This window comes from Leclercia sp. W6, from assembly GCF_003336345.1.
In the GTDB taxonomy this organism is placed as follows: Bacteria; Pseudomonadota; Gammaproteobacteria; order Enterobacterales; family Enterobacteriaceae; genus Enterobacter.
The window spans coordinates 344,272-401,942 of sequence record NZ_CP031104.1 but is presented as its reverse complement, the minus strand read 5'-3'; the positions used below and the strand labels follow the sequence as shown (position 1 = coordinate 401,942).

Sequence of the window (57,671 nt, the reverse complement as noted above, 5' to 3'; positions counted from 1 at the left end):
AACGGATAGGCCGAAAACGCGTAAAGCAGATTCATGGCGACCATCACCAGCGGGATCAGCGCCAGCGGAATGTCCGCCTGCTGAGCCCGCAACACCAGAAATGCCTCGCTGAAACGGGCCAGGGTGAAGACCGCACCCAGGCCAATCACCCACCAGCAGCTGGCGCCGAGGCGTTTCAGGTTCTCTTTTTTAATCGGATTGGTGCGTTTATGGGTGACGGGAGAGGCAGGTTCATGCAGGCCAAAAAAGAGCAGCGCGACGGCCAGCACGCCGGGGATGACGGCGATCCAGAAGATGGTGCGGAAATCATCGTTCCACAGCAGCATCATGCCGACCGCCAGCAGCGGGCCGAGAAACGCGCCAATGGTATCCATCGACTGACGCAGCCCGTATGCCGCCCCGCGCAGTTCCGGCGGCGTCACGTCGGCCACCAGCGCGTCACGGGGTGCGCCACGGATCCCCTTCCCTACCCGGTCGATTAAGCGTGCCCCGAGGATCATCCCCGACGACGAGGCGAGCGCAAACAGTGGCTTGCTGGCGGCTCCCAGCCCGTAGCCCAGCAGCGCCAGCCCTTTGCGTTTCCCCAGATAGTCGCTGATGGCGCCGGAGAAGACCTTGATGATCAGCGCCGTGGCTTCCGCCAGCCCTTCAATCAGGCCAATAAAAATGACGCTGGCGCCCAGGGTGGTCACCATAAAGAGCGGTAATAAGCTATGGATGATCTCCGAGGAGATATCCATCAACATGCTGACGCCGCCAACGACCCAGACCCCTTTTGGGATCCGGCTCAGCGTGGAAAACCGGGAGACCATGCTCCACTCCTGTTAACGGGGAAAAAATCATTTAACCCGAAACGGCACAGGAGTGAAACAGGCATTCATCGCGTTGGCGACTCAGTGTTTATCGCTCCCGCCGAGGAAAAATATACCCAGCGGGATAGCCAGCAGCACGGTAAAGACCGTGCTGTAGACCAGCACCATCGCCGATTGCAGCACATACATGCTGGTGGTCCACTCCGTCAGCGGAATGTTGTACTGCTCAACCACGCCAATGATAGTCACACGGCCTACCCCCATCACCGCGATCAGAAAAACCGTCAGTAGCGCCAGCAGAAATTTCTTCCCCGCCGGGGTGCTGAGTTTATTACGTACCATGCGTGTTTCCTTCACAGATAGATAACAATGATTGCAGCTCACCCTACCACGATCGTCCCTCCGGGGCCAATGCAGAATTTAAAACCAAATCACAAGGCCCTTACTAGTTATATAAACCAGTTAGAAATAAAATTAAGGTAAAAAACACCATTCATGGTAGTGTATGGCCACCGTTTGACATAAAAAGGAATCACTGTGAAAAACGCCGCTAAAAGTCTCATCACTCTGCTGGCTCTGACCTGCGCCAGCGCATACGCCACCCCTGCTGACCAGCCGCTCAGTAAAACGGCCCCCTACCCGCAGGCGGAACAGGGGATGAAGCGCCAGGTTATCGACCTGCCAGAGCAGAAGGATGAAGCGAATTACAAGGTGGAACTGCTGATCGGCCAGACGCTGGAGGTGGACTGCAACGTGCACCGCCTCGGCGGTAAGTTAACCAGCAAGACGCTGGAAGGCTGGGGATATGACTATTACATCTTTGATAAGGTCACTTCGCCGGTTTCCACCATGATGGCCTGTCCGGACGGGAAAAAGACAACAAAATTTGTGACCGCGAATCTCGGCGAGCATAGCCTGCTGCGCTACAACAGCAAGCTGCCGATTGTGGTTTATACGCCTGCGAATATCGAGGTGAGATACCGTATCTGGCAGGCTGACGAGAAGGTAGAAAGCGCCGTCACGCGTTAATAAAAAAAGCCGGGTAAATCACCCGGCTTTTTTATATCAGAGTGCGATATCCGCAACCGGTTTGCTTTCCGGCTGGGAGGTCGCCTGCGCCTCAGGCTGAGGCGCCGCATCCGGTGCCTGCGGTTTTTCATACTTCAGCTGCAGCACGCGGCTGGTGTACTCCAGCTCCTGCTCGGTGGCCTCAACGTTGCCGTTCAGCGCCGTACCGTATGAAGGAATAATGGTCTTCAGCTTCGCCTGCCACTCCGGGCTGGCGACTTTGTCTTTAAACACTTTTTCCATCAGGTGCAGCATAATCGGTGCCGCGGTGGAGGCGCCCGGGGATGCTCCCAGCAGCGCGGCGACAGTGCCTTCTTTATCGCTGACCACTTCAGTGCCCAGACGCAGCACGCCGCCTTTTTCTTCATCACGCTTGATGATCTGCACGCGCTGGCCCGCCTGCCACAGACGCCAGTCCGCTTTCTTCGCTTCCGGATAGTACTCTTTCAGCGCTTCAAAACGATCGTCATCGGAGAGCATCACCTGGCTAATCAGGTATTTCACCAGATCGAAGTTATCCAGACCGACATCAACCATCGGACCCACGTTTGAAGTGGTGGTGGAGCTGAGCAGATCCCACAGCGAACCGTTCTTCAGGAATTTGGTTGAGAAGGTCGCGAACGGCCCGAACAGCACCACGCGCTTACCGTCGAGAACACGTGTGTCGATATGCGGCACCGACATCGGCGGTGCGCCCACGGACGCCTGGCCATAAACCTTCGCCAGATGGCGATTCACCACGTCCGGGTTTTCCGACACCAGGAACTGGCCGCCAACCGGGAAGCCCGCGTAATTCTCCGCTTCAGGAATACCGGTCTCCTGCAGCAGCTTCAGCGCTGCGCCGCCCGCACCGATAAAGACGAACTTCGCCTTGATGACGTGCTCTTCTTCATTGTGCTTCAGATCGGCGACGGTCACGCTCCAGGAGTTGTCCGCGTTACGCTTAAAGCCTCGCACTTCGGTATTCAGCGACAGGTTGAAGTTCTCTTTTTTCTGCAGAGAGCCCACCAGCTGACGGGTGATTTCGCCGTAGTTAACGTCGGTACCGATTTCCGTACGGGTGGCCGCCACCTTCTGGTTCGGGTCGCGCCCTTCCATCACCAGCGGCGCCCATTCTTTGATCTGGGCGTGATCTTCGGAGTACTTCATGCCGCGGAACAGCGAGCTTTGCTGCAGAGCAGCATAACGTCCGCGCAGGAAGTTTACGTTGTCGTCCCCCCAGACAAAGCTCATGTGCGGGACGGTGTTAATGAAACTGTGTGGATCGTGCAGCACACCGCTGTTCACCTGGTGAGACCAGAACTGACGGGAGATCTGAAACGCTTCGTTGATCTCCACCGCTTTCTCAATGCTGATAGAGCCATCTTTCTTCTGTGGGGTGTAGTTCAGCTCCATTAACGCGGAGTGGCCGGTCCCGGCGTTGTTCCAGCCGTTAGAGCTCTCCTGCGCTACGCCGTCCAGGCGTTCAACCATGGTCATGGACCAGTCCGGCTGAAGCTCCTGCAAATAGGTTCCCAGCGTGGCGCTCATGATCCCGCCACCAATTAACAGAACGTCCGTTTCCTGCTCTTGCGATGCCTGAGCCTTCGCCGCCATGGAGACAGCACTAAGGCTTGCCGCCGCAGCCAGCAGCAGGGCAGTCATTTTTTTCATAATTAATGCCTTCGTAATACGCGTTTGTTCGCTATTTATGCAGATGAAGTCGAGTGCGGCGCCACGGTAGCAATAATTAAATATTGTTTAAAGGTTAAATAATTATTGTAATTATGATAATAAATGTCGCTGCATTTGTAGGGGTATGGCTAATCCGGTGCTGGAAAAGTGCGCCATTTCCCGCTACTATGCAGCGCTTTGTGATCGCGCGCACAGATGCCTCTGGGCTGCACTCATTCTCCTGACCTGCGAAAAACTATGTCTTCAGTACACGCTTCTCCTTCTGCGCTCTCTATCCTGCGCTCTCCATCGCTGTTTATGCGTGAAACCCTTGCCGGTGTTATCACCGCCCTGGCGTTGATTCCGGAAGTGATCTCGTTCTCCGTCGTCGCGGGGGTTGATCCGAAGGTGAGCCTGTTTGCCTCGGTGGTCCTCTGCCTGGGGCTGTCGGTCATGGGCGGTCGCCCGGCGATGGTGACGGCCGCCGCGGGCTCCGTGGCGCTGGTGATCGGGCCGATGGTCCATCAGCATGGCGCGCAATACATCCTGCCGGCGGTGCTGCTGGCCGGCGTGATCCAGATCCTGTTCGGCGCGCTGGGAATGGCGCGTCTGATGCGTTTTATTCCCCAGGCAGTGATGACCGGGTTTGTTAACGCCCTGGGGATTTTAATTTTCTTTGCCCAGGTGCCGCATTTCTGGAGCAGAAGCCCGCTGATCGTCGGCCTGTTTGTGCTCACCCTGCTGATTGTGCTCTGGGCGCCCCGCTACATTAAAAGCGTGCCCTCCCCGTTGATTGCCATCGTGGTGCTGACACTCTATACCGTCACCAGCGGCCAGCTGCTGCCGACCGTGGGGGATGAAGGCTCTATCGGCGGCGGACTGCCGGGGATCACCCAGATGCTGGTGCCGCTGAATCTGCAAACCCTGAGTATTATCTGGCCCTGCGCCCTGAGTATCGCCTTTGTCGGCCTGATGGAGTCGCTTCTGACCGCGAAGCTGGTGGATGAGCTGACGGCGACCCCGTCCAGCAAGCGCCGCGAAAGCATGGGGCTGGGCGTGGCCAATATCATGGCGGGCTTCTTTGGCGGGATCGCCGGTTGCGCGATGATCGGTCAGACTATTGTTAACGTCGAAATGGGCAAAGGCCGCAGCCGCGTCTCCACCTTTGCCGCCGGGCTGGTGCTGCTGGTGCTGGTCACTGCCCTGAGCGAAGTGATGGCGAAAATTCCGATGGCGGTGCTGGCGGGGATCATGGCGATTGTCGCCATTAAAACCTTCAACTGGCAGAGCATTCGCCCTGCCACGGTGAAAGGCGCGCCGGTTGCGGAAACGCTGGTGATGCTGGTGACCGTCGGGGCCACCGTTTCAACCGGCAACCTGGCAATTGGTGTGGTAGGCGGGATTATCATGATGGTGATCCTCCCTGCCCGCCTGCGACGCAAACACGCCGTTACAGCAGAAACAGCGTCGCCAGCCCAAGAAAAATAAAGAAGCCGCCAGTATCGGTAATGGCGGTGATCATCACGCTCGACCCCACTGCGGGGTCGCGCCCGAGGCGGGTCATGATCATCGGGATGAGGACGCCCATCGTCGCCGCCACCAGCAGGTTCAGCACCATCGCCAGAGTCATTACCCCACCCAGCGCCATATCGCCGTACAGCCACCAGGTCACGCCCCCCATGATGCCGCCCCACACCAGGCCATTAATCAGCGCCACGCCGAGCTCACGCATGATCAGGAAGGTAAAGTTGCCCGGCTGAATATGCTGAAGCGCCAGGGCGCGCACGATCATGGTGATGGTCTGATTACCGGTATTACCGCCAATGCCCGCTACGATAGGCATCAGCGAGGCCAGCGCCACCAGCTGAGAGATGGTGTGTTCAAATCCGTCAATGACACGTGAGGCGATGAAGGCGGTGCAGAGGTTGATCGCCAGCCATGCCCAGCGGGTTTTCACCGCCTTGCTCACCGGGGCATAGACATCCTCTTCAGCACTTAACCCGCCGAGGGCACGCATATCGTTGTCGGTCTCTTTGTAGACCACGTCGACGATCTCATCGATGGTCAGGCGCCCCAACAGTTTGCCTTCCGGGTCAACTACGCCCGCGCTGAGCAGGTTGTCACGTTCAAAGGTGCGGGCGGCTTTTTCGGCGTCATCTTCCGGGGAAAAGAGCATCGGCTGCGTTTCCATCACCTCGCTGACGAGGGTCTGGGTGCTGTTAAGCAGAATGGTCTGTAGATCAAGCTCGCCGAGCAGAGTTTTATCCCGGGAGGTCACAAACAGCTTATCGGTGTTCTTTGGCATTTTGCCCAGACGTCGCAGGTAGCGCTGGACCGCGCCCAGCGTGACGTCAGGGCGCACCGTAATAACGCTGAACTCCAGGATCGCACCGACGCGGTCCTGCTCATAGTGCATCACCTGTTGGACCCGGGCACGATCCTGAGGCGGCAGCGACGCCAGCAACTGTCCGGTCAGGTTACGCGGCAGGTGCTGGACCATGTAGAGCTGGTCGACGATATCCAGGGTGCGTACCGCGTCGAGAATGGCCTGGTCGCTCATCTCGTCGATCAGATCGTCCCAGACGTTTTCGGAGGCTTCGAGCAATACCTGACCGCGCTCGTGATCCTCTACCAGCCGCCACAAAGCGTGGCGCTCTTCCGAGGGCAGCGCTTCGAGGGTGTCGGCGAGATCCGGCGGCGGTAAATGGGCTACCAGCGCCCCTACCTCAGCAATATCGTCGGCTAACGTCCCGACATCATATTGCTCAGCCAGGGTCAGTTTACCCAGCAGGGTGGAGGTGAGCGCTTTGTCGGTGGTCATCAGCCAGATCAGGCGCGCACGCTCTTCATCGCGCAGCCGTGCGCTGTTTTTGCTTAATACAGACATTAAATATCAATCCATTAAATAAGTTGGCATTAAGCATAGCGTGGGGTTGTGTAAATTTTAATAAACGGATGAGAGGAGAGGTCAAAAAAGCAGCAGACGGGAAAAACAAAATCGCAGGCCGGGTGAGGCGAAGCCGCCACCCGGCACAGTTACGCTCAGGCGGTACGGGCTACCGCATCACGCGACGCGGCATCGCGCTCCGCGCCGGTCAGTTCCATCAGCTGGCCGCTGCGCATCTCAAGCAGACGGTCAGCATGGATAAAGTAATGGTCGTCATGGCTGATGGCGAAGATGGTTTTGCCCATCTGCTGCATCAGCGGCAGCAGGACCTGGTAAAACTCGCGACGGAAATGCGGGTCCTGATCGGCAGCCCACTCATCCAGCAGAATAATGTCACGCTCTTCCGCCAGCGCCAGCAGCAGCGCCACGCGCTTCTTCTGCCCTTTTGACAGCTTGAGGTTGAGGATTTTGCCATCCTGCAGCTCCAGCTTGTGGGACATTTGCAGATGCGTCAGCCACTTCTCCACCAGCGCCGGATCGGCCTGCTTGCCTTCCGGCCCCAGCAGCTGATCGAATAGCCAGACGTCGGTAAACACCGCCGAGAAGAGCTTGCGGTAGTCTTCCGGTTTTTCAGCACTGAGCGGTTTACCGTCCAGCAGGATCTCACCTGACTGGGGCTGATACAGGCCGGTCAGCAGCATCGCCAGCGTCGATTTGCCGCTGCCGTTACCGCCAATCAGGAACAGCAGCTCGCCGCGGTTAAGGGTTAAATTCACCGGCCCGACGGAAAATGCATTGTCCTGGTACTGGAAGGTGACGTTACGCAGCTCCAGCGTCTGCCAGTTCGGGAAGGCCTCAGGACGCGGGAAATCAGGTTTGTACGGCGCGAGGGCAAACTTACGCAGCTTGTTAAAGGCGACCTGGGCGCTGAGCAGGGTCGGTAGCGCCCCGACAGCCGAGAGCAGCGGCGTGCGCAGGAACAGCAGCGTCAGCGAGTAGGTGGCGGCGACGTTAGTATCCGCCCAGCCGAGGCTGTTCGCCATCCAGAAGACCAGGCCAATCGCCCCCAGCATCATGATATTCGACCAGTTGACCGCGCTCAGGTGGAAGGTATCGGCCCGCACGATGTGATGGCGATATTCGCGGGCATCCGGAATATAGAGGTTGTTAAAGATATGCTCGGCACGCTCGCGGTTCAGGGTCAGCTCTTTGCGCCCTTCCAGCACCGTCTGATAGTCGTTATAGAGCTTATCTTCGGTTTCGCGCAGCACCGCCATGTGTTTGTAGACCCGCGACACCAGCAGGTAGCCGCCCCAGATGGTGATCGCAATCCACAGGGCGGTGATCGCCAGCATTTTGGTGGAGAGCCAGGCCAGATAGGCCGCCGATCCGAAGGTCAGGATGATCCCCTGTACCAGCTCCGGCAGACGCACAAAGGCGATGGTGATTGAGCGCACATCACTGGTCAGCCCGGCCAGCAGCGAGGCGCTGCCCAGTTGCTCGACGCGTTCAACCTGGGTATCCAGAATCCGCTTGATGAACTCGCTGCGCAGGCGGTAGACAAAGTGGTGACCGAGCGTCGTGAGCGCCAGCTGCGAGCCGAGCGTGACGGCCATCAGCAGGACCAACAGACCGAGAAATTCCGGCAGCACCATCAGGGTGGTATCAACAGTTTCAATCAAACGCAGGTTGATAAAGGCGATCAGCCCAATACCCAGCGCGGCGCTGAGCAGGCTCAATGCCATCACCGCGATAAACGGCCAGCGGTATTGGCGCCAGACCAGTAACAGGAGTTCCATGCAGAGCAATCCAGACAAGAAAAAACAGCCAGCAGTGTAAACTGCTCGCCGTTTACATCAAGAATAATTCTTATTTTTATTCGCTGTACGCCGCCTGACGGAAGGTCAGGTTGTAGCGATAATCGCCGGTAAGAGGATGCGTACCAGGCTTAAGGGACTGAATGCCATGGTAAAACAGGCGGGATGGCCCGCCCCAGACCACTACGTCGCCATGCTCCAGCAGCAGGCGTTTCAGCGGATCGTTACGGCGTAAACCGCCGAACTGGAATACCGCCGGCAGGCCGAGGGAGACCGAGACAATCGGCGCCCGCAGGTCCGCTTCATCTTTATCCTGATGCAATGAGAGCTTAGCCCCAATCGCGTAACGGTTGATGAGACAGGCGTCCGGCTGGAACTCAGGGTAGCCCGCCGCGCAGGCAGCATCGTGGCACAGGGTGGCAAACGCCTCCGGCATCGGTGGCCAGAGGGCGTCGGTAAGCGGGTCTTTCGGGGAGTAGAGATAGCCCCGCTGATTGGTGGTCCAGCCCAGCCCGCCGCAGTTGGTCATTGCCACCGACATGGTGTAACCCCCGGGGGTGACCATCTGGCGGAACGGCGAGACGGTAGCCACCTGTTCGATTGCCTGCATTAATGCAGGCGCCCCAGCCCGGGCGAAGCGGCGCAGGATCACCGCACCGGGCGCCAGCGGCTCCTGCCAGGGTTGTTCATCTGCAAAGAGATCGAGCATCACACCTCCTCTTTTTTCGCTTCCCGACGCAGCAGCGCCGCTTTACGGGCCGTGCCCCAGCGGTAGCCCGAGATCCCGCCGTCGCTTCGCACCACCCGGTGACAAGGGATGATAACCGCCAGTTTGTTGGCGGCACAGGCCCGGGCCACCGCCCGCACCGCGCCAGGATGTCCAATGGCGTTTGCCACCTGTTGATAGCTTGCCGTTTCGCCGCCGGGAATGGCGCGCAAGGCCTGCCAGACCTGGCGCTGAAAAGCGGTGCCGCGAATATCCAGCGGCAGGGCGAGCGCCACGGCGTGGTTATCCACGCTGGCGATCACCCGGGCGACGCGGGCGGCAAAGGCGGCATCTGCCTGTTCCCGCCGGGCGTGCGGAAAAAGGGTCGCCAGCTCGGCAACCAGCGTGCTGTCGTCATCGCCGGGTAAAATGGCGCAGATCCCCCGCGCGCTTTCCGCCACCAGGCAGCGCCCCAGCGTACAGTCGCTCAGGGCGTAGCGCACGGTGGTCTCTTCCCCGCCGTTGCGGTACTGCTTCGCGGTCATCCCCAGCGTAGCATCGGCGTTGCGATAGTAGCTGCTGCTGTCGGGGAAACCTGCCGCCAGCACGGAGTCAGTAATTTTATCCCCCTGCGCCAGAGCGTGTCGCAGCCGTTTCGCCCGGGCCGCCTGCTGCCAGGCTTTCGGGGTCATCCCGGTGGCGGTTTTGAACAGACGATGAAGATGGTACGGGCTCATCGCCACCGCTTCCGCCAGCTGCTCAAGGGTTAAAGGCTGCTCCTGCTCAAGTAGCCGGCAGGCTTTTTCGATGGTGGCGACGCGCTGCGCCTGCGGGTCCTGTTGATCCGGGCGGCAGCGTTTGCAGGGACGAAAACCCGCCTGCGCCGCCTGGCGGGCATCGGGGTAAAAGCGAACGTTTTCACGTAGGGCATGACGCGCCCGGCAGGAGGGGCGGCAAAAGATGCCGGTGGTCTGTACGGCAAAAACAAACTGACCATCGGCACTCTCATCGCGGGCCAGCACCGCCAGCCAGCGTTCATCATCATTATTCAGGTTCGGCTTTTTCATGATCGGCTCCTTCTGTAAGCATACTCATAGCCTGCCTGAGCGCCAGCCGAGAAAAACCCGCAACCTTGCTTTTTAATTCTTCCCGTTAACGAGGAAACTGGCGAACTGCGGGGACATCCAGGTTTTGAAGCCCTCCCCCTCGCGGGTGATCATATAGACAGCCAGCCCTTGCTGACGCACAACCTCTTTGGCTTTTTCCGTCCCCAGCACCATCAGGCCGGTATCCCAGGCATCGGCCTCCAGGGCCGTCGGGGAGATCACCGTCACCGACACCAGGTTGTGGGTAATCGGACGACCGGTCTGTGGATCGATTACGTGCGAAATGCGTTTTCCGTCCAGCTCATAATAGTTGCGGTAGCTGCCGGAGGTGCTGATACCGTGGCCATTGATATCGAGAATGGCCTGCACGGCGTTTTGCTCATCGGTCGGCTTCTGGATCGCCACGCGCCAGGGCTTATCGCTGGCGTTCATGCCCCGGCTGACCAGCGCCCCGCCTACCGATACCAGATAGCGCGAGATCCCCTCTTCGGCCATTAGCCGGGCCAGGTGATCGGCGGCGTAACCTTCGCCCACCGTTGAGAGATCGACAAACAGATCGGGAATATCTTTTTGCAGATACTGCTGGCCGGACTGATTAATCACGGACAGATGCTGCAGCCCCGTTTTCGCCCGGGCATCGTCAATTTGCGCCTGATCGGGGGTTTTCACCGGCTGCTTATTCGGGCCAAAGCCCCACAGGTTAACCAGTGGGCCGACGGTAATGTCCATCGCGCCGTTCGTTTTGTAGCCCACCCGCAGCGATTCGGTGACAATGTCAGCCATCGCTTCGCTCACCGGCCAGGGTGAGGTACTCTTCGACTGATTAAAGCGCATCAGCGCGGAGTCGTTTTTATAAGTAGACATTAGCTGGTCATCGCCGTCCAGCTGAGCCTGGATCTTCCCGCGCAGCTCTTCAGCCCGGGCAGCGGAGAGATCGATGGCGCTGACGCGCCAGAAGGTACCCATCGTTTTCCCTTCCAGCACCGTCGCGGCGGCGGTTTCGCTCTTTGCAGAGGGAGCAGGTGCGTCACACGCAGCCAGCATAAACAGTGTCGCCAACAAGCCGACACGCAAAAAAGTAATTTCCATTCGTTATTATCCTCAAGCCTGAGACCGGCAAGAGTACACCAAAAAACAGGCTTTGTAAGGGCCTGATGGTAAAACAAAAAAAGGGGCCTTTTGGCCCCTTTCGCAATAGTACGTAAGACTTAGAACTGGTAAACCAGACCCAGTGCTACGATGTCATCGGTGCTGATGCCAGCCTGACGGGTGAAGGAGTTATTATCCAGCAGGTTGATTTTGTAATCCACGTAGGTGGACATGTTTTTGTTGAAGTAGTAAGTCGTGCCAACATCAACATATTTCAGCAGATCCTGGTCGCCGTAGTTATCAATGTCCTTACCTTTAGACTGCAGGTAAGCCACGGATGGACGCAGACCGAAGTCGAACTGGTACTGTGCAACCACTTCGAAGTTCTGTGCTTTGTTAGCGAAGCCGTAAATGTCGCTGCCGTTCTGAGAGTTGCCGAAACGGGTGGCGTTGTAGGTCTGGGAGTACTGCGCTGCCAGGTACAGGTTGTTCGCGTCATATTTCAGGCCGCCGCTGTACACTTCAGCACGGTCGCCGTCGCCGTAAACGCCTGCAGCGTTCTGGTCTGCGGTACGTTTAGAAGAGGCTGCTGCCGCACCTACGCTGAAGCCTTCGCCCAGATCGTAAGTCAGAGAGCCGCCGAAGCCGTCGCCGTTCTGTTTCAGCAGGCTACGACCGGTGTCGTTTTCGCCGCTGACGCTGCCGTTTTTACCCTGGTACTGCAGAGCAAAGTTCAGGCCGTCAACCAGACCGAAGAAGTCCTGGTTACGGTAGGTTGCAACGCCGTTAGCACGGGATTGCAGGAAGTTGTCGGAACCGTAGGTGTCGCCGCCGAATTCTGGCAGAACGTCGGTCCAGGAGGTGACGTCGTAGATTACGCCGTAGTTACGACCGTAGTCGAAAGAACCTGCTTCAGCGAACTTCAGACCTGCGAAGGCCACACGCGTCCAGGACTGGTTGTCGCTCTCGGTGGTGTTGCCCTGAATCTGGTATTCCCACTGACCGTAGCCAGTGATCTGATCGTTAACCTGAGTTTCGCCTTTGAAGCCGAGACGCATGTAAGTCTGATCGCCATCAGCGCCGTCGTCATCAGAGAAATAGTGCAGACCGTCTACTTTACCGTAGAGATCTAATTTGTTGCCGTCTTTGTTATAAATTTCAGCCGCATTCGCTGCGCCTGCTACCAGCAGTGCTGGCACCAGGAGGGACAGTACTTTAACTTTCATTATTTTAACCCTCTGTTATATGTCTTTTATTACCACTGCTTACTGATTAACCCTCTTAACCAGTCGGCAAGTTCATTCTCCTCAAAAATACAGAATAATCCAATAAGAATATGATACGAAAACTTTTAAGATGTTTCATATTGCCGTATAGATGTTTCAAATTGTAAATTTCAGGGAACTTTTTGTCCGCACATTTAGTTAAAAAATAGCGCACTAAAAATCAAATTTTAAAAACTTATCATAAATATCAACAACTTACACAAAAATAAATTATAGCACTGATTGACAAAACAAAAACCGCAGCGGCTACTAAAATATCTCTCGCTATCATCATTAACTTTATTTATTACCGTCATTCAAATTTGAATGTCTGTTTATCCAGAATTGAACCGAATGCAATGCATTCGGTTTTTTTTACTCATCTTTACGCAATTTTATATAATTTGTGCCACCCACCTGTAACTATAACGACTATTAATTAAATCTTCGCTTGCTATTTTTAGGCTCATAAATTGCGTGATGAATTTAATTTCTTGTTTATTCGTGCTATTTTTTCCAACTATTGTGAGTTATTTGTACAATTTTTACCTGGGCGTACAGATTTAAGACAATCCTTTTTCGTCCTGCAACGACGTGAAAAAGTCAGCCTCACCCGTGGCGTGAGGCTGGAAATTCGATTATTACGCTTTATACTGCCCTACTCGCCTGAAGCGCAGCCATAACGGGTTAAACACATCAATGAGTCAGTCTGAAACCACAGCCGCGAACAAGTTCTCCCTGCTTCCGGGCAGCGTTACTCGTTTCTTTCTTCTATTGATCGTTGTGCTGTTAGTGACCATGGGCGTAATGGTGCAAAGCGCCGTGAACACCTGGCTCAAAGACCGCAGCTATCAGATTGTCGATATCAGCCACGCGCTGCATCAGCGCATCGATACCTGGCGCTACGCCACCTGGCAGATTTACGACAATATCGCGGCAACCCCTACCACTTCCTCTGCTGAAGGTTTGCAGGAGACGCGCCTGAAGCAGGACGTTTACTATCTTGAGAAAACGCGACGCAAAACCGAAGCCCTGATTTTTGGTTCCCACGACAGCGCTACGCTGGAGATGACCCAGCGCATGTCGACCTATCTGGATACGCTGTGGGGCGCGGAGACCGTTCCCTGGTCGATGTACTATCTCAACGGTCAGGACAACAGCATGATCCTGATCTCCACCCTGCCACTTAAAGATCTCTCCTCCGGGTTCAAAGAGTCTACGGTGGGTAATATTGTCGATTCCCGTCGCGCGGAGATGCTGCAGCAGGCTAACGCCCTGGATGAGCGCGAAAGTTTCTCCTCCCTGCGCCGACTGGCCTGGCAAAATGGCCACTACTTCACCCTGCGTACAACATTCAATCAGCCAGGCCATCTGGCCACGGTGGTAGCCTTCGATCTGCCCATCAACGATCTGATCCCGCCGGATATGCCGCTGGAAAGCTTCCGCCTGGAGCAGGACAACGGAGTGCAAAACCTGCGCGCGCCGACGGATAAAGAGAGCCCTGACAGCGTCTCTATCACCTTTAATGGTTCGAAAATCGAAATTGCTTCCACCCTGAACACCACCGGCATGCGTCTGGTCTGGCAGGTGCCTTTCGGTACGCTGCTGCTGGATACGCTGCAAAACATCCTGTTGCCCCTGCTGCTTAATATTGGTCTGCTGGCGCTGGCGCTGTTCGGTTACAGTACCTTCCGTTCGCAACCAGGTCGCCAGAGCGATGTTCCTGTGGCAGCCGGTACCAACAACGAGCTGCGTGTCCTGCGCGCCCTCAATGAAGAGATTGTTTCTGTGCTGCCGCTCGGCCTGCTGGTCCATGACCAGGAGGCTAACCGTACGGTGATCAGCAACAAAATTGCCGACCATCTGCTGCCCCACCTGAATCTGCAAAACATCACCAGCATGGCGGATCAGCACCAGGGGGTGATTCAGGCCACGATTAATAATGAGCTGTACGAGATCCGCCAGTTCCGCAGCCAGGTGGCATCGCGCACGCAGATTTTCATTATTCGCGATCAGGATCGCGAGGTGCTGGTCAATAAAAAGCTAAAACAGGCGCAAAGGCTGTATGAGAAAAACCAGCAGGGCCGCGCGGCGTTTATGCAAAATATCGGCGAAGCGTTCAAGCTGCCGCTGAAGGCGCTTGCCAGCGAAGCCGCCCATTTATCCACCCCGGAGAGCATGCAGCTTTCCGCTCATGCCGATACGCTGGTACGGCTGGTGGATGAGATCCAGCTTGCCAACATGCTGGAAAATGACACCTGGAAGAGCACGGCCTCGCTGTTTTCCATTCAGGATCTGATTGATGAAGTGGTGCCGGAAGTGCTGCCGGTCATCAAGCGTAAAGGGCTGCAGCTGCTGATTAACAACCCGCTGCGCGCGAACGATGAGCGTCATGGCGACCGTGACGCCCTGCGCCGCATTCTTTTGATGCTGATCCAGTACGCAGTCACCACCACCCAGATCGGCAAAATTACCCTTGAAGTGAGCAGCGATGAATCGGCTGAAGACCGTCTCACCTTCCGCATTCTGGATACCGGCGAAGGGGTTACCGCCAGCGAAATTGATAATCTGCACTTCCCGTTCCTTAACGAGACTCAGGGTGACAACTATGGCAAAGCCAATGCCCTCACCTTCTGGCTCTGCGATCAGCTGGCGCGTAAGCTTGGCGGCCATCTGAATATCAAAGCGCGTGAATCGCTGGGCACCCGCTACTCTCTGCACGTCAAAATGGCGGCAAGTCCGCAGGACGCGGAGGAGGATGAACGCCTGCTGGATGATGTGGTAATAATGGTGGACGTGACCTCAAACGAGATCCGCAATATTGTGGTTCGTCAGCTGGAAAACTGGGGGGCAACCTGTATATCCCCTGACGAACGGCTGGCAAGTCAAGAATATGATCTCTTTTTAACAGATAATCCGTCTAATCTTACTGCCTCGGGCTTGCTTTTAAGCGATGATGAGCCAGGCGTGCGGAAAATTGGCCCCGGCCAGGTGCGCGTCAACTTTAATATGAGCAATGCTATGCATGAAGCTGTACTACAACTAATAGAAGAGCAACTGGCGCAGGAAACGATCCCGGAATCCCCACTGGGCGGCAATGAAAATGCTGAACTTCATGCCAGCGGATATTATTCGCTCTTTGTAGACACAGTTCCAGATGATGTTAAGAGGTTGTATACTGAATCGGCCGTGAACGACTTCGCGGCGCTGGCTCAGACAGCACACCGGCTCAAAGGGGTGTTTGCCATGCTTAATCTGGTTCCAGGCAAGCAATTATGTGAAACGCTGGAACATCTTATTCGTGAGAAAGATGCCGCCAGCATAGAAAAATACATCAGCGACATTGACGCCTACGTCAAAAGCTTGCTGTAGCAAGGTAGCCCTATACATGAACAATATGAACGTAATTATTGCCGATGACCATCCGATTGTACTGTTCGGTATTCGCAAATCACTTGAACAGATCGAGTGGGTGAATGTAGTCGGTGAATTTGAAGATTCCACAGCACTGATTAATAACCTGCCAAAGCTTGATGCGCACGTGCTCATCACCGACCTTTCCATGCCTGGAGATAAGTACGGTGACGGGATTACGCTGATCAAATACATCAAGCGCCATTTCCCAAGCATTTCGATCATCGTGCTGACCATGAACAATAACCCAGCGATTTTGAGCGCGGTTCTGGATCTCGATATCGAAGGCATCGTCCTGAAACAGGGCGCGCCGACCGATCTGCCGAAAGCGCTGGCCGCGCTGCAGAAAGGGAAAAAATTCACGCCGGAAAGCGTCTCTCGCCTGCTGGAAAAAATCAGCGCTGGCGGTTACGGTGACAAACGCCTGTCGCCAAAAGAGAGTGAAGTCCTGCGTCTGTTTGCCGAAGGTTTCCTGGTGACCGAAATTGCCAAGAAGCTGAACCGCAGCATCAAGACCATCAGTAGCCAGAAAAAATCGGCGATGATGAAGCTGGGCGTGGAGAACGACATCGCCCTGCTGAACTACCTCTCCTCCGTGACCCTGAGTCCTGCAGATAAAGAGTAATTCCGTGAAATGCCGGGTGGCGCTTCGCTTACCCGGCCTACAATGCCCGTAGGCCCGCGCAAGCGAAGCGCCGCCGGGCAATAAAAAAGCCCATTTCTGGGCTTTTTTTTATCCCCGCGCTCTTCTCACCCGCTCCGCATATACCGACAGCGTCTGTTTCAGGACATCCAGCGTCACCGGCTTGGAAAGACAGCTATCCATCCCCGATTCCAGACAGCGCTGCTTCTCTTCAGCCAGCGCGTTAGCGGTGACGCCCACCACCGGCAGCGTCAGACCGAGCTGACGGATGCGCTGAGTCAGGCGATAGCCATCCATATTCGGCATGTTCACATCACTCAGGACAATGTCGATGTGGTTTTTGCTCAGCACATTGAGGGCATCCACGCCGTCATTCGCCGTTTTGCACTGATAGCCCAGCGAGCCGAGCTGATCGGCCAGCAGGCGACGGTTAATCGGATGGTCGTCCACCACCAGAATCATCATGTCCTCATTCAATGACTGCTCGGATTCCGGCGACGGCAGCGACGTTGTCCCGTCCGCGCTGTCCATTTCCACACGATAGATACGCGCCAGCAGCGTAATCAGCTCGTGCGGCGAGGCTACGCTGTTCACCCACTCGCCGTGCGCACGCTCCAGGGCGATACCGATATGGCGCCGGCAGAAGATCACCGCCGCTTTACCCTGCCACGGCTTCGTCAGCTCATCGTCAGTGAGAAGCATATCTTCCGCGTCCGGGGTTTGTCCGGCGTAGCGCGCCACCCGGATGCCGTATGAGGTCAGCAGGGATTCCAGGTAGGCATACAGCGAGGCATTATTGACCGCCAGCCAGCAGCGTTTATCGCTTAATCCCTCAATCAGCATGTTAGCCGGTGACTGCGCCGCATAAAGTGGAATACGGATAGTAAACTGACTGCCCATGCCCGGTTCGGTATCCACCGAGATATCGCCGTCCATCATGCTGATCAGTTTTTCACAGATCGCCAGCCCCAGCCCGGTGCCCTGGAAGTTACGCTGAACCCCCGTCCCCACCTGGAAGAACGGGTCGAAAAGTTTGACCACCTCTTTGGCCGGGATCCCTACCCCGGTGTCGCGCACGCGAATGCTCAGGTAGTCCCCCGCTTTGGCGACATGCATTACAATGCAACCCATGTCAGTGAACTTAATGGCGTTGCTGAGCAGGTTGGAGATCACCTGCTGCAGGCGCATCGGATCGCCCTGCAGCGTTAGCGGCACGTCCGGCTCAATAAAGCAGTACAGCCCCAGTTGCTTACGCACCACCAGCGGCAGGTAGTTGGCGCTGATATGGTTCATCACCTCGCGCGGCGAGAATTCGCGCGGTTCAATTTTCAGCTGCTCGGACTCAATTTTAGAGAAGTCGAGAATGTCGCTGATGATTTTCAGCAGCAGGCTGGAGGAGTTGTTCATCGCCGTCACCAGACGGTCAACGCCGCGCGGCAGCTCTTTGGTCTGCAGCAGATCGAGGTTACCGATAATCCCGTAGAGCGGAGTACGCAGTTCGTGACTGACGGTGGCAAGGAACATCGATTTCGACTGGCTGGCCTGTTCGGCGGACTGGGCCATGTCCTGCAAAGACTCTTCCATTTTGACGCGCGCGGAAACATCCACCAGCACGCAGATCGCCACGTTCTCATTGCGATAGCGCGAATGAACAAAGCTTATCTGCAGGTTAGTGTTGTTACTGGTCAGGACATCGACGAAGTTGACCTGCTGCCCACAGATAATCTGCGTCAGCCGCTGTCGGTCCTCATGGGTGAGCATATTGAGATAGTTATGCGCCAGCTCGTTACTGAGGATGTTGGTCCCGTCAAGGGTGCGTAAAATACAGATCCCCACCGGCGCAGAAGCAACAATCTTGCGGTTAAACTGCTCATGCTCTTCAAGACGCTGGGCATCGTTCTCCGCCGGAATAAAGATTTTACGCTCGTACATCCGCGCGAGGGTAAACAGCGCAATCCCCACCAGCACGTTTAGCAGTACCGAGTTGAGGATCAGTATCCGAATACGCTCCAGCACCATATCCACTGGTACGGAGTAAACAATGCTCAGCGACGAAGGCGGCAGGCTTTTTTTCAACACCAGGTCACGAAAACCGGCGCTGTAGCCAAACCATGAGCGCTCCTGCATCCAGCGAGGATCAACCTTCAGCCGCGATTCCGGCCCGGCCAGTGAAATGAGAGAGTGACCGTTTTCATCGAGAATGGTCACGCCCATCGGCAGATTACCCGGGGTGAAAAAGTTCTCCATGCGGATAGTCTGCTCAATACCGAGCATCGCCTGCAGACGGTTGCCCAGATAGACCGGCGTCAGGGCATAGAAGTAGCCTACTCCTGAACGCGGACCCTGGCTTATCCAGAACAGATTATTACCGCGCTCATCCTGCGGCGCGTTACGGTATTTGATGATCCGCTCGTGCAGGCTTTTCAGTGCGCTGTCGCGGTCCACCGGCACATCGCGCAGGCCAAAATCGGCCATACAGAGATTTTCGCTGCCAATCAGGAAAACGCGGTTCAGGTCATAGGCTGCCGAGAAGTTATCGCGCCAGTAGCGCATAAACCAGGCCAGCGACTCCAGCGAGCCCCGCCACGCTGAGCCCATCGCCGAGCAGTCAGAGTCGGGGAAAAGCGGTTCAAAGTTGGGGACATCCGCCTTACTGTCGCGCCCGCGAATAGCCAGAACACCATTCTCCGCCGTCAGACGGTTTTCGGCGATATATTTGAGCTCCTTCATGACGTCCGCGGTGCGCTGAATATAGCGCTGGGACTGATCGAAGCTGAGGCTAAACTCCTGACGGATCTCCGCCTCCTTCTGGTGCAGCGCATTGACGATGTAAAACACCGAAAATAGTGCGATAAGCACCCAAATCAGGAGCGCCAGCGCCCGAAAAAGATAGCGAGAAACTTTCAGCGTGGTTCGAAAGGAGACGAGGTATTTCAAGGGGGCGAGGCTCCGCCGTCAGGTTCACAAGGAATGGGTTAAGGTAGCGGTAAATCGCCGCCGTCGCAACGTTCGGTTGTCTGCAATTCAGCGCCGCGACAAAAGAAAAGGGCCGGAAACCGGCCCTTTGTCATCAGAAGAGATTACTCTTCGGCATCATCTGCCGCATCATCGTCGATTTCCGCTTCCGGCGCGATTTCATCGTCACCTTCTGCCACGCTACCGTCGATAGAGTCGAGCTCTTCGTCATCCACTGGCTCAGCAACACGCTGCAGACCCACCACGTTTTCATCTTCCGCGGTACGGATGAGGATCACGCCCTGGGTGTTACGGCCCACCACGCTGATTTCCGACACGCGGGTACGCACCAGCGTACCGGCATCGGTGATCATCATGATCTGGTCGGTATCATCGACCTGTACTGCGCCAACAACGGAGCCGTTGCGCTCGGTCACTTTGATCGAGATAACGCCCTGGGTGCCACGGGACTTGGTTGGATATTCATCCTGGGCAGTACGCTTACCGTAACCATTCTGGGTGACGGTGAGGATTGCGCCTTCGCCACGTGGAACAATCAGGGAGACCACGCTGTCTTCGCCCGCCAGTTTGATCCCGCGGACACCGGTCGCCGTACGGCCCATGGCGCGCACCGCGTTCTCTTTGAAGCGCACCACTTTACCGGCGGCAGAGAAGAGCATCACCTCATCGGAGCCGGAGGTCAGATCCACGCCAATCAGTTCATCGCCTTCGTTCAGGTTGACGGCGATAATGCCGGCAGAACGTGGGCGGCTGAACTCGGTCAGGGCGGTTTTCTTCACCGTACCGCTGGCGGTCGCCATAAAGACGTTCACCCCTTCAGCGTATTCGCGAACCGGCAGGATCGCCGTAATACGTTCGTTTTGTTCCAGCGGCAGCAGGTTGACGATTGGACGTCCACGGGCACCACGGCTCGCTTCCGGCAGTTGATAAACCTTCATCCAGTACAGACGGCCCCGGCTGGAGAAGCAGAGGATGGTGTCGTGGGTGTTGGCCACCAGCAGGCGGTCGATAAAGTCTTCTTCTTTAATACGTGCCGCTGACTTGCCCTTACCGCCACGACGCTGTGCTTCATAGTCGGTTAACGGCTGGTACTTCACGTAGCCCTGGTGAGACAGGGTAACCACAACGTCTTCCTGGTTGATCAGGTCTTCGATGTTGATATCTGCGGAGTTGGCGGTGATTTCCGTGCGACGCTCATCGCCGAACTGATCGCGGACCAGCTCCAGCTCTTCGCGGATCACTTCCATCAGACGATCGGCGCTGCCGAGGATATGCAGCAGCTCAGCGATCTGCTCCAGCAGCTCTTTGTACTCGTCGAGCAGTTTTTCATGCTCAAGGCCAGTCAGTTTCTGCAGACGCAGATCCAGAATCGCCTGGGCCTGCTGTTCGGTCAGCCAGTATTTGCCCTCGCGAATACCGTACTGCGGCTCCAGCCACTCAGGACGCGCGGCATCGTCACCGGCACGTTCCAGCATCGCCGAAACGTTGCCCAGATCCCACGGCTGGGCGATCAGGCCCGCTTTCGCTTCGGCAGGGGTTGGCGCACGACGGATCAGCTCGATGATCGGATCGATGTTTGCCAGGGCTACCGCCAGCGCTTCAAGGATGTGCGCACGATCGCGGGCTTTACGCAGTTCGAAAATAGTCCGGCGGGTCACCACTTCACGGCGGTGACGCACAAACGCGCTCAGAATATCTTTCAGGTTCATGATCTTCGGCTGACCATGGTGCAGTGCCACCATGTTAATACCGAAGGAGACCTGAAGCTGCGTCAGGGAGTAGAGGTTGTTAAGTACTACTTCCCCTACCGCATCGCGTTTGATTTCAATCACGATACGCATGCCGTCTTTGTCAGACTCATCACGCAGCGCGCTGATACCTTCAATACGTTTCTCTTTAACCAGCTCGGCAATCTTCTCGATCAGGCGCGCTTTGTTCACCTGATACGGAATTTCGTGGACGATAATGGTCTCACGGCCAGATTTGGCATCCGCTTCCACTTCGGCGCGGGCACGAATATAGATCTTGCCGCGACCGGTACGGTAGGCCTCTTCGATACCGCGACGGCCATTAATAATCGCTGCGGTCGGGAAGTCCGGGCCCGGGATGTGTTCCATCAGCCCTTCAATGCTGATCTCTTCATCGTCGATATAGGCCAGGCAGCCGTTAATCACTTCGGTGATGTTGTGCGGCGGAATGTTGGTCGCCATACCTACGGCGATACCGGACGAACCGTTTACCAGCAGGTTAGGGATCTTCGTCGGCATAACGTCAGGAATTTTTTCCGTGCCGTCATAGTTGTCGACAAAATCTACCGTCTCTTTTTCCAGATCGGCCATCAGCTCATGGGCAATCTTCGCCAGGCGGATTTCCGTATAACGCATTGCCGCAGCGGAGTCGCCGTCGATAGAACCGAAGTTACCCTGACCATCAACCAGCATGTAACGCAGCGAGAACGGCTGCGCCATACGGACGATGGTGTCGTACACCGCGGAGTCACCATGAGGATGGTATTTACCGATTACGTCACCAACGACACGGGCAGATTTTTTGTAGGCTTTATTCCAGTCATTGCCCAATACGTTCATGGCGTATAGTACGCGACGGTGTACCGGCTTAAGTCCATCGCGGACATCCGGCAGCGCACGGCCAACAATGACCGACATCGCATAATCCAGATAGGAGCTCTTCAGCTCTTCCTCGATGTTAACCGGTGTAATTTCTCTCGCAAGGTCGCTCATCTAACCGCTATCCCTCTACTGTATCCCGGATTCAAAGGTCGGAAATTATAACACACCCGCTTAGGTTTAAACTAATTTGCTTTGTTATCCTGATATACTTCCTCGTCTTTAAATTACGGAGTAAAAGCGTCCATGAATGCGGAAAAATCCCCGATGGCTGACAACGTCGACCACGAAGAGATCGCCAAATTTGAAGCCGTGGCCTCGCGCTGGTGGGATCTTGAAGGTGAGTTCAAACCGCTGCACCGCATTAACCCCCTGCGCCTGGGCTATATCGCGGAGCGTTCCGGCGGCCTGTTCGGTAAAAAGGTGCTTGATGTGGGGTGCGGCGGCGGCATCCTGGCCGAGAGCATGGCGCGCGAAGGCGCCACGGTGACCGGGCTGGATATGGGCTTCGAGCCGCTACAGGTGGCGCGTCTGCACGCGCTGGAGAGCGGTGTCCAGGTGGAGTACGTGCAGGAAACGGTTGAAGCCCACGCGGCGGAGCACGCCCACCAGTACGATGTTGTCACCTGCATGGAGATGCTGGAGCATGTTCCCGATCCGCAATCGGTGGTGAAAGCCTGTGCCGCGCTGGTGAAGCCGGGCGGTCAGGTGTTCTTCTCTACCATCAACCGCAACGGCAAGGCCTGGCTGATGGCGGTGGTCGGCGCGGAGTATGTGCTGCGGATGGTGCCAAAAGGCACGCACGATGTGAAAAAATTCATCAAGCCGGCGGAATTACTGAGCTGGGTCGACGGCACCAGCCTGAAAGAGCAGCATATGACCGGCCTGCACTACAATCCCCTGACCGACAAATTCAAACTGGCGCCAGGCGTGGACGTTAACTACATGCTCCATACCACCGCCAAAAATGAGCAAGAGTAATTACTCTTTTTCTGACGAATGCGCAGCAGTTTGTTGCGCATTTTTGACCACCCGTTGAAGAAATCAGCAGTCGATCAAATTTTCATTTTTTTTTCTGGAATATTGACATGTCGTCCAGGCCTTACGGTACGAGGACTTACGCTTTTTTACGCTTTGACAACCTCAATTTAACCTCAAAATCAACTCTTGTACTCAAAAGAATCCTTACTAGAATACTCACCATCTTGCGTTATGCTTAATGCGAAACCCCTATATATAGTATTTATCCACAACAACCTGTGGATAAACGGGGGATATTTCTTTTTTCACGGACAGGTAAAAACCCACATGAATCAGAGTCTGCTGGTGACAAAGCGCGACGGTACCACCGAGCGTATCAATCTGGACAAAATCCATCGAGTTCTCGACTGGGCAGCAGAAGGGCTGAATAACGTATCGATCTCCCAGGTTGAACTGCGCTCCCATATCCAGTTCTATGACGGCATCAAAACGTCTGATATCCACGAAACCATTATCAAAGCCGCAGCGGATCTCATCTCCCGCGACGCGCCGGATTATCAGTACCTCGCTGCCCGTCTGGCGATTTTCCACCTGCGTAAAAAAGCCTACGGTCAGTTTGAGCCGCCAGCGCTGTTCGATCATGTGGTGAAGATGGTCGAGCTTGGCAAGTACGACACGCATCTGCTGGAAGACTATACGGAAGAAGAGTTCAAGCAGATGGACGGGTTTATCGATCACTGGCGTGATATGAACTTCTCCTACGCCGCGGTGAAACAGCTGGAAGGGAAATACCTGGTCCAGAACCGCGTGACCGGCGAGATCTACGAAAGCGCCCAGTTCCTCTACATTCTGGTGGCGGCCTGCCTGTTCTCGAACTACCCGCGTGAAACCCGTCTGGAATATGTGAAACGTTTCTACGATGCGGTTTCCACGTTCAAGATTTCTCTGCCAACGCCAATCATGTCCGGCGTTCGCACCCCAACCCGCCAGTTCAGCTCCTGCGTGCTGATCGAGTGCGGCGACAGCCTGGATTCCATCAACGCGACCTCCAGCGCCATTGTGAAATACGTTTCTCAGCGTGCCGGTATCGGCATCAACGCCGGTCGCATTCGTGCGCTGGGCAGCCCGATTCGTGGCGGTGAAGCGTTCCACACCGGCTGTATTCCGTTCTATAAGCACTTCCAGACTGCGGTGAAATCCTGCTCGCAGGGCGGCGTGCGTGGCGGTGCAGCCACCCTCTTCTACCCGATGTGGCACCTGGAAGTAGAAAGCCTGCTGGTGCTGAAAAATAACCGTGGCGTGGAAGGCAACCGCGTGCGTCACATGGACTACGGCGTACAGATCAACAAGCTGATGTATACCCGTCTGCTGAAAGGTGAAGATATTACCCTCTTCAGCCCGTCCGACGTCCCGGGTCTGTATGACGCCTTCTTTGCCGATCAGGATGAGTTCGAGCGTCTGTACAGCAAATATGAAAAAGACGACAGCATCCGTAAACAGCGTGTGAAAGCGGTTGAACTGTTCTCCCTGATGATGCAGGAACGCGCCTCTACCGGCCGTATCTACATCCAGAACGTTGACCACTGCAACACCCACAGCCCGTTCGATCCGGTCGTTGCGCCAGTGCGCCAGTCCAACCTGTGTCTGGAGATCGCCCTGCCGACCAAACCGCTGGAAGATGTGAACGACGAAAACGGCGAAATCGCCTTGTGTACGCTCTCCGCGTTCAACCTGGGTGCGATCAACAGCCTGGACGAACTGGAAGAGCTGGCGGTGCTGGCGGTTCGCGCCCTGGATGCGCTGCTGGATTACCAGGATTACCCAATCCCGGCGGCAAAACGTGGTGCAATGGGTCGTCGTACCCTCGGCATTGGCGTTATTAACTATGCCTACTGGCTGGCGAAAAACGGCAAACGCTACTCCGACGGCAGCGCTAACAACCTGACGCACCAGACCTTCGAAGCCATTCAGTACTACCTGCTGAAAGCCTCGAACGAGCTGGCTAAAGAGCAAGGCGCCTGCCCGTGGTTCAATGAAACCACCTATTCCAAAGGCATTCTGCCGATCGACACCTATAAGAAAGACCTGGATGCGATCGCCAACGAGCCGCTGCATCTTGACTGGGAAGGCCTGCGCGAGTCCATCAAGACCCACGGCCTGCGTAACTCCACGCTCTCTGCCCTGATGCCGTCCGAGACCTCCTCGCAGATCTCTAACGCCACCAACGGTATTGAGCCGCCGCGCGGTCATGTCAGCATCAAAGCGTCGAAAGATGGGATCCTGCGCCAGGTGGTGCCGGATTATGAGCTGCTGAAAAACAACTACGAGCTGCTGTGGGAGATGCCAAATAACGACGGCTACCTGCAACTGGTGGGGATCATGCAGAAGTTTATCGACCAGTCGATCTCTGCCAACACCAACTACGATCCGTCACGCTTCCCGTCCGGGAAAGTGCCGATGCAGCAGCTGCTGAAAGACCTGCTTACCGCCTACAAATTTGGCGTGAAGACCCTGTACTATCAAAACACCCGCGACGGTGCGGAAGATGCGCAGGACGATCTGGCCCCGTCCATTCAGGATGATGGCTGCGAAAGCGGCGCATGTAAGATTTAATGTAAATGCCGGGTGGCGCTACGCTTACCCGGCCTACGATTTTGTTTGCCCGATCTGCAAAATCTCTCACAGGACATACTCATGGCATACACCACCTTTTCACAGACGAAAAACGACCAGCTCAAAGAGCCGATGTTCTTCGGCCAACCGGTCAACGTGGCGCGCTACGATCAGCAAAAATATGACATCTTCGAAAAGCTGATTGAAAAGCAACTCTCTTTCTTCTGGCGTCCGGAAGAAGTTGACGTTTCACGCGACCGCATCGATTTCCAGGCGCTGCCGGAACACGAAAAGCACATTTTCCTCAGCAACCTGAAGTACCAGACGCTGCTGGACTCCATTCAGGGTCGTAGCCCGAACGTCGCGCTGCTGCCGCTGATCTCTATCCCTGAGCTGGAAACCTGGGTTGAGACCTGGGCGTTCTCCGAAACGATCCACTCCCGCTCCTATACCCACATCATCCGTAACATCGTCAACGATCCAGCGATTGTCTTCGATGATATCGTCACCAACGATCAGATCCTGAAGCGCGCGGAAGGCATCTCCCACTTCTACGACGACCTGATCGAGATGACCAGCTACTGGCATTTGCTGGGCGAAGGTACGCACAGCGTGAACGGCAAAACCGTCACCGTGAACCTGCGCGAGCTGAAGAAAAAGCTCTACCTGTGCCTGATGAGCGTGAACGCGCTGGAAGCGATCCGCTTCTACGTCAGCTTCGCCTGCTCCTTCGCCTTTGCGGAACGCGAGCTAATGGAAGGCAATGCCAAAATCATTCGCCTCATCGCCCGCGATGAAGCCCTGCATCTGACCGGCACCCAGCATATGCTGAACCTGCTGCGCAGCGGCGCTGACGATCCGGAGATGGCTGAGATTGCTGAAGAGTGCAAGCAGGAGAGCTATGACCTGTTTGTTCAGGCGGCACAGCAGGAGAAAGAGTGGGCGGAATACCTGTTCCAGGGCGGCTCCATGATCGGCCTGAACAAAGATATTCTCTGCCAGTATGTGGAGTACATCACCAATATCCGCATGCAGGCGGTTGGCCTGGATCTGCCGTTCCAGACCCGCTCCAACCCAATCCCGTGGATCAACACCTGGCTGGTTTCTGACAACGTGCAGGTTGCCCCACAGGAAGTGGAAGTGAGCTCCTACCTGGTCGGTCAGATTGACTCCGAAGTCAACACCGACGATTTGAGCGACTTCCAGCTCTGATGAGCCGCGTAACGCTTCGTCTTTCTGGCACAGAGCTTCTGTGTCAGGAAGAGCACCCCTCCCTGCTTATTGCGCTGGAATCCCACCAGATTGCCGTTGAATACCAGTGCCGCGAAGGCTACTGCGGCTCCTGCCGCTGTCGTCTGGTGACCGGTCAGGTTGACTGGATAACCGAACCGCTGGCCTTCATCAATGACGGTGAAATTTTGCCCTGCTGCTGTCGGGCAAAAGGGGATATAGAGATCGAGATGTAATTGTGCCGGGTGGCGCTTCGCTTACCCGGCCTACAAAACCGCAGTCCGTAGGTCGGGTAAGGCGCAGCCGCCACCCGGCAATTTCAGCATTAATCTTTCAAAAAGCTCACCGCTTTATCCGGAAAGTCCGTAAACAATCCGTCTACGTCCGCCTGCTTATATAACACCTCGTAAAGCTGATTCACATCCGTGGCATACGGCGGCAACTGGTCAGCACGCACCGTATACGGATGCACCTGCATCTTGCTGGCGTGGGCCTCTTTCACCATCGCCGTCAGCTTCACGTGGCCCGGGGTTGCACCTTCCGCCACCAGCATATGGTAATCCGGCCCGATCCCGTCGGCGTACTGCGCGATCTGCTTCATGGCGCCCGGCTTAAACATCCAGTCGTAGTTGTAGTTTACCCACTTGCCGTCTGCCTGCTTCTCCTGGGTTTCATTCCAGTCGGTATAAGCGATCAGCTGGACCAGATTGAGATCCATCCCCATCTTTGGTTCCAGCTCGGTTTTGATGCGCTTCAGTTCCGCGGCGTCAAAACACTGGAGGTAGACTTTATCCTTCTTGCTGGTGTAGCCGTACTGTTTCAGCACCTCCAGCGTTTTCGCGGCGATATCCTTCCCTTCCTGATGGTGGAACCACGGCGCTTTGATTTCCGGGTAAATACCGATATGTTTGCCGGTCGAGTGGTTCAGCCCCTGAACAAACTCAATCTCCTCCTGGAAGGTATGGATGCGGAAGTCCGATTTACCCATCGGGAAACGTCCGGGGTAAACCTGCACCTTCTTACCGTTTTCAATCTCAAAGCCCTCGGTAAAATTCAGAGAGCGGATTTCATCCAGAGTGAAGTCAATGGCGTAAAAACGGCCATCTTTTCGGGCACGGTATGGGAAACGATCCGCCACATCGGTCACCCGGTCAAGATAGTGGTCATGCAGGACGACCAGCTGGTCGTCCTTCGTCATCACCAGATCCTGCTCCAGATAATCAGCCCCCTGCGCATAGGCCATCGCTTTCGCCGGCAGCGTATGCTCCGGCAGATAGCCGCTTGCGCCACGATGGGCAATAACGATTTTATCCGCCGCCAGGGCGGAGCCGGTCATCAGGCCCGCCAGCAGCAGACCGGTCGCAATTTGCGTTACTTTCATGGCAATGCTCCTTATTGACGACGCGCCAGCACTTCCGCGTGGTGACGTTTTTCACCGATCATGACCACAATCAGCAGCAGTACCGCCAGCACGCTGCCGCCGATCATCACCATAAAGCCGCCGTCCCAGCCGAAGAAGTCAACGGTATAGCCCACAATGGCGCTCGCCGCCACTGAACCGCCCAGGTAGCCGAACAGACCGGTAAAGCCTGCCGCCGTACCTGCCGCTTTTTTCGGTGCCAGTTCCAGGGCATGCAGACCAATCAGCATAACAGGGCCATAAATCAGGAAGCCGATGACGATCATACAGGCCATGTCCACGCCCGGGTTGCCCGGCGGGTTGAGCCAGTAGACGACGGTGGCAATGGTCACGAGGGTCATAAAGAAGACGCCCGTCGCGCCACGGTTGCCCTTAAACACTTTGTCCGACATCCAGCCGCAAATCAGCGTCCCCGGGATCCCGGCGTATTCGTAGAGGAAGTAGGCCCAGGAAGATTTATCCAGCGCAAAGTGCTTCACCTCTTTCAGGTAGGTCGGTGACCAGTCGAGGATGCCGTAACGCAGCAGGTAGACGAACACGTTCGCCACCGCGATGTACCACAGCAGTTTGTTCGGCAACACGTATTTCATGAAGATCTGCTTTGCCGTCAGCTCTTCTTCGTGCTTCTCGCTGTAATCATCCGGATAGTCGTTTTTGTACTCTTCAATCGGCGGCAGACCGCAGGACTGCGGCGTGTCGCGCATCAGTGCAAAGGCGATAATCGCCACCAGGATTGCCCCAAAGGCTGGCATATAGAGCGCGGCGTGCCAGTCGTTGAACCAGGCCATCCCCAGCAGGAACAGCAGCGGTGGAAGCCCGCCGCCCACGTTATGGGCGCAGTTCCATACCGACACGATACCGCCGCGCTCCTTCTGCGACCACCAGTGCACCATAGTGCGTCCGCACGGTGGCCACCCCATCCCCTGGAACCAGCCGCAGAGGAACAGCAGCACGAACATAATGGCAATGCTGGAGGTCGCCCACGGCACAAAGCCCATGAACAGCATGACCGCTGCCGCCAGGATCAGACCGGCGGGCAGGAACACGCGCGGATTCGAGCGATCCGACACTGACCCCATAATGAATTTCGAAAAACCGTAGGCGATAGAGATCCCCGACAGCGCGAAACCGAGATCGCCCCGTGAGAAGCCCTGTTCCACCAGGTACGGCATGGCGAGCGCGAAGTTTTTACGTACCAGATAGTACGCCGCATAGCCAAAGAAAATCCCCATGAAGATTTGCCAACGCAGACGGCGGTAAAGAGGGTCTATCTCTGCCTCTGGCAGTCGCGCCCGATGTGGCGCAGGTTTAAAGATACTGAGCATAACAGCCTCCGTGGCCTTTCAAAAAATGACCGGACAACACGCGCCCGGCCAGAGAGGCGGGGATGTTAAGAAATCACGGTAATTGTTACTGTGAATCAACGCACAGATTGTTACAGAAATATGACAGAATGCGCAAAAAAGCGCATGAAATCACGTTTCACTTTCGAATTTCGCTCGTTTGTGTTCGATATCAAACAAACCACAGTTTTTATGTGGCTAAATGAGATAAAACGAACACAGAGGGTTGGCAATGACAATTCACGATCCACGCTATAGCGATGTGATTATCATTGGCGGAGGCGCGACCGGCGCAGGCATCGCCCGCGACTGCGCACTCAGGGGGCTGAGCGTCACGCTTCTGGAGCGCCATGATATTGCAACGGGCGCAACCGGGCGCAATCATGGTCTGCTGCACAGCGGCGCCCGCTACGCCGTCACCGACGGCGAATCGGCACGCGAATGTATCGCCGAAAACCAGATCCTCCGGCGCATTGCCCGTCACTGTATTGAGCCCACCGACGGTCTGTTTATTACGCTTCCCGAAGACGATCTTACCTTTCAGTCAACCTTCATTACCGCCTGCCAGGCCGCGGGCATTCAGGCGCAAGCCATTGACCCTGCCCTAGCGCGCCGTATCGAGCCTTCGGTTAATCCGGCATTGACCGGGGCGGTAAAAGTCCCGGACGGCACCGTGGATCCGTTTCGCCTGACGGCGGCCAACATGCTGGACGCCCGCGAGCATAGCGCGCGGATCCTGACCGGCCATCAAGTCACCGGGCTTATCCGCGAGGGGCATCGCATCAAAGGCGTGCGGGTCCTGGATATGCACTACAACGAACAGAGCGAGCTGTATGCCGCCGTGGTAGTCAACGCGGCGGGGATCTGGGGGCAGCGCATCGCGGAATACGCCGATCTCTCTGTGCGCATGTTTCCGGCCAAAGGCTCGCTGCTGATCCTCGACCACCGCATTAATAACCATGTCATCAACCGCTGCCGCAAACCGTCTGATGCCGACATCCTCGTACCGGGCGATACCATTTCGTTAATCGGCACCACCTCCACCCAGGTGGACTACCGCGAGATTGATTACAATCGGGTCACCGCAGAAGAGGTGGACATCCTGCTGCGCGAAGGGGAAAAACTGGCGCCGGTGATGGCCCAGACGCGTATTCTGCGCGCTTACGCAGGCGTGCGTCCGCTTGTCGCCAGCGATGACGACCCGAGCGGACGCAATGTCAGCCGCGGCATTGTGCTGCTTGACCATGCCGCGCGCGACGGGCTGGACGGCTTCATCACCATCACTGGCGGTAAATTAATGACCTACCGTCTGATGGCCGAATGGGCGACGGATGCCGTCTGCCGCAAACTGGGCAATACCGCACCGTGCGTGACCGCAGACCAGCCCCTGCCCGGCTCGCGCCAGTCCACCGAGAAAACAGTGCAAAAAATTATCTCCCTGCCCGCCCCCTTGCGTGGTTCGGCTGTCTATCGCCATGGCGACAGAACGCCAGTTTGGCTGGGCGAAGGGCGGCTGAGCCGCAGTCTGGTATGCGAATGCGAAGCCGTTACCGCCGGGGAAGTGCAATACGCAGTGGAGAATCTGACGGTGAATAGCCTGCTCGATCTCCGCCGCCGCACCCGCGTCGGGATGGGCACCTGTCAGGGGGAGCTGTGTGCCTGCCGTGCCGCCGGGCTGTTGCAGCGTTTTCATACCACCACCGCCACCCAGTCGCTCGATCAGCTCAGCGATTTTTTAAACGAGCGCTGGAAAGGCATTCAGCCTGTCGCCTGGGGCGATGCCCTGCGTGAAAGCGAATTTACCCGCTGGGTGTACCAGGGGCTTTGCGGTCTGGAGAAGGAGCAACGCGATGAAATTTGACACCGTGATCGTCGGCGGCGGGCTGGCGGGTCTGCTCTGTGGCATCAAACTCACGAAGCAGGGGCTGCGCTGCGCCATCATCACCCGGGGCCAGAGCGCCCTGCACTTCTCGTCGGGCTCGCTGGATCTGCTGGACGATACTTACCGCGATACGCTGCCGCCGGAGCACCCCTATCATCTGACAGGCGCGCATAATGTTGAGCGCTTTGCGCTGGAAGCCGAAGCGTTACTGGCTGAGTGTGGCGCACGCATGCAGGGCAGCGCGCAGCGCAATCACCAGCGGGTGACCCCGCTCGGTACGCTGCGCGCCGCCTGGCTCAGCCCGGAAGAGGTCCCTGTCGCCCCGTTCAATGCCACGCGTGTGCGAGTGGTGGGTATTAGCGGTTTTCTTGATTTTCAGCCTCATCTCGCGGCGGCGTCACTTTGCCGCCAGGGGGTTAATGCCGAAGCGGCAGAGATTGAGCTGCCCGAGCTTGATGTCCTGCGCGATAACCCCAGCGAGTTTCGCGCGGTGAATATTGCCCGTTTTCTCGATAACGAAGAGAAATGGCCGCAGCTGCTTGAGGCGCTCAAACCGCTTGCAGAGGGATGCGATGCGCTCTTTATGCCCGCCTGTTTTGGCTTAGGTGATAACCGTCTGTGGCGCTGGCTCTCCGATCGCCTGCCCTGCTCGCTCGGCCAGCTGCCAACGCTTCCCCCTTCCGTGCCCGGCATTCGCCTGCATAACCAGCTTCAGCGCCAGTTTGTGGCTCAGGGAGGCGTGTGGATGGCGGGTGATGAAGTGAAAAAAATCACCCTGACTGAGGGCGCGGTGAGCGAAATCTGGACGCGCAATCACGACGATATTCCGCTTCGTGCGCGTTACGCGGTGCTGGCAAGCGGCAGTTTCTTCAGCAACGGTCTGCTGAGCAGCCGGGACGGCATTCGCGAGGCGATTATGGGGCTGGATGTCAGCCAGAGTGCCTCCCGCGCGGACTGGTATCAAAGCGATTTCTTCACCCCGCAGCCCTGGCAGCAGTTCGGCGTGATTGTGGATAACCAGCTGCATCCGCAACTTTCAGGAAAGTCAGTTCCAAATCTCTACGCCATCGGCTCGCTTTTGGGCGGATACGATCCTATCGCCCAGGGCTGCGGCGGTGGCGTCTGCGCCATAACGGCGCTCTCTGTGGCAGAGCAGATTTGCCAGCGCACGGAGGCTGCACAATGAACGACACCCGCTTTGAAAGCTGCATCAAATGCACGGTCTGCACCACCGTCTGCCCGGTCAGCGGCGTTAACCCACGCTATCCGGGGCCGAAACAGGCCGGGCCGGATGGCGAGCGCCTGCGTCTGAAGGACGGTGCGCTGTACGATGACGCGCTGAAATACTGCATCAACTGCAAACGCTGCGAAGTCGCCTGCCCGTCGGATGTGAAAATCGGCGACATCATTCAGCGTGCCCGCGCGCGCTACAGTACGCAAAAACCGTCGCTGCGCGATGCCATCCTCAGCCATACCGACCTGATGGGCAGCGTCTCCACGCCGTTTGCCCCGCTGGTGAATGCCGCGACCTCGCTGCAACCGGTGCGCCAGCTGCTGGATGCCACGCTGAAGATAGACCATCACCGCAGTCTGCCTAAATATTCCCACGGCACCTTCCGCCGCTGGTACAAATCCGTAGCGGCAGAACAGGCGCGGTACGCCGATCAGGTGGCGTTCTTCCATGGCTGCTATGTAAATTACAACCACCCGCAGCTGGGTAAAGATCTGCTGAAAGTGCTGAACGCCATGGGTACAGGCGTGCAGTTGCTGAGCAAGGAGAAGTGCTGCGGCGTGCCGCTGATCGCCAACGGGTTTACCGATAAAGCGCGCAAACAGGCCGAAAGCAACGTCTCGTCGCTGCGCGAGGCTATTGTCGATAAAGGCATTCCGGTGCTCGCCACCTCCTCGACCTGCACCTTCACGCTGCGCGATGAGTATCCGCACCTGCTGGACGTGGACAATACCGGCCTGCGCGAACATATTGAGCTGGCAACGCGTTTCCTGTGGCGCAAGCTGGAGAGCGGGCAGACGTTACCCCTGAGAAATTTACCCCTGAAAGTGGTCTACCACACGCCGTGCCATATGGAAAAAATGGGCTGGTCGCTTTACACGCTGGAACTGTTGCGGTTAATTCCGGGGCTGGCGCTGACGGTGCTGGATTCGCGCTGCTGCGGCATTGCGGGGACGTACGGCTTTAAGCGTGAAAACTACGAAACATCACAGGCGATTGGCGCGCCGCTGTTCCGCCAGATTGAGGAGAGCGGCGCGGATATCGTGGTGACCGACTGCGAAACCTGCAAGTGGCAGATAGAGATGTCCACCCGCAAGCGCTGCGAACATCCCATCACGCTGCTGGCGAAGGCGTTGGGTTAGCTATCGCCGGGGCCGCCGCCCCGGCAAACCGTTTACTCAACGAACAGCGATTCCACCACGTTGATCCAGCCGTGCTCGCTGGCCACCTCTTTACCTGCCAGCCAGCGACGCAGCATGTTTAGCGCCATCATGGCGCAGACTTCCTGACGCACCGCCAGGCTGTAGCGCGACGCGCTCATCTTAACCCGCAGGGCATGGGTGCCTTCCGGGGTAGCCAGGGCAAAGTTAAGATGATCCTCTTCCACACCCGACACCGCCAGAGCCAGACCGGCAAAATGTTTTACGCGCCGCTCGGCAACCCAGTGGGCAGTTTGTGCCAGGGTCTCCTCCTGGGAAGGCACCACTTCGCTTGCCAGCAGCGGAGCGCTTACCCGCGAGAGCTGTAACGCCAGCAGGCCGCCGGTGAATTGCTCGCTCAGGGTCAGGCTCAACTGACGGGCCTGCAGATCGCGGGCGATCTGCGCCGGAAGCCCTTCGGTTCCTTCAAAGATCAGGCTTTCGCCCGCCACGCGCTGCACCTCAGGCCAGAGCGCCAGCATCGCGTCTTTTTCCGTGGCCGGGCCGGTGAGCTTTAGCTCGATAATCGGCATGGAAGAGCGATAACCCATCGTCACCCCTGTCGGTAAGCTCAGGTGATCCAGGCTCTGCGCCAGGTCGCTCTCCGAGCGGCCAAAGGTGGTGAGACGTAAACAGATCGGGGGTTCAGGCAAGGTAAAACGCTGGCGCAGACGCGGCAGGATCTGTTGTTCGACCATCACCTTAAATTCGGACGGGACGCCGGGGGTAAAAAACATCAGGCAGCGATTAAGTTGAATGGCAAAACCACAGGCGGTGCCGACCGGGTTATCCACCAATTCCGCGCTGGCCGGAATTTCCGCCTGCTTGCGGTTGCTGGGAGCCATCACCCTGCCGCGATCGCTGAAGAAACGCTCCATATGGCTGAGCCACTCGGTGTGCAGCACCAGCTCTTCACCTTTTGCCGTGGCGGCTGCCAGCGCGCTCAGGTCATCGCTGGTTGGGCCAAGCCCGCCATTTACAATCAGGACATCCGCATGTTCGCTGCGCTCGCGCAAAATATTGACCAGTGCGTCCAGCGAATCGCCCACCGTATTACGGCGCGTTAACGGTAATCCCTGCTCAAAGAAAATATCAGCCAGCCAGGCCGCATTGGTATCGGTAATTTGTCCATGCAACACTTCATCGCCAGTGGACAGCATCTCCACGTTTATCATTGTGTTCTCCCGCTTAGGTGGTGAAAACACTATAACGCAATCGGCGGAGGGAGAAAGAGAAACAGGCGCGGCAGGAGGCCGCGCCGGGGGATCAGAAGCCTGCGCTCACGCCCACGTACGGGCCATCAGCAAGGGCGTTGTCGCGGTTGCCCTCTTTGCCCGCCAGGTTCAGGTAACGATAACCCGCTTCGATGGTAATCGGACGCATAATGGTCCAGCGCGCACCCGCGTTGGCTTCTTCATAGCTGTCGATACCGCTGGAGAGGGAGTCCGGAGAGTAGTAATACTCGCCGAACAGGCCGAAGCTGTCGCCAATTTTCCACTGCAGACCGCCGCCCACTGCCGCCGCGTAACCTTCGTCACCGTCGTTCGGGTTGGTGTAAATGCCTTTACCGCCGACGGTCGCCAGGAATGGACCAAGCGGAACGTTAAAACCGAGGCCCAGGCTTGCCGCATCGCCATCGTCGTCGTTATGCGTCCAGCCGCCGGTCATCGCCAGGCCTGCGCTATCCGTGCCAAGACCAAAGCCCAGGTGGGTATAGTCCTCGCCCGCCGAGCCGTTGAAGGAAATAGCGTTGGCCGCTGCCGATACACACATCAGGCCTAAGCCCAGTAATGCCACTTTTTTCATTGTCGTGATCCCGCACAATTTGTTCACAGATATCCAAAACCGCGAGATTTTAACCTGACTGGCTATGGGATCAATGGACTCCGTGTGCGTCGGACAATTAGTTTGTAACGATTTGATAATATCAACATTTACGTCATCAACAAAAAGCGCATTTTGACGCACAGACCGCCCAGATTTTCACTGGCCATCAGTTGAAGATGGCTGCGGTGCAGGCGGGCGATATCGTTGGCCAGCGCCAGCCCAATCCCGGACCCGGCGGCATCTCCTACATTATCCAGCCGATGAAACGGCAGCATGGCCTGGGAAATCTGATCTTCAGCAATTCCCGGTCCGCTGTCCTCCACGCTCAGCTCAACAGCGTCGTTAACCGTGTGCAGAGACACAGTGACGATGCCCTGCTGCGGGGTGTATTTGATCGCATTCTCCAGCAGGTTGGCGCACAGTTCGCCCAGCAGCACCTCATCACCTTCAATCATGACGGATTGCTGAATGCCCTCATAACCTAAATCGATCCCCTTGCTGCGCGCCTGCGCCAGCCGGGAGAAGCAGCAGTTCTGCACCACCTGAACCAGATCCACCGGGGCAAACTGGCGCTCTCCCTGCTCTTTGTGCTTCACCGTGGAGAACTGCAACAGCCGTTCAGTAAGGACGATGGTGTTGTCCAGCGTCACGTTCATGGCGCGTAAACTCTCCTGCCACAGGGCCGGATCGTTTCGCGTCAGGGCAACGGAAACCTGGGTTTTGAGCACCGCCAGCGGCGTTTTGAGCTGATGAGAAGCATCGGCGTTAAAGCGCTCCTGGCGGGAAAGCACGCCGCGTAATCTGTCGATATAGCGGTTAAAGGCCACGATCAGCAGCCGCGTTTCCGACCAGGGCAGCAGCTCCGGCAGCGGGGCCAGCAGCCCTGGCTCACGGCGCACCATCAGCGAGGAGAGCTGACGCATCGGGCGCAGCACGCGGCGCAGCAGCCAGGCGGTTAAGACCAGCGTCAGCAGCACCAGCAGCCCCTGCGAAACGAGCGATGAAAACAGGAGCTGAGTGGCCAGATAGCGCCGCGACTGCAAGGTTTCGGCGACGTAGATCTCCGCCATACCGGAAACATTGTCTTCGTTAATTGGCTGGAGCAGCTTCGCCACGCGGATCGCCTGGCCGCGATACTCAGTATGATAAAACCAAGCCAGCGCGGGATAGTGCGTGGTGCGCGACGTGGAGCGGGGCATGTTCGGTAGATCGTCATAGCCGGAGATCACCCGCCCCTCCGGGTCAACTACCTTGTAATAGAGACGATCGTTCATGTTCAGCTCGAAGCTGTCGAGCACCACCCAGGGAACATCGACCAGCAGCTTGCCGTTGTGCACCTCCAGCCGCTCAGAGACGGTACGCGCCGACGATAACAGCGTGCGGTCGTACGCCTGGGTCGCCGCCTGCAGGGCGCTAACGTAACTGTTAAAGGCCGACAATCCCCACAGCAACAGCAGCGGCAGGCCGAGAAAAAGCAGCAGCTGCAGATAAAGCGACTGAGGTTTAACCCACTTCATCGCCGCACTCCAGCACATAGCCCAGCCCGCGCAGGGTGGTGATCCGCACCCCGCTGCCAGTCAGTTTTTTGCGCAGGCGATGAATGTAGAGATCGAGACTCTCCGGGCTGACGTCGTCATTCAGGCTAAACACCTGATCGAACAACTGCTGGCGGGAGACGGGCCGGGTGCGGCGATGCATCAGCACCTTCAGCAGTGACAGTTCACGCGGGGTGAGCGAGAGCGGCTCATCGCGCAGCAGGAAAAAACCGTCGTCATCATACTCAAGCTCCCCAAGACGCTGGCGTTCCTGGGTTCGCCCCTCGCTTCGGCGCAGCAGGGCGCGAAGCCTGGCGTCCAGCTCCTCCAGCTCAAACGGTTTTGGCAGATAATCATCCGCCCCGGCATTCAGGCCTTTCACCCGATCCGCCACGTTGCTGCGTGCGGTGAGAAACAGCACCGGCAAGGTCTGGCCGCGTTTTCGTAAACGGTGCACCACCTCCAGGCCGTCAAAACCGGGCATACCGATGTCCAGTATCGCCACCGCGTAGTTTTCCCCCTGCAGGAGATGATCGGCCGCGCGCCCGTCAGAAACGCAGTCTACGGCAAAGCCCTCCTGCACCAGCGCTTTCTCCAGCCAGTGAGCCAGCTCACGATTATCTTCCGCCAGTAAGAGACGCATATCACATCCTGTAAAGTTGGTGTCGCGTTGAAAGGGAAATGAAAGGTTATTGTTTTAACAATCACGCAACGGAACCGCTACAAGGTGGTTCACATAATCAGAAAAAAACCCGTACCCGTACCCCCGGATCGCCGGCGTGAGGATAAACGATGAAAAAACAATTACTTTCAACGGTTGCTGCAAGCGTATTAATGTTGAGTGCCTCTGTTGTCCAGGCGCAGGACGCCCCGTCCCGCACCGAATGTATTGCCCCGGCCAAACCGGGCGGCGGTTTCGATCTCACCTGCAAGCTGATTCAGGTCAGCCTGCTGGAAACGAAGGCCATTGAAAAACCGATGCGTGTAACCTACATGCCAGGTGGCGTGGGCGCGGTGGCCTATAACGCGATCGTCGCGCAACGACCGGCGGAAGCCGGCACGGTGGTCGCCTTCTCCGGCGGCTCGCTGCTGAACCTTTCCCAGGGCAAGTTTGGCCGCTACGGCGTGGATGACGTGCGCTGGCTGGCCACCGTCGGTACCGACTACGGCATGATCGCCGTGCGCGCAGATTCCCCGTGGAAATCCCTGAAAGATTTGCTCACCGCCATGGAAAAAGACCCTAACAGCGTGGTGATTGGTGCAGGCGCCTCCATCGGCAGCCAGGACTGGATGAAAGCCGCCCTGCTGGCGCAGCAGGCGAAAGTGGATCCGCACAAAATGCGTTACGTGGCGTTTGAGGGCGGCGGTGAACCAGTGACGGCGCTGATGGGCAACCACGTGCAGGCAGTTTCCGGTGACCTCAGTGAAATGGTGCCCTACCTGAACGGGGATAAAATCCGCGTGCTGGCGGTCTTCTCCGAAAACCGTCTGCCCGGACAGTTGGCAAACGTGCCGACTGCAAAAGAGCAGGGTTATGACCTCGTCTGGCCGATTATCCGCGGCTTCTTTGTCGGGCCAAAAGTGACCGATGCCGAATACCAGTGGTGGGTCGACAACTTTAACAAACTGCAGCAGACAGACGAATTTAAAAAGCAGCGCGATCTGCGCGGGCTGTTTGAGTTCAACCTGAACGGTAAGCAGCTGGACGAGTATGTCAAAAAACAGGTGAATGACTACCGCGAGAAGGCAAAAGCGTTTGGCCTGGCCAAATAACCGGAGGCGCTATGAGCGATCGCATTTTTGCCGGGATCTGGTTGTTGCTCTGCATTGGCGGGATGTTCGTCGCCTGGCAGATCCACAGCGAATACAGCTATGAACCCGTGGGGCCACGCCCCTTTCCAATGGGCATTGTCGGCCTGATGCTGCTTTGCTCGGTGGCTATGCTGTTACGCCATCCGGATACCGTAGAGTGGCCGCCCAGACGCATTTTGCAGCGGCTGTTGGTGATGGTCATTGTGCTGCTGATGTATGCCTGGGGCTTTGAATGGCTCGGCTTCCCGGTGGCGACCGCCATCCTGACGATGGTGATCGGCATGCTGTTTAACGCCAGCCTCCCTGCGGCGGGGATCTCGGGTGTGGTGATGGGCATTTTCCTGTGGTACGCCTTTGACCGCTTGCTGGATGTGACGCTGCCGCTTGGCGCCTGGCTTAATTAACGGAGCACGCTATGGATACCTGGATTTACCTCTCACAGGGGTTCGCCGTGGCGATGACCCCGGAAAATCTGGTGATCGCCCTGATCGGCTGCTTCGTCGGGACGATCGTCGGTCTGCTGCCCGGACTTGGGCCCATCAACGGGGTCGCTATTTTGCTCCCGCTGGCGTTTGCCCTGCATCTGCCTGCGGAATCGGCGCTGATCCTGCTGGCGACAGTCTACATCGGCTGTGAATATGGCGGCCGTATCTCGTCAATACTGCTCAACGTGCCCGGGGATGCGGCGGCCATTATGACCGCGCTGGATGGTTACCCGATGGCGCGGCAGGGACGCGGCGGCGTGGCACTCTCTATCTCCGCCGTCAGTTCGTTCTTTGGCTCGCTGATTGCCATTGGCGGCATCATTCTGTTTGCGCCTGCGCTGGCCCAGTGGTCGCTGGCGTTTGGTCCGGCAGAGTATTTTGCCCTGATGGTCTTCGCCATTGCCTGTCTCGGCAGCATGATGGCGCAAAACCCTCTGAAATCGTTTTTGTCTGCGCTGATCGGCTTAGGGTTAGCCACCGTCGGCGTGGATGCCAACACCGGGGTCTATCGCTTTACCTTCGACAGCGTTCACCTCTCCGACGGCGTGCAGTTTATCGTGGTCGTGATTGGTCTGTTCTCTGTCTCTGAGATCTTACTGATGCTGGAACATACCAGCAGCGGGCAGACGCTGGTGCGTAAAACCGGCCGGATGCTCTTTAACGCCAAAGAGGGCGCGCAGTGTATCGGTACTACGCTGCGTTCAGGGGTGATTGGTTTCTTTGTCGGCATTCTGCCGGGCGCCGGAGCAACCATCGCCAGCGCCATCACCTACATGACGGAGAAAAAGCTCAGCGGCAACAGCGACAGCTTTGGCAAAGGCGATATTCGCGGCGTCGCTGCACCTGAGGCGGCCAACAATGCCTCGGCCTGCGGCTCGTTTATTCCCATGCTGACGCTCGGCGTACCCGGCTCCGGTACCACGGCGGTGATGATGGGGGCGCTGACGCTCTATAACATCACCCCAGGACCGGCGATGTTTACCGAACAGCCGGACATCGTCTGGGGTCTGATTGCGGCGCTGCTGATTGCCAACGTCATGCTGCTGGTGATGAACATCCCGCTGATTGGCCTGTTCACCCGTATGTTGACCATTCCGCTGTGGTTCCTGGTCCCCGCGATCGCGGCCGTCTCGGCGGTGGGGGTGTATGCGGTACACAGCACCACCTTCGACCTGATTCTGATGGTGGTGCTGGGGGTGTTCGGCTACATCTTGCGTAAAATGCACTTCCCGATGTCGCCGTTGATTTTAGGGTTTGTGCTGGGTGAGATGCTGGAGCAGAACCTGCGCCGCGCTCTGTCCATTAGCAATGGTAATGTCTCCATCCTGTGGGACAGCAACGTGGCGAAGATCCTGCTGACACTGGCAATTGTGGTGGTGGTCGTACCGCCGGTGCTGCGCCTGCTTCGCCGCCGTCAGCGTAAGCCGCAGCCCGATATCGGCTAATTACCCTGACAGTTGGGCATTCACCCACTGTGTTAACGCCTGGCGGGAGATCTTAATCCCGCCATTTTTTAGTTCTGCTGGCAGCACCAGCCAGTGCACGGGCTGCTCAAATCGCGCCATTTTGCCCTGTACCCACTCCGGGAAGCGGGTGAAATCCGTTCCCGGTTCACACTCCACTACCGCCACCGGACGCTGACCAAATTCGGCGTCATTCAGCGGGACAATAAAGACCTGGCTGATGTGCGGATGGGTCGCGATAATCCGCTCAAGGCTCTCCGGCTGAATGCCCTCTCCTCCGCTGAAAAAGAGGTTATCCATCCGACCGAGGATCGTCAGGCGACCCTCATGCAGCTCCCCGCGATCGCGGGTGGCAAACCAGCCCTCTGAATTCGTGAGCGGCAGCAGCGCGCCGTCGCGCCAGTAGCCTGAGGCCATGCTTTGCGCCTTGATCCACACTTCGCCGTTAACGACCTGCACCTCCCTGCCCGGCAATGCGCAGCCCACGTCCGGCTCACCGTCTGCCTCTTTCGCGCAGACGGTAGAGGCAAACTCCGTCAGGCCGTAGCCACAAAACGTAGAAATACCCTGCGCGCGCGCCTGTTGCGTCAACTCAACGGGGATGGCGGCCCCGCCCAGTAGTACCGCTTTCAGCGCGATGTGCTGGTGTGTATTGAGCAGACGCCAGAGCTGGGTTGGCACCAGCGAGGCATGCGTACACCCCTGCAAGGCCTGCTCCAGCGGCTGCTTCTCGCGCACGGTTAAGCGCGCGCCGGCCTGCAGCCAGCGCCATAAGATCCCCTGCCCGGAGACATGAAACAGCGGCAGCGAAAGCAGCCAGTCGTCATCCTCGCCGTAGGGCATCAGCGCGAGGACACCCTCAGCGCTGGCAAGATGCGCCCCGCAGGTATGAACGGCCGCTTTCGGCAGCCCGGTAGAGCCGGAGGTGAGCGTCATTGAGGCCAGCCGCTCAGGCTGCCATACCACGCGGTATTCGCCGGACGGAGCATGTACGCTAAGCGCGGCGAGCCCGTCATAGTGACCGTCCAGCACCAGCGCAAAACGCAGCGTCATTTGCAGAAGCAATACCTCCAGCAGCGGGCGCGGGAGCTGGGGGTTAACGGGAAGAATACGCGCGCCGCACTGGAGCAGCGCCAGCCATGCGAGCAGGGTCTGCGGATGATTATGGGCAAGCAGCAGCACACCGTCCCCCGCCTTCACACCCTGTTGATGAAACCCTGCAGCCAGATTGTCGATGCGGGTGCAGAGCTGTTGCCAGCTCAGCACCTCGTCGTTGAGACGCAGAGCCGGTTTATCAGCACGCTGCTCGCGCCAGTGCCGCCACGGCCAGTCACTAAAACTCATTGCAACGGCTCCAGCGCCTCAACGCCCGCGCACGGCAGGGCGCTACCCGGCCACGGGCGAATAAGCTGGGTTTGCATCAGGTTTAACGTATCCAGCCCCGGGATGGTGTCGGGCGTTAACCAGGCGGCAATACGCGCCAGCTGCGTCAGCCCAAGGCTGGATTCGATGGAGGAACTGATCACCGCGGTCAGTCCTGCGCTATGCGCTGCCGTCACCTGTTCACGCACCTTCGCCAGACTGCCCGTTAGCGTCGGTTTTATGACCACGGCGCTGACGCCCGGCTCGGCGGTAAAGGCAAAGTCCGCCTCGCGCAGGCTTTCGTCCCAGGCGATGGCTATGCCGGTTTCGCGGGCAAAGGCGCGTGAATCCTCACGGGTTTTGCACGGCTCTTCCAGAAAAGCGATGCGGCTGCGGTACGCCGGATTGACGTACTTCGCGAACTGCTGCGCCTTAAGCGGCGTCCAGGCGCGGTTGGCATCCAGACGCAGACGCAGATCGGGGATCGCCTCCAGCAAGAGGTTAGCGACCATGCCGTCGCGGACCGCTTCGTAAAGACCGACTTTGATTTTCGCCACTTTCTCGCCGGGCATAGCGCTGAGCAGTGCAAACAGCTCATCCGGATCGCCGGTACAGAGCGGCGCGGCACGGTAATCGGCCTTGTCAGGCAGGCTGCCGTCGAGCTCCGCGAGCGCACAACTGATGCCAAACGCGGCGGAAGGAACGTCGGGCAGCGACGGATTCACGCCTGTACGCCATTCCTCTACCCATGCCACCAGCGCAGCCTGCGCCTCCTCCAGCGACTCCAGGCTAAAGCCCGGCAGAGGCGAAATCTCCCCCCAGCCCTGCCCTTCGCCCTGCTGCAGTCGCACGAAGAAGCCATCACGGTTTTTTAACCGCCGTTCACGCAGCACCACACCCGCATCCATCGGTATCTGCCAGCGGTAGATCTGCACGCTGCGCATTACGGATTCCGTTTATATTTGCTGAAGTCCGGCTGGCGCTTCTCGTTAAACGCGTTGCGCCCTTCCTGACCCTCTTCAGTCATGTAGAAGAGCATAGTGGCATTGCCTGCCAGCTCCTGCAGACCCGCCTGGCCGTCGCAGTCGGCGTTCAGCGCCGCTTTCAGGCAGCGCAGCGCCATTGGGCTGTTTTGCAGCATTTCGCGACACCAGCGCACGGTCTCTTTTTCGAGGTCGGCAATCGGCACCACGGTGTTCACCAGGCCCATATCCAGCGCTTCCTGAGCGTTGTACTGGCGGCAGAGGAACCAGATTTCACGGGCTTTTTTCTGACCGACAATGCGCGCCATGTAAGAGGCACCCCAGCCGCCGTCGAAGGAGCCGACTTTTGGTCCGGTCTGGCCGAAGATGGCGTTCTCCGCGGCAATGGTCAGATCGCACATCATATGCAGCACGTGACCGCCACCGATGGAATAGCCGGCGACCATTGCCACCACAGGTTTCGGACAGGTGCGGATCTGGCGCTGGAAGTCGAGCACGTTCAGGTGGTGAACACCGGAGTCATCCTGGTATCCGCCGTAGTCGCCGCGCACTTTCTGGTCGCCCCCGGCGCAGAACGCCTTCTCACCTTCGCCGGTCAGAACGATAACGCCGATATTGTCGTCGTAACGGGCATCCGCCAGGGCCTGAATCATCTCTTTGACGGTTAACGGGCGAAACGCGTTACGCACCTCTGGACGGTTAATGGTGATTTTGGCGATGCCGTCAGTGGACTTGTGGTAGCGAATGTCGGTATAGCCTTCGGAGCAGTCCAGCCATTCCACCGGTGCATAGAGCATGTTTTCATCAGGGTAGATCATAGAGTGTCCTTAATTGAAAGACGGAGTATCTGGGCCAGACGCTCAGCCACCGCAGCGGGGTTTTCCCGATGGGCGTTATGTCCGGCGTGGGGAATTTCATGGCGGGTGGCGGTAAGCTGCCGGGCAATATCCCGAAACTTAGGGTCCTGCTCGCCATAGAGATAGAAAAAAAGAAGTGCGCACGAGGCGAGCTCAGGGCGTAAATCGGCTTGTTCGGCAAGCGACGTCGCCTGGAGCATGGCGGCCAGAGCTGGACCATTATTCTGGCTACGCAGGGCGACAAGCTGTTCGCGCTGCGCGGGGGTTAGCGAGGCAAATACCGGCTGCTGATACCAGTCGGCAAACACCGACGCCAGAGGTTCATGGCGCAAGCGTGCCGCCCACTGCGCATCGGAGGCGCGACGGCTCGTCCGCGAGTATTCATCGCTCAACCCCGGATGCGCCCCCTCCACAATCAGCCCCTGTAGCCCCCCGGGCCGCTGGCAGGCGTGATACATCGCAATGCGGCCGCCGAGGGAGTACCCCACCAGCCAGTAATTTAGTATGTTGTAACTAAGTACAGTGCGATTCAGCAGATGGCTCATCTCACTGAAATTGCTCACCGCAATGTGCGCCGATTCCCCGTGTCCCGGCAGATCGAGATAGAGGCAGGAATAATCGCTCAGGCGCTCCCCTGACACCTGCCATTCGCGGCAATCGCCGGAAAAACCGTGCAGGAAAACCAGCCAGGGTTTATCCGGCTGACCTTTACGCTGGGTTCCCGCGAGGATCATAGATGGCTTACCTGCGCCAGTAGGTTCTGCAGCATCTGCGCCCCGTCGCTGTCGTTTACCACCACCTCGATTAGCGTGGCGCCGGGTTTGCTCCACGCCGTGCTGAGTGCGCTCTCCAGTTCCGCCCAGTTTTCCGGGCGCTGATACTTGAGGCTGAACATCGCCGCCGCATGTTCAAACTGCACGTTCTGCGGCATCAGATAAAAGCGTTCCCGTTCGCTCTGCGGCGTCGGCAACAGGGAGAAAATCTGGCCGCCGTTATTGTTAATCACCAGCAGCACAAAGGGCGCAGAGGCCTGACGTAACAGCGCCAGCGCGTTCAGATCGTAGAGCGCCGAGAGATCGCCGACGATCGCCAGCGTCGAACGGGCATTCGCGCGCTGAACCCCTGCTGCGGTTGAAATCAGCCCGTCGATACCGCTGGCGCCACGGTTACTGTATACCGGGTAGCCCGCTGGCAGACGGGAGAAGGCGTCAATCAGACGCACCACCAGGCTGTTGCCCACAAACAACTGCCCCTGTTCAGGCAGATAGCGATGGATACGGTGGGCCAGCTGCGCTTCACCCAATGCGTCGCTGTGTTGCGCCGTCAGGTCCCAGGCCTGGCGAGAGAGTTCAGGAATCTCGGTTGCCCAGGGGGCGCGTTTTTCCGCCGGATGCAGCTCCAGCCATTCGGCCACGCTGGATACCAGCCGACGGCCACGATGTTGCGCGGGATCCAGCCGCCCTTCGCGGGAATCGACCAGCCAGTACTCTTCCGGCCTGCAGGTGGCCTGCCACTGCAGGAGACGTTTACCCGTCAGGCTGCCGCCAAGCTGCACCACAATCTGCGCCTGCTCCAGTTCGGTCACGGCTCTGGCGTTGCCGAGCCAGAGATCCGCGCACGGCAGCGGCTGGCCGGTCTGGGAGAGCACGTCGCCAATCAGCGGCCAGCCAAGCCGTTGCGCCCACTGCGCTACCTGCTTGCCTTCCTCGGCGCTCATCCTGCCCGCGATAACCACACCACGTTTCTGCCGCCAGAAGAACCAGTCGCGCTGTTGGGGGCTTGAAAGCGCCGCCGGGGCGCGCAGCCAGGGCTTATCGCTCTGCCACCAGTCGCCCAGCGCCTGCTGCCACTCAAGATCGGTCTCATCCATTTCGCCATACAGCGGCTCGGCAAACGGACAGTTAATGTGCAGCGCCCCGGCACGCAGCCCGCCTAGGGCGTTATCTACCGTCGAGACCAGCCAGCGGGCGGGAATATCGCGGGTCGGACGCGGCAGCGACAAGGTTTCTGTCGGATGGGTGGCAAAAATCCCCGACTGGCGAATGGCCTGATTGGCGCCGCAGTCGATCAGCTCCGGAGGACGATCCGCCGTCAGCAGCACCAGTTTTTCACCGGTCAGACCGGCTTCGATCAATGCGGGATAGAGGTTAGCCACCGCCGTGCCGGAGGTCACGATCACCGCTACCGGCTCATGGCTGGCTTTTGCCAGCCCCAGCGCCAGATGGCCGAGACCGCGCTCATCAAAATGGGTGTGATGAATAAAGGCGCGGTTTTCGGCGGCGGCCAGGGTCAACGGCGTTGAGCGCGAGCCGGGCGCGATGCAAACATGCCTGACGCCATGGCGGGTCAGGGCTTCAAGGATCACCGCCGCCCAGCGCCGGTTAAAGGAACTCACTGACATGGAATTGTCCGGTATCAATATTGCGACGTAGTATAAATAATAGAGAAAGATGTAATTTTGATATGAATCGGGAATGTATGACTCAGTATTAATCCTTTAGGAGCAGAGAGCGCAGCCCGGCAGCTTTATTTTCAATCTCCTGCCACTCCTGATCGGGGTCAGAACCGCTGACGATCCCCGCCCCGGCATACAGGCGAACACAGCTCTCCTCGACGCTTGCCGAACGCAGCGCCACGCAGAACTCGCTTTGTGCTAACGAGAGATACCCGGCAGAACCGGCATACCACTCCCGGTCAAAGGGTTCATTGTGGGCGATGAAATCCCACGCTGCCTGACGCGGCAGACCGGCAACTGCCGCGGTGGGCTGCAGGCGCAGCAGGCACTGTTCATCATCCGGCTGTTGCAGCGCGGTCCAGATGCAGCGGCGTAAATGCTGAACCTTACGCAAACGCACGATTTGCGGCGGGAGGACATCAAGTACCCCATTTTCCCGCTGCAGGCGCTGGCAGATATCCTCAACCACCAGCATATTTTCCCGCTGGTTTTTATCGTCGTTCATCAGCCAGTTACCCAGCCGCGCGGCATGGGCATCGTCCGGGTGGCTGGCAACGGTTCCGGCCAGCGCTTCGGTGCGCAGCAGCAAACCGCGCCGCCGCCACAGCCGTTCCGGCGACGAGCCGAGAAATGCCCGGCTGGCATCAGTGCGCATAAAGAAGTGGTAGCACTTGAAGTTGACCTGGCGGCTGGCCGCCATCAGCGCGGCGGGGTTTACCGCCTCGTTAAACTGCAAATCTGTCGCCCGGGCCAGCACCACTTTATCGAATGCCCCCCGGCTGATAGCCTCTGTCGCCCGGGTAATCAGCTGAAGCCAGCCGGCCCGGTCAGGGAGATGCGTTTCGCTCACCACCGCTTGCGTGACCGGGGCGACAGGCTGGCTCTCCGCCAGGGTCTGCATAAACTCCCGCGCGCGCTGGGCCTCCGCTTTCAGGGAAGTGTCGCTCCAGAGTACCAGGCGCAACGTTGCGGTCCCGCCGAAGCGCTGCCACAAAAGGCGCGGCAGGAACAGATTGCCCTGCTTTGGATCGAAGGCATTAACGCCCACCACTCTCAGGTCGGGTGCATGCGGATAACGGTTTAAAAACTGACGGGCGGCGGATAACGAGGGGAAATGCGTTATCGCTCCGAGAGCAGCATACTCTTCGTCGCCATTGCGCTGCTGCCAGTAGAACTGCGGGTAGATGTGCTGGGCATTCAGCCAGCCGAGCGGATCAAATGCGTCGTTGAGGGCAAAGGAGACATCGAGATAATGCAGGCCAGGGGTATCGGGAAAATCGTCGGCTAATTGTTGGCAAAGGCCTTTCAGCGCGGTGGAAATCGAGTGCACGCGAACTTCTCCCAGCTCAAAAACCTCACATTATAAGGGGTACTAATCAGAAAAAGCAGTACCCCCGAGTTGGCAGGGAGAAGCGTTCGTGCTGTGTTGTTAACGGCGGGCGAGTAAAATACCCAACACCAGGCCGGCGGCGGCGCCTACGCCAATCCCCTGCCATGGCTTTTCACGGACATAATCATCCGCACGATAGACCGCTTTTTTGGCCTTGTAATAGTATTGATCGGACGCATGACCCACGCGCGTTTTCACATCATGCAGAGCCTGCTCAGCACGCGCTTTTAGCTCAATGTATTTCTGATCGGCCGGATCGCCGGAAGAGCGTAAGACCTCCTCCAGGGTTTCACTCAGCAGGGTCAGATCGTCATCTACATGGTTATCCGATGATTGATAAGACATAGTGTTCTCCATGTGGTTGCATCAGTTCCGTAACTATAGACAATGCTTGACGATTCCGCCTGCTACGCTTGTTGTACCTCTTTCGCCATACCCACGTGCGGAATGCCATCTTCGTCGTAGATATCCGTCACCTGCACAAAGCCAAAACGGGCATAAAAGGCGTGCAGATGCGCCTGCGCCCCGAGGTATAACGCCTTGTCGGGCCAGTTATTTTCGCAGGAACGCAGCGCGTGCTCCATCAGGGCATAGCCCAGCTTCTCGCCTCGCACCTCGCGGCTGATAATCACGCGGCCAATCACAACGGGGGAGAAATCGTCGTCACTTTTCAGAATCCTCGCATACGCCACCAGCCGGTTGTCTTTCCAGCCGAGGATATGGCGGTTCTCCCCCACCAGGTCTTCGCCGTCAATGTCCTGATAGGGGCAGGTTTGTTCAACGACAAACACCTCACAGCGCAGTTGAAGTAAGGCGTAAAGTACAGGAACGGTCAGCTCGCTATGGTGCAGATCTTGCCACTGGATCATTGAGGTCTCCTTATCGTGAGGGGAGCCGTTATACTAATGACTTTTCGTCCCCGGTGCAGAGGCTGAGTGCATTATGGAGCTGTTTTTTTTAGGAACATCCGCTGGCGTACCGACCCGTACGCGCAACGTCACCTCAATTTTGCTGGATCTCCAGCACCCCACCCGCAGCGGACTGTGGATGTTTGACTGCGGCGAAGGCACGCAGCAGCAGCTGCTGCGCACCGCCGCGCATCCCGGCAAGCTGGATAAAATTTTCATCACTCACCTGCACGGCGACCATCTTTTTGGCCTGCCGGGGCTGCTGTGCAGCCGCTCGATGGCGGGGAATATCCAGCCGCTGACCATTTACGGCCCGCCTGGTATCCGGGAGTTTGTCGAAACCAGCCTGCGGATCAGTGGCTCGTGGACAGATTATCCCCTCGAGATTATTGAGATCAAACCGGGCGTGGTGTTCAAAGATGATGCCTACACGGTAACCGCCGCGGCGCTCAATCACCCCGTGGAGTGTTACGGTTTTCGCATTGAAGAGCGGGATAAACCCGGCGCGCTGGATGGTGCCGCGCTGATCGCCGCGGGAGTGCCCTTCGGCCCGCTGTTTCAGCAGCTAAAACGCGGCGAAAGCGTCACCCTGGAAGATGGCCGGACCATCAACGGTGCGGAATATCTCTCGCCACCCCGTCCAGGTAAGAAGCTGGCCATCTTCGGGGATACCGCCCCCTGCGAGAACGCCCTTGCGCTGGCTCAGGGCGTCGATCTGCTGGTGCATGAGGCCACGCTGGAGGTAGCGATGGAGGAGAAAGCCAATAGCCGCGGCCACAGCTCCACGCATCAGGCGGCCAGGCTTGCCCGCGACGCGCAGGTAAAAAAACTGATTGTCACCCACGTCAGCTCCCGTTACGACGCCGAAGGCTGCGCCATGCTGCTGGCGGAGTGCCGCGCCATCTTTGCTGCCAGCGAGCTGGCAGAAGATTTTGCTACCGTGCGCGTTTAATGCTCTGGTTTTCCCCGAAACTGCCGATAACCCTATCAGGCCGGTATTTTTCACTGAGGGGCAAACATGGATAACTTCCAGAAAGACATTGATGACAGGGCAAATCTTACTCTGTCGAACCGATTTGAGCTGCTGCTGTTTCGTCTTGGCCGCTCAATGAATGAAAACAAATCTGAGCTGTTCGGCATCAACGTCTTTAAGCTTCGCGAGATTGTGCCCATGCCCTCGTTCACCAAACCGGCGGGGATGAAGTCGCCCCTGATGGGTATGGTTAATATTCGCGATCAGGTGATCCCGGTTATCGACCTGGCCGCGGTGGCAGGCTGCAAGCCAACGACGGGGCTCAACATTTTACTGATCACCGAGTATGCCCGTAGCGTCCAGGCGTTTGCCGTGGAGTCGGTCGAAAATATCATGCGCCTGGACTGGAAGCAGGTGCATGCGGCGGAAACCGCGGTCAGCGGACGCTATATCACCAGTATCGCCTGTCTGGATGAGAAGACGGATACCAACGATCTGGCGATGGTGCTGGACGTTGAGCAGATCCTCTATGACATCACCCCGGCCAACCACGACCTGCATGCTACCGATCTGCAGACCACCAAATTCAATATCAAGCCGGGTGCGGTGGCGATTGTGGCGGAAGATTCCAAAGTGGCGCGCTCAATGCTGGAAAAAGGTCTGCAGGCGATGCAGATCCCGGCGCAGCTGCATATCACCGGCAAAGAGGCCTGGGAGAAGATCGGCGTGCTGGCCGCGCAGGCCCAGGCGGAAGGGGTACCCATTACCGATAAAATCGCGCTGGTGCTGACCGACCTTGAGATGCCGGAGATGGACGGCTTTACCCTGACGCGCAAAATCAAAACTGACGCCATCCTGAAGGACATTCCGGTGGTGATCCACTCTTCCCTGTCCGGCAACGCCAACGAAGATCATATCCGCAAGGTGAAAGCCGATGGCTACGTGGCGAAGTTCGAGCTGAACGAGCTGTCATCGGTGATTGAAGAGGTGCTGGAGCGCGCAAACAAGAAAATCGACGGGCCGCTGATTAGCCGTAAGCAGCTGGCTTAATTTGCACCATTTTGCCGGGTGGCGCTACGCTTACCCGGCCTACAAAACCTGTAGGCCCTGCAAGCGCAGCGCCGCTGGGCAATAAAAAACCCGCCGAAGCGGGTTTTTTTGTTTCTGGCGTTTTTTACATCAGCGGCATCGCATGCTGCACGATGGTGATCAGCGGCTGCGGATAGATACCGAAGATCAGCACCAGCAGCGCGGAGATGAGCACCACAATACCGCCCGCGCTGTACTGCCAGTTGCCTGGCGCATCGCGGTTGAGCTGCTGAGGCGCACTCAGATAGAGGCTCACGGCAACGCGCAGGTAGTAGTAAAGACCAATCGCGGAGCCGATAACGACACCCGCCGTCAGCCACCACAGACCAGCCTGCACACCCACTGCCAGCACGTAGAACTTACCGATAAAGCCGAGCGTCATCGGGATACCCGCCAGCGACAGCATCATCACGGTCATCACCGCGGAGAGGATCGGACGGTGCCAGAACAGACCACGGTAGGAGAAGAGCGAGTCGGCATCCGGGCCACGGTACGGGCTGGACATCAGGCTCACCACGCCGAAGGCGCCGAGGCTGCTGAACAGGTAACCGGCCAGGTAGACACCCACGGTCTCCATGGACATCTGACCGCTCTGCAGGGCAATCAGCGCCACCATCAGATAGCCGAGGTGAGAGATGGAGGAGTAACCGAGCAGACGCTTGATATTGGTCTGGCTCAGCGCCATCAGGTTACCGAAGATGATGGAGACGAAGGCGATCACGCCCAGCACCACGCGAACCGCTTCGCTGTCACCCACCGGGGCGTAAAGGAACAAACGCATCACCACCCCGAAGATAGCGATCTTGCTCGCCGTCGCCAGGAAAGTGGATACCGGCGCTGGCGCACCCTGGTAGACGTCTGGCGTCCACAGGTGGAATGGCACCAGAGAGAGTTTAAAGCCGAGACCAACAATCATCATGCCCAGACCCGCCAGCAGCAGCGGCTCGTGCAGCATGCCGTCGCCGAGGCTCTTGCCGAGCGCTTCAAACGAGAGGTTACCGGACTGAGCGTAGAGCAGCGCAATACCAAACAGCAGGAAGGACGAAGCAGCAGCAGACAGGATCGTATACTTGATACTCGCTTCCAGAGAGCGCTTCTGGCGGAAGGCATAACCGATCAGGCCGAACAGCGGCAGCGAGATCAGCTCAATACCGAGGAACAGCGCCGCCAGATGGTTGGCATTCGCCAGCAGAATGCCGCCCAGGGCCGCAATCAGAACCAGCAGGTAAAACTCTTCTCTGTTGTCGTTGTAGCCTTCCAGCCACGGGTAAGCAAAGGTGCAGGTCGCCAGACTGGCTAACAGCACCAGCCCGGTGTAGAGCATGGCGAAGCCATCAACGCGCATCAGCGGCGTGACGTCCATCGCCCCCGCCTGGCCAACAAACCAGAGGGAGACTAACGCAGCGTTCAGACCCAGAACCGCCAGCGTGGCATTCAGGAAGTGATTGCGTCGCCACGCAATGGAGAGCATCACAACCACCACCGTCAATCCGACGATCAGCAGCGGTAGCAGCGCAATCAGTTGTTGTGGAGTTATTGTCATGGCGATTTACGGCCTTGTAGTAGAAGCAGAATTAACAAACCACTGCTGGATGTCACCCATCGCGGAGTGCGAGGTATCCAGAATCGGCTGCGGGAAGAAGCCCAGCAGCACCAGCAGTACGACCAGCAGCAGGATGATGAACAGCTCGCGCAGCGACATCCCCGGCAGTTCTTTGGCAGCGATCTCACTCTTCGCTTTACCGAAGTAAGCGCGGTGCAGCATCGCCAGCGAGTAAACGGAGGCGAACACCAGACCGAAGGTGGAGATCACAGTGATCGTCGGCACTACTTTAAAGCTGCCGAACAGGATCATAAATTCGCCAACGAAGTTACCGGTCCCCGGCATCCCCAGGGTGGCAACCGCGAAGAACATCGACATCGCTGGCAGCCATTTGATTTTGCTCCACAGACCACCCATCTGACGCATGTCACGGGTGTGCAGACGTTCGTACAGCTGACCACACAGGATGAAGAGACCGGCTGCGGAGAGACCGTGGGCAATCATCTGGATCACCGCGCCCTGGTAGGCCAGCTGGCTGCCGGTGTAGATAGCAATCAGCACGAAGCCCATGTGGGACACGGAGGTGTAGGCAATCAGACGCTTGATGTCGTACTGCGTGAAGGCCATCCAGGCACCGTAGAAGATACCGATCACACCGAGCCACATGGCAATCGGCGCAAACTCTGCGGAGGCATTCGGGAACAGCGGCAGCGCGAAACGCAGCAGACCGTAGGCCGCGGTTTTCAGCAGGATGCCCGCCAGGTCAACGGAACCCGCCGTTGGAGCCTGGGAGTGCGCATCCGGTAGCCAGCCGTGCAGAGGCACCACCGGCATTTTCACCGCAAACGCAATGAAGAAGCCCAGCATCAGCAGGTATTCTACGCCGTGGGACATTGGGGTCTTCAGCAGGTCCTGATAGTTGAAGGTCCAGACGCCGGTCGCGTTGTAGTGCACGAACACCAGCGCCAGGATGGCAATCAACATCACCAGACCACTCGCCTGGGTATAGATGAAGAACTTGGTGGCCGCCGTGATACGCGTTTTACCGTCGGATGCCTTATGGCCCCACAGCGCGATCAGGAAGTACATCGGCACCAGCATCATCTCCCAGAAGAAGAAGAAGAGGAACATGTCGATGGCAAGGAACACGCCGATTACGCCGCCCAGGATCCACATCAGGTTCAGGTGGAAGAAGCCCTGGTATTTTTCGATTTCTCGCCAGGAGCACAGTACCGCCAGAACGCCGAGCAGACCGGTCAGCACCACCATCAGCAGCGACAGACCGTCAATCGCCAGATGAATGGTAATACCGAAACGCGGGATCCACGGCAGAATGAATTCAGACTGCCACTGCGGAATACCTGCGGACTGGGTCAGTGAATAGCCGCCCTGCAACCAGAGTTGCAGGCCAAGCGCGAGCGTCAATCCCATGGTGATCAGCGCAATCCAGCGCGGCATCTTCACGCCAAAGCGTTCGGTCTGCCAGCACAGGAACCCACCGATAAAGGGAATTAATATTAGCCAGGGTAGTAACATGGCGATTTGCATTCCTTTTTAAGGCCCCCAGAAGGGGCCTGATTTTCAACGAATTCGAATAAAATTCACTTAACGATCAACGCAACACCATCAGCAGCGCCAGCACCACAACCGCGCCGATGCTCATGGACGCTACATACCAGCGCAGATACCCATTCTCGCTGAACAGCAGGCCTTTACCGGCCAGGCGAGAAAGGAGTGCCGGGATGTTCATTACCGCGTTCAGCGGATCGCGTTTGATAAGCCACGCAATGCCGAGGAACGGTTTCACGAAGATCATGTCGTACAGCCAGTCGAAGCCCCACGCGTTATACCACCAGGTGCCCAGCAGACGGCCCGGCGCACTGTTGGCAACGGCAGTCACCAGCGTGCGTTTACCCAGCCACAGCCATGCCGCAATCAGGATGCCCGCGATAGCGACCACACCGGAGGTGATTTCAAGCGTCAGAACGCGACCGTGCTCAAGCTCGGTGGTGTCTGGCAGTACGCCCTGCAGCGGTGGCACAATCATCGCGCCAACGAAGGTGGAGAGTACCAGCAGCACAATCAGCGGCAGGTGGTGGGTGATCCCCTTCCCTGCGTGAGCGTGAATTTGTTCTTTACCGTGGAAGACGATGAAAATCATACGGAAGGTGTACAGGGAGGTCATGAATGCACCGACCAGACCCGCAACCATCAGATTGATATGCCCGTTCGCCATGGCGCCCGCCAGGATTTCGTCCTTACTGAAGAAGCCCGCGGTGATCAGCGGCAGTGCCGCCAGCGCCGCGCCGCCCACCAGGAAGCAGACGTAAACCAGCGGGATGGACTTACGCAGTCCGCCCATTTTGAAGATGTTCTGCTCGTGATGGCAGGCCAGGATCACCGAACCGGACGAGAGGAACAGCAGCGCTTTGAAGAACGCGTGCGTCATCAGGTGGAAAATAGCCGCGTCCCACGCCTGTACGCCCAGCGCCAGGAACATGTAACCGATCTGGCTCATGGTGGAGTAAGCGAGAACGCGTTTGATGTCGGTCTGGACCAGCGCGGCAAAGCCTGCCAGCACCAGCGTCACCGCACCGACGATACCTACCAGATGCAGAATTTCCGGGGTCATCAGGAACAGGCCATGGGTACGCGCAATCAGGTAAACACCGGCGGTAACCATGGTAGCAGCGTGGATCAGCGCGGAGACAGGAGTTGGACCCGCCATCGCGTCGGCAAGCCAGGTCTGCAACGGCAGCTGTGCAGATTTACCCACAGCACCACCCAGCAGCATCAGGGTTGCCCACCACAGCATATTATTGCCGGCTTCGAAGTGCGCCGGTGCCAGTTCCACCATTTCGCGGAAGTTCAGCGTACCCAGCTCGTTGTAGAGAATGAACAGCGCGAAGGCGAGGAAGACGTCACCCACACGGGTTACGACGAACGCTTTCATGGCCGCTGCGCCATTCTTAGGATCGGTGTAGTAGAACCCGATCAGCAGGTAAGAGCAGAGACCCACCCCTTCCCAGCCGAGATACATCAGCAGCAGGTTATCCGCCAGCACCAGTACCACCATGCTGGCGATAAACAGGTTGGTGTAGGCGAAGAAGCGAGAGTAACCCTCTTCACCGCGCATATACCAGGAGGCGAACATGTGGATCAGGAAGCCGACACCGGTCACCACGGAGAGCATGGTCAGAGAGAGACCATCCAGCACCAGGTTAAAACCGATGCTGAAATCACCCACCGACATCCAGGTCCAGAGTGGAACGCTGAAAGCCTGACGTCCGTTGTTAAAGAAGTCGATTCCCGCATACGCTGTTACCAGTGCGGCCAGGCCCACAGAGCCCATGCCGATGGTCGCAGAGAGATTTTCAGACCAGCGGCCGCGTGAGAACGACAGCAGCAGGAAGCCAATCAGCGGAAAAATAATGGTTAAGGCAAGCATGTTCATCCACGCAACTCACTTACTGAATCGATGTTCAGGTTCTGGCGGCGACGATGGAGCTGCAGCAACAGCGCCAGGCCAATACTCGCTTCCGCAGCCGCGAGGCTGATGGCGAGAATGTACATCACCTGACCATCGGTCTGGCCCCAGTAGCTACCGGCAACCACAAAGGCCAGCGCGGAAGCGTTGATCATGATCTCCAGGCCAATCAGCATAAACAGCAGATTGCGGCGGATAACCAGACCGGTTAAGCCCAGCACGAATAAAATCGCGGCGAGGATCAGTCCGTGTTGTAAAGGGATCATGCGTGATCCTCCGTTTTTCTTTTCGCGCTGTCGTCCTTACGGTTGCTCAGCACTTCACCCATGCGCTCTTCGCGACCTACGTGGAAAGCCACGACCAGGCCTGCCAGCAGCAGCATCGAGGCCAGTTCCACCGCCAGTACGTATGGCCCAAACAGGGTGACACCCACCGCTTTGGCGCTGATTGGCTTGCCGTCGATACCCTGATCGTTCACACCCAGAATGGCGTAAACGATCACCGCCAGCATGATGGCCGACAGAATTGCCGGGCCAATCCACACCTGCGGTTGCAGCCACTGACGTTCCTGCTCGATCTCAGAGCCGCCCAGGTTCAGCATCATCACCACGAAGACGAACAGAACCATGATGGCCCCGGCGTAAACGATGATTTCAAGCGCACCGGCAAAGTGTGCGCCCAGCGCAAAGAACACCCCGGAAATAGCCAGCAGCGAAATGATTAAATAGAGCAGCGCATGCACCGGGTTGGTGTGCGTAATCACTCGCAGCGTAGCCAGGATGGCGATCAGGCCACAGATATAAAAAGCGAATTCCATTGCCCCTCTCCTTACGGTAACAGGCTCTTGACGTCGATAGGCTTGGCTTCGTTCTCTGCTTCGCCCTTATCTTTGCCGTCGATTGCCATACCCGCCATCCGGTAGAAGTTATATTCCGGGTATTTGCCCGGACCGGAAATCAGCAGATCCTCTTTCTCGTACACCAGATCCTGACGTTTGAATTCACCCAGTTCGAAATCGGGGGTCAACTGAATCGCCGTGGTCGGGCACGCTTCTTCACACAGGCCGCAGAAGATGCAGCGTGAGAAGTTGATGCGGAAGAACTCCGGGTACCAGCGACCGTCCACCGTCTCTGCTTTCTGCAGAGAGATACAGCCAACCGGACAGGCTACCGCACACAGGTTACAGGCAACGCAGCGCTCCGAACCGTCCGGATCGCGCGTCAGCACGATACGGCCACGGTAGCGCGGCGGCAGATATACCGGTTCTTCCGGATACATCCGGGTTTCGCGTTTAGAAAACGCGTGCAGGCCGATCATCCAGATACTGCGTACCTGGGTGCCAAAGCCTACCAATAATTCTTTCAAGGTCATGATCTCAAAGCCCCTTATGGCTGCTGCCAGAGAATGACAGCCGCCGTTACCAACAAGTTGACGAGCGTCAGCGGCAGGCACACTTTCCAGCCGAAGGACATTACCTGGTCATAACGCGGACGCGGTAATGCAGCGCGAATCAAAATGAACATCATCATGAAGAACGCGG

The 57,671-nt window shown here is 57.5% G+C and carries 48 protein-coding genes (2 of these 48 only partly in view); 16 read left to right on the top strand and 32 right to left on the bottom strand.

Features of this window, described 5'->3' with window-relative positions; all coding sequences use genetic code 11:
• Positions 1 to 812, bottom strand: partial view of an MFS transporter gene (locus tag DVA43_RS01975; RefSeq protein WP_114314409.1) — the 5' portion only. Its footprint begins 373 nt before the window's first position; the window shows 812 of its 1,185 coding nt (coding positions 1–812); it begins with the start codon at positions 810 to 812; its stop codon lies beyond the left edge, outside the window.
• A gap of 81 nt (positions 813 to 893) precedes the next feature.
• The gene (locus tag DVA43_RS01970; RefSeq protein ID WP_114314408.1) at positions 894 to 1,154 is read right to left on the bottom strand and encodes a DUF2534 family protein; all 261 of its coding nucleotides are present in this window, start codon (positions 1,152 to 1,154) and stop codon (positions 894 to 896) included.
• 195 nt (positions 1,155 to 1,349) lie between these two features.
• Between DVA43_RS01970 and eco the strand changes: the two genes are divergently transcribed.
• Positions 1,350 to 1,841, top strand: coding sequence for a serine protease inhibitor ecotin (gene eco / locus DVA43_RS01965; RefSeq protein ID WP_114314407.1), 492 nt, complete (start codon positions 1,350 to 1,352; stop codon positions 1,839 to 1,841).
• Positions 1,842 to 1,877: 36 nt separating this feature from the next.
• Here eco and mqo read toward each other — a convergent pair whose 3' ends face one another.
• On the bottom strand, positions 1,878 to 3,533 hold the full coding sequence (mqo, locus tag DVA43_RS01960; RefSeq protein ID WP_103825105.1) for a malate dehydrogenase (quinone): 1,656 nt from the start codon (positions 3,531 to 3,533) through the stop codon (positions 1,878 to 1,880).
• A gap of 258 nt (positions 3,534 to 3,791) precedes the next feature.
• Here mqo and DVA43_RS01955 point away from each other — a divergent pair, with 258 nt between their 5' ends.
• Positions 3,792 to 5,021 carry a SulP family inorganic anion transporter gene (locus DVA43_RS01955; protein ID WP_246842259.1) on the top strand — a complete coding sequence of 410 codons (1,230 nt, stop codon included), beginning with the start codon at positions 3,792 to 3,794 and terminating at the stop codon, positions 5,019 to 5,021.
• Here the strand turns inward: DVA43_RS01955 and mgtE are convergent.
• The 6 genes from mgtE to DVA43_RS01925 all read right to left on the bottom strand — a co-directional run bounded on the left by mgtE (position 4,984) and on the right by DVA43_RS01925 (position 12,364).
• Positions 4,984 to 6,420, bottom strand: coding sequence for a magnesium transporter (mgtE, locus tag DVA43_RS01950; protein ID WP_114314405.1), 1,437 nt, complete (start codon positions 6,418 to 6,420; stop codon positions 4,984 to 4,986). The genes DVA43_RS01955 and mgtE overlap by 38 nt on opposite strands.
• Positions 6,421 to 6,575: 155 nt before the next feature.
• Entirely contained in the window at positions 6,576 to 8,219 is a 1,644-nt protein-coding gene (locus tag DVA43_RS01945) for a multidrug ABC transporter permease/ATP-binding protein (RefSeq protein ID WP_114314404.1), read from the bottom strand.
• Positions 8,220 to 8,295: 76 nt separating this feature from the next.
• Positions 8,296 to 8,946: a DNA oxidative demethylase AlkB gene (alkB, locus tag DVA43_RS01940; protein WP_114314403.1), complete on the bottom strand. Its 651-nt coding sequence runs from the start codon at positions 8,944 to 8,946 to the stop codon at positions 8,296 to 8,298.
• Positions 8,946 to 10,010 (bottom strand): bifunctional DNA-binding transcriptional regulator/O6-methylguanine-DNA methyltransferase Ada, encoded by a 1,065-nt coding sequence (gene ada, locus DVA43_RS01935; RefSeq protein WP_114314402.1) that lies wholly within the window; start codon positions 10,008 to 10,010, stop codon positions 8,946 to 8,948. The genes alkB and ada overlap by 1 nt, the downstream gene beginning before the upstream one ends.
• A 72-nt stretch (positions 10,011 to 10,082) precedes the next feature.
• Positions 10,083 to 11,138 carry an FAD:protein FMN transferase ApbE gene (gene apbE, locus DVA43_RS01930; RefSeq protein WP_103825111.1) on the bottom strand — a complete coding sequence of 352 codons (1,056 nt, stop codon included), beginning with the start codon at positions 11,136 to 11,138 and terminating at the stop codon, positions 10,083 to 10,085.
• A 119-nt stretch (positions 11,139 to 11,257) separates the two neighbouring features.
• Entirely contained in the window at positions 11,258 to 12,364 is a 1,107-nt protein-coding gene (locus tag DVA43_RS01925; protein WP_103825112.1) for a porin OmpC, read from the bottom strand.
• A gap of 738 nt (positions 12,365 to 13,102) precedes the next feature.
• Here DVA43_RS01925 and rcsD point away from each other — a divergent pair.
• On the top strand, positions 13,103 to 15,775 hold the full coding sequence (gene rcsD / locus DVA43_RS01915) for a phosphotransferase RcsD (RefSeq protein WP_114314400.1): 2,673 nt from the start codon (positions 13,103 to 13,105) through the stop codon (positions 15,773 to 15,775).
• Positions 15,776 to 15,791: 16 nt separating this feature from the next.
• The gene (gene rcsB, locus DVA43_RS01910) at positions 15,792 to 16,442 is read left to right on the top strand and encodes a response regulator transcription factor RcsB (RefSeq protein ID WP_032612710.1); all 651 of its coding nucleotides are present in this window, start codon (positions 15,792 to 15,794) and stop codon (positions 16,440 to 16,442) included.
• Between the two features lie 108 nt (positions 16,443 to 16,550).
• Here rcsB and rcsC read toward each other — a convergent pair whose 3' ends face one another.
• Both rcsC and gyrA read right to left on the bottom strand, forming a co-directional pair.
• Entirely contained in the window at positions 16,551 to 19,397 is a 2,847-nt protein-coding gene (gene rcsC, locus DVA43_RS01905) for a two-component system sensor histidine kinase RcsC (RefSeq protein WP_114314399.1), read from the bottom strand.
• Between the two features lie 143 nt (positions 19,398 to 19,540).
• Positions 19,541 to 22,177, bottom strand: a complete 2,637-nt coding sequence (gyrA, locus tag DVA43_RS01900) for a DNA topoisomerase (ATP-hydrolyzing) subunit A (protein WP_114314398.1) — start codon at positions 22,175 to 22,177, stop codon at positions 19,541 to 19,543.
• 132 nt (positions 22,178 to 22,309) lie between these two features.
• Between gyrA and ubiG the strand changes: the two genes are divergently transcribed.
• From ubiG to yfaE, 4 genes are all read left to right on the top strand, one after another.
• Positions 22,310 to 23,044 carry a bifunctional 2-polyprenyl-6-hydroxyphenol methylase/3-demethylubiquinol 3-O-methyltransferase UbiG gene (gene ubiG, locus DVA43_RS01895; protein WP_114314397.1) on the top strand — a complete coding sequence of 245 codons (735 nt, stop codon included), beginning with the start codon at positions 22,310 to 22,312 and terminating at the stop codon, positions 23,042 to 23,044.
• Positions 23,045 to 23,371: 327 nt separating this feature from the next.
• Complete coding sequence (gene nrdA / locus DVA43_RS01890) at positions 23,372 to 25,657, top strand: class 1a ribonucleoside-diphosphate reductase subunit alpha (RefSeq protein ID WP_103180414.1); 2,286 nt, start codon at positions 23,372 to 23,374, stop codon at positions 25,655 to 25,657.
• An 81-nt stretch (positions 25,658 to 25,738) separates the two neighbouring features.
• Positions 25,739 to 26,869 (top strand): class Ia ribonucleoside-diphosphate reductase subunit beta, encoded by a 1,131-nt coding sequence (gene nrdB / locus DVA43_RS01885; protein ID WP_114314396.1) that lies wholly within the window; start codon positions 25,739 to 25,741, stop codon positions 26,867 to 26,869.
• Positions 26,869 to 27,123: a class I ribonucleotide reductase maintenance protein YfaE gene (yfaE, locus tag DVA43_RS01880; RefSeq protein ID WP_103180417.1), complete on the top strand. Its 255-nt coding sequence runs from the start codon at positions 26,869 to 26,871 to the stop codon at positions 27,121 to 27,123. Before nrdB ends, yfaE begins: the two co-directional genes overlap by 1 nt.
• A gap of 89 nt (positions 27,124 to 27,212) precedes the next feature.
• Here the strand turns inward: yfaE and glpQ are convergent, their stop codons facing one another.
• Entirely contained in the window at positions 27,213 to 28,268 is a 1,056-nt protein-coding gene (glpQ, locus tag DVA43_RS01870) for a glycerophosphodiester phosphodiesterase (RefSeq protein ID WP_114314395.1), read from the bottom strand.
• A gap of 11 nt (positions 28,269 to 28,279) precedes the next feature.
• On the bottom strand, positions 28,280 to 29,632 hold the full coding sequence (gene glpT / locus DVA43_RS01865) for a glycerol-3-phosphate transporter (RefSeq protein ID WP_103825121.1): 1,353 nt from the start codon (positions 29,630 to 29,632) through the stop codon (positions 28,280 to 28,282).
• Positions 29,633 to 29,882: 250 nt separating this feature from the next.
• Between glpT and glpA the strand changes: the two genes are divergently transcribed.
• From glpA to glpC, 3 genes are read left to right on the top strand one after another with little or no spacing between them, the layout of a single operon-like run.
• Positions 29,883 to 31,511, top strand: a complete 1,629-nt coding sequence (gene glpA / locus DVA43_RS01860) for an anaerobic glycerol-3-phosphate dehydrogenase subunit A (protein WP_114314394.1) — start codon at positions 29,883 to 29,885, stop codon at positions 31,509 to 31,511.
• On the top strand, positions 31,501 to 32,718 hold the full coding sequence (glpB, locus tag DVA43_RS01855; protein WP_114314393.1) for a glycerol-3-phosphate dehydrogenase subunit GlpB: 1,218 nt from the start codon (positions 31,501 to 31,503) through the stop codon (positions 32,716 to 32,718). The genes glpA and glpB overlap by 11 nt, the downstream gene beginning before the upstream one ends.
• Positions 32,715 to 33,905, top strand: a complete 1,191-nt coding sequence (gene glpC, locus DVA43_RS01850) for an anaerobic glycerol-3-phosphate dehydrogenase subunit GlpC (RefSeq protein WP_114314392.1) — start codon at positions 32,715 to 32,717, stop codon at positions 33,903 to 33,905. Before glpB ends, glpC begins: the two co-directional genes overlap by 4 nt.
• Before the next feature lie 32 nt (positions 33,906 to 33,937).
• On the opposite strand, the gene DVA43_RS01845 is transcribed toward glpC, so the two are convergent.
• The 4 genes from DVA43_RS01845 to tctD form a co-directional block, all read right to left on the bottom strand.
• Positions 33,938 to 35,137, bottom strand: coding sequence for a nicotinamide mononucleotide deamidase-related protein YfaY (locus tag DVA43_RS01845; protein WP_114314391.1), 1,200 nt, complete (start codon positions 35,135 to 35,137; stop codon positions 33,938 to 33,940).
• A gap of 91 nt (positions 35,138 to 35,228) precedes the next feature.
• On the bottom strand, positions 35,229 to 35,768 hold the full coding sequence (locus DVA43_RS01840; protein WP_103825126.1) for a YfaZ family outer membrane protein: 540 nt from the start codon (positions 35,766 to 35,768) through the stop codon (positions 35,229 to 35,231).
• Positions 35,769 to 35,896: 128 nt separating this feature from the next.
• Positions 35,897 to 37,306: a sensor histidine kinase gene (locus DVA43_RS01835; protein WP_114314390.1), complete on the bottom strand. Its 1,410-nt coding sequence runs from the start codon at positions 37,304 to 37,306 to the stop codon at positions 35,897 to 35,899.
• Positions 37,293 to 37,967 (bottom strand): transcriptional regulator TctD, encoded by a 675-nt coding sequence (gene tctD, locus DVA43_RS01830; protein ID WP_103180432.1) that lies wholly within the window; start codon positions 37,965 to 37,967, stop codon positions 37,293 to 37,295. The genes DVA43_RS01835 and tctD overlap by 14 nt, the downstream gene beginning before the upstream one ends.
• A 149-nt stretch (positions 37,968 to 38,116) precedes the next feature.
• Here tctD and DVA43_RS01825 point away from each other — a divergent pair, with 149 nt between their 5' ends.
• Genes DVA43_RS01825 through DVA43_RS01815 form a run of 3 tightly spaced genes read left to right on the top strand, consistent with a single transcriptional unit; the run spans position 38,117 to position 41,066 of the window.
• Positions 38,117 to 39,097 (top strand): tripartite tricarboxylate transporter substrate binding protein, encoded by a 981-nt coding sequence (locus tag DVA43_RS01825; protein ID WP_114314389.1) that lies wholly within the window; start codon positions 38,117 to 38,119, stop codon positions 39,095 to 39,097.
• 11 nt (positions 39,098 to 39,108) lie between these two features.
• Positions 39,109 to 39,540: a tripartite tricarboxylate transporter TctB family protein gene (locus tag DVA43_RS01820; RefSeq protein WP_103180436.1), complete on the top strand. Its 432-nt coding sequence runs from the start codon at positions 39,109 to 39,111 to the stop codon at positions 39,538 to 39,540.
• Between the two features lie 11 nt (positions 39,541 to 39,551).
• Positions 39,552 to 41,066, top strand: coding sequence for a tripartite tricarboxylate transporter permease (locus DVA43_RS01815; protein ID WP_114314388.1), 1,515 nt, complete (start codon positions 39,552 to 39,554; stop codon positions 41,064 to 41,066).
• Here the strand turns inward: DVA43_RS01815 and menE are convergent, their stop codons facing one another.
• From menE to DVA43_RS01775, 8 genes are all read right to left on the bottom strand, one after another.
• Positions 41,067 to 42,428: an o-succinylbenzoate--CoA ligase gene (gene menE, locus DVA43_RS01810; protein ID WP_114314387.1), complete on the bottom strand. Its 1,362-nt coding sequence runs from the start codon at positions 42,426 to 42,428 to the stop codon at positions 41,067 to 41,069.
• Entirely contained in the window at positions 42,425 to 43,390 is a 966-nt protein-coding gene (gene menC, locus DVA43_RS01805; protein ID WP_114314386.1) for an o-succinylbenzoate synthase, read from the bottom strand. Before menC ends, menE begins: the two co-directional genes overlap by 4 nt.
• Positions 43,390 to 44,247 (bottom strand): 1,4-dihydroxy-2-naphthoyl-CoA synthase, encoded by an 858-nt coding sequence (gene menB / locus DVA43_RS01800; protein ID WP_114314385.1) that lies wholly within the window; start codon positions 44,245 to 44,247, stop codon positions 43,390 to 43,392. Before menB ends, menC begins: the two co-directional genes overlap by 1 nt.
• The gene (gene menH, locus DVA43_RS01795) at positions 44,244 to 45,020 is read right to left on the bottom strand and encodes a 2-succinyl-6-hydroxy-2,4-cyclohexadiene-1-carboxylate synthase (protein WP_114314384.1); all 777 of its coding nucleotides are present in this window, start codon (positions 45,018 to 45,020) and stop codon (positions 44,244 to 44,246) included. The genes menB and menH overlap by 4 nt, the downstream gene beginning before the upstream one ends.
• Positions 45,017 to 46,687, bottom strand: coding sequence for a 2-succinyl-5-enolpyruvyl-6-hydroxy-3-cyclohexene-1-carboxylic-acid synthase (gene menD, locus DVA43_RS01790; protein WP_114314383.1), 1,671 nt, complete (start codon positions 46,685 to 46,687; stop codon positions 45,017 to 45,019). The genes menH and menD overlap by 4 nt, the downstream gene beginning before the upstream one ends.
• 88 nt (positions 46,688 to 46,775) lie before the next feature.
• A complete protein-coding gene (menF, locus tag DVA43_RS01785) occupies positions 46,776 to 48,071 on the bottom strand; it encodes an isochorismate synthase MenF (protein ID WP_114314382.1) in 1,296 nt (431 codons plus the stop codon).
• Positions 48,072 to 48,170: 99 nt separating this feature from the next.
• Positions 48,171 to 48,476, bottom strand: coding sequence for a stress response protein ElaB (gene elaB / locus DVA43_RS01780; RefSeq protein ID WP_103180450.1), 306 nt, complete (start codon positions 48,474 to 48,476; stop codon positions 48,171 to 48,173).
• 62 nt (positions 48,477 to 48,538) lie between these two features.
• Positions 48,539 to 49,000 carry a GNAT family N-acetyltransferase gene (locus DVA43_RS01775; protein WP_114314381.1) on the bottom strand — a complete coding sequence of 154 codons (462 nt, stop codon included), beginning with the start codon at positions 48,998 to 49,000 and terminating at the stop codon, positions 48,539 to 48,541.
• Between the two features lie 73 nt (positions 49,001 to 49,073).
• On the opposite strand from DVA43_RS01775, the gene rnz reads away from it, so the two are divergent.
• Together rnz and DVA43_RS01765 are read left to right on the top strand one after the other, a co-directional pair.
• Positions 49,074 to 49,991: a ribonuclease Z gene (rnz, locus tag DVA43_RS01770; RefSeq protein ID WP_114314380.1), complete on the top strand. Its 918-nt coding sequence runs from the start codon at positions 49,074 to 49,076 to the stop codon at positions 49,989 to 49,991.
• Between the two features lie 66 nt (positions 49,992 to 50,057).
• A complete protein-coding gene (locus DVA43_RS01765) occupies positions 50,058 to 51,062 on the top strand; it encodes a chemotaxis protein (protein WP_114314379.1) in 1,005 nt (334 codons plus the stop codon).
• A gap of 124 nt (positions 51,063 to 51,186) precedes the next feature.
• On the opposite strand, the gene nuoN is transcribed toward DVA43_RS01765, so the two are convergent.
• The 7 genes from nuoN to nuoH all read right to left on the bottom strand — a co-directional run.
• On the bottom strand, positions 51,187 to 52,644 hold the full coding sequence (gene nuoN, locus DVA43_RS01760; RefSeq protein ID WP_103180457.1) for an NADH-quinone oxidoreductase subunit NuoN: 1,458 nt from the start codon (positions 52,642 to 52,644) through the stop codon (positions 51,187 to 51,189).
• A 6-nt stretch (positions 52,645 to 52,650) separates the two neighbouring features.
• On the bottom strand, positions 52,651 to 54,180 hold the full coding sequence (gene nuoM / locus DVA43_RS01755) for an NADH-quinone oxidoreductase subunit M (RefSeq protein WP_114314378.1): 1,530 nt from the start codon (positions 54,178 to 54,180) through the stop codon (positions 52,651 to 52,653).
• 76 nt (positions 54,181 to 54,256) lie between these two features.
• Positions 54,257 to 56,098, bottom strand: coding sequence for an NADH-quinone oxidoreductase subunit L (gene nuoL / locus DVA43_RS01750; RefSeq protein ID WP_114314377.1), 1,842 nt, complete (start codon positions 56,096 to 56,098; stop codon positions 54,257 to 54,259).
• Positions 56,095 to 56,397 (bottom strand): NADH-quinone oxidoreductase subunit NuoK, encoded by a 303-nt coding sequence (gene nuoK / locus DVA43_RS01745; RefSeq protein ID WP_049841347.1) that lies wholly within the window; start codon positions 56,395 to 56,397, stop codon positions 56,095 to 56,097. The genes nuoL and nuoK overlap by 4 nt, the downstream gene beginning before the upstream one ends.
• On the bottom strand, positions 56,394 to 56,948 hold the full coding sequence (nuoJ, locus tag DVA43_RS01740; RefSeq protein WP_114314376.1) for an NADH-quinone oxidoreductase subunit J: 555 nt from the start codon (positions 56,946 to 56,948) through the stop codon (positions 56,394 to 56,396). Before nuoJ ends, nuoK begins: the two co-directional genes overlap by 4 nt.
• An 11-nt stretch (positions 56,949 to 56,959) precedes the next feature.
• The gene (gene nuoI, locus DVA43_RS01735; RefSeq protein WP_103180465.1) at positions 56,960 to 57,502 is read right to left on the bottom strand and encodes an NADH-quinone oxidoreductase subunit NuoI; all 543 of its coding nucleotides are present in this window, start codon (positions 57,500 to 57,502) and stop codon (positions 56,960 to 56,962) included.
• Between the two features lie 14 nt (positions 57,503 to 57,516).
• Positions 57,517 to 57,671 carry the end of an NADH-quinone oxidoreductase subunit NuoH gene (gene nuoH / locus DVA43_RS01730; RefSeq protein WP_114314375.1) on the bottom strand. It continues 823 nt past the right edge of the window, so 155 of the gene's 978 nt are visible here — the last part of the coding sequence; the start codon falls outside the window, past its right edge; its stop codon occupies positions 57,517 to 57,519.

What these genes read in the sequence shown, in the direction of transcription:
- DVA43_RS01970 (WP_114314408.1), bottom strand. Translation starts at nt 1,154, where the DNA reads ATGGTACGTAATAAACTCAGCACCCCGGCGGGGAAGAAATTTCTGCTG.
- mqo (WP_103825105.1), bottom strand. Translation starts at nt 3,533, where the DNA reads ATGAAAAAAATGACTGCCCTGCTGCTGGCTGCGGCGGCAAGCCTTAGT.
- DVA43_RS01955 (WP_246842259.1), top strand. Translation starts at nt 3,792, where the DNA reads ATGTCTTCAGTACACGCTTCTCCTTCTGCGCTCTCTATCCTGCGCTCT.
- mgtE (WP_114314405.1), bottom strand. Translation starts at nt 6,420, where the DNA reads ATGTCTGTATTAAGCAAAAACAGCGCACGGCTGCGCGATGAAGAGCGT.
- DVA43_RS01945 (WP_114314404.1), bottom strand. Translation starts at nt 8,219, where the DNA reads ATGGAACTCCTGTTACTGGTCTGGCGCCAATACCGCTGGCCGTTTATC.
- alkB (WP_114314403.1), bottom strand. Translation starts at nt 8,946, where the DNA reads ATGCTCGATCTCTTTGCAGATGAACAACCCTGGCAGGAGCCGCTGGCG.
- ada (WP_114314402.1), bottom strand. Translation starts at nt 10,010, where the DNA reads ATGAAAAAGCCGAACCTGAATAATGATGATGAACGCTGGCTGGCGGTG.
- apbE (WP_103825111.1), bottom strand. Translation starts at nt 11,138, where the DNA reads ATGGAAATTACTTTTTTGCGTGTCGGCTTGTTGGCGACACTGTTTATG.
- DVA43_RS01925 (WP_103825112.1), bottom strand. Translation starts at nt 12,364, where the DNA reads ATGAAAGTTAAAGTACTGTCCCTCCTGGTGCCAGCACTGCTGGTAGCA.
- rcsD (WP_114314400.1), top strand. Translation starts at nt 13,103, where the DNA reads ATGAGTCAGTCTGAAACCACAGCCGCGAACAAGTTCTCCCTGCTTCCG.
- rcsB (WP_032612710.1), top strand. Translation starts at nt 15,792, where the DNA reads ATGAACAATATGAACGTAATTATTGCCGATGACCATCCGATTGTACTG.
- gyrA (WP_114314398.1), bottom strand. Translation starts at nt 22,177, where the DNA reads ATGAGCGACCTTGCGAGAGAAATTACACCGGTTAACATCGAGGAAGAG.
- ubiG (WP_114314397.1), top strand. Translation starts at nt 22,310, where the DNA reads ATGAATGCGGAAAAATCCCCGATGGCTGACAACGTCGACCACGAAGAG.
- nrdA (WP_103180414.1), top strand. Translation starts at nt 23,372, where the DNA reads ATGAATCAGAGTCTGCTGGTGACAAAGCGCGACGGTACCACCGAGCGT.
- nrdB (WP_114314396.1), top strand. Translation starts at nt 25,739, where the DNA reads ATGGCATACACCACCTTTTCACAGACGAAAAACGACCAGCTCAAAGAG.
- yfaE (WP_103180417.1), top strand. Translation starts at nt 26,869, where the DNA reads ATGAGCCGCGTAACGCTTCGTCTTTCTGGCACAGAGCTTCTGTGTCAG.
- glpQ (WP_114314395.1), bottom strand. Translation starts at nt 28,268, where the DNA reads ATGAAAGTAACGCAAATTGCGACCGGTCTGCTGCTGGCGGGCCTGATG.
- glpT (WP_103825121.1), bottom strand. Translation starts at nt 29,632, where the DNA reads ATGCTCAGTATCTTTAAACCTGCGCCACATCGGGCGCGACTGCCAGAG.
- glpA (WP_114314394.1), top strand. Translation starts at nt 29,883, where the DNA reads ATGACAATTCACGATCCACGCTATAGCGATGTGATTATCATTGGCGGA.
- glpB (WP_114314393.1), top strand. Translation starts at nt 31,501, where the DNA reads ATGAAATTTGACACCGTGATCGTCGGCGGCGGGCTGGCGGGTCTGCTC.
- glpC (WP_114314392.1), top strand. Translation starts at nt 32,715, where the DNA reads ATGAACGACACCCGCTTTGAAAGCTGCATCAAATGCACGGTCTGCACC.
- DVA43_RS01845 (WP_114314391.1), bottom strand. Translation starts at nt 35,137, where the DNA reads ATGATAAACGTGGAGATGCTGTCCACTGGCGATGAAGTGTTGCATGGA.
- DVA43_RS01840 (WP_103825126.1), bottom strand. Translation starts at nt 35,768, where the DNA reads ATGAAAAAAGTGGCATTACTGGGCTTAGGCCTGATGTGTGTATCGGCA.
- DVA43_RS01835 (WP_114314390.1), bottom strand. Translation starts at nt 37,306, where the DNA reads ATGAAGTGGGTTAAACCTCAGTCGCTTTATCTGCAGCTGCTGCTTTTT.
- tctD (WP_103180432.1), bottom strand. Translation starts at nt 37,967, where the DNA reads ATGCGTCTCTTACTGGCGGAAGATAATCGTGAGCTGGCTCACTGGCTG.
- DVA43_RS01825 (WP_114314389.1), top strand. Translation starts at nt 38,117, where the DNA reads ATGAAAAAACAATTACTTTCAACGGTTGCTGCAAGCGTATTAATGTTG.
- DVA43_RS01820 (WP_103180436.1), top strand. Translation starts at nt 39,109, where the DNA reads ATGAGCGATCGCATTTTTGCCGGGATCTGGTTGTTGCTCTGCATTGGC.
- DVA43_RS01815 (WP_114314388.1), top strand. Translation starts at nt 39,552, where the DNA reads ATGGATACCTGGATTTACCTCTCACAGGGGTTCGCCGTGGCGATGACC.
- menE (WP_114314387.1), bottom strand. Translation starts at nt 42,428, where the DNA reads ATGAGTTTTAGTGACTGGCCGTGGCGGCACTGGCGCGAGCAGCGTGCT.
- menC (WP_114314386.1), bottom strand. Translation starts at nt 43,390, where the DNA reads ATGCGCAGCGTGCAGATCTACCGCTGGCAGATACCGATGGATGCGGGT.
- menB (WP_114314385.1), bottom strand. Translation starts at nt 44,247, where the DNA reads ATGATCTACCCTGATGAAAACATGCTCTATGCACCGGTGGAATGGCTG.
- menH (WP_114314384.1), bottom strand. Translation starts at nt 45,020, where the DNA reads ATGATCCTCGCGGGAACCCAGCGTAAAGGTCAGCCGGATAAACCCTGG.
- menD (WP_114314383.1), bottom strand. Translation starts at nt 46,687, where the DNA reads ATGTCAGTGAGTTCCTTTAACCGGCGCTGGGCGGCGGTGATCCTTGAA.
- elaB (WP_103180450.1), bottom strand. Translation starts at nt 48,476, where the DNA reads ATGTCTTATCAATCATCGGATAACCATGTAGATGACGATCTGACCCTG.
- DVA43_RS01775 (WP_114314381.1), bottom strand. Translation starts at nt 49,000, where the DNA reads ATGATCCAGTGGCAAGATCTGCACCATAGCGAGCTGACCGTTCCTGTA.
- rnz (WP_114314380.1), top strand. Translation starts at nt 49,074, where the DNA reads ATGGAGCTGTTTTTTTTAGGAACATCCGCTGGCGTACCGACCCGTACG.
- DVA43_RS01765 (WP_114314379.1), top strand. Translation starts at nt 50,058, where the DNA reads ATGGATAACTTCCAGAAAGACATTGATGACAGGGCAAATCTTACTCTG.
- nuoN (WP_103180457.1), bottom strand. Translation starts at nt 52,644, where the DNA reads ATGACAATAACTCCACAACAACTGATTGCGCTGCTACCGCTGCTGATC.
- nuoM (WP_114314378.1), bottom strand. Translation starts at nt 54,180, where the DNA reads ATGTTACTACCCTGGCTAATATTAATTCCCTTTATCGGTGGGTTCCTG.
- nuoL (WP_114314377.1), bottom strand. Translation starts at nt 56,098, where the DNA reads ATGAACATGCTTGCCTTAACCATTATTTTTCCGCTGATTGGCTTCCTG.
- nuoK (WP_049841347.1), bottom strand. Translation starts at nt 56,397, where the DNA reads ATGATCCCTTTACAACACGGACTGATCCTCGCCGCGATTTTATTCGTG.
- nuoJ (WP_114314376.1), bottom strand. Translation starts at nt 56,948, where the DNA reads ATGGAATTCGCTTTTTATATCTGTGGCCTGATCGCCATCCTGGCTACG.
- nuoI (WP_103180465.1), bottom strand. Translation starts at nt 57,502, where the DNA reads ATGACCTTGAAAGAATTATTGGTAGGCTTTGGCACCCAGGTACGCAGT.